The following is a 57,671-nucleotide window of genomic DNA, read 5'->3' on the forward strand; positions in this document are numbered from 1 at the left end:
GCTGGTAAGACTTTTACCGCTGCTACCTTTGTGTATCGACTCCTCAAGCACGCCAATGCCCAGCGCATCCTCTTTGTGGTGGATACCAAAAACCTGGGCGAACAGGCAGAGCAGGAATTTCGCGCCTACCAACCCCAAGACGATAACCGCCAGTTTACGGAGCTTTACAATGTACAGCGGCTCACCTCCAGCTACATCGCGCCGGATAGCCAGGTGTGCATTTCTACCATCCAGCGATTGTACTCCATCCTGAAAGGGGAGGAGCTCGACGATGCCGCTGAGCAAGAAAACCCCAACGAGAGCAGCTGGCTGGAACAGCAAAAGAACAAGAAGGAACCTCTACCCGTAGTGTACAACGAGCGGATACCCATCGAGCAGTTCGATTTTATTGTGATTGATGAGTGCCACCGTTCTATTTACAACCTTTGGCAGCAGGTGCTCGACTATTTTGATGCCTTCCAGGTGGGGCTCACGGCTACGCCGGATGTGCGCACCTTCGGCTACTTCAACGAGAACGTGGTGAGTGAGTATACCTACGAAGAGTCGGTAGCCGACGGGGTAAATGTAGGCTACGAAATTTACCTCATCGAAACAGCCATTTCCCAGGGTGGGGGCGTGATCAAAAAAGGGTGGGATGTAGAGCGCCGCGAAAAACTAAGCCGCCGCAAACGCTGGCAGCAACAGGATGAAGACCTGGAATACAAGCGCCGCGACCTGGACAAAAAGGTGGTCAACCCCAGCCAGATCCGCAATGTCATCAAAGCCTTTCGGCAAGCCCTGGAAAAGGAGATCTTCCCGCAGCGCTTCAATGCCGACGGCTCTTACCAGGTGCCCAAGACGCTGATCTTTGCCAAGACCGACAGCCACGCCGACGACATCATCCGTATTGTGCGCGAAGAGTTTGGCGAGGGCAACGAGTTTTGCAAAAAAGTAACCTACAAGATCGACGAAGACCCGAAATCCCTGCTGGCCCGCTTCCGCAACGACTACTACCCCCGTATTGCCGTGACGGTAGACATGATCGCCACCGGCACCGATGTGAAACCCCTGGAGGTGCTGCTTTTTATGCGCGACGTAAAAAGCAGCAACTACTTCACCCAAATGATGGGGCGGGGCACGCGTACCATCAACCAGGACAGCCTGCGCCAGGTGTCGAGCGGTGCCCAGGCCAAAACCCATTTCATTATCGTGGATGCGGTGGGCGTCACCAAATCGAAAAAGACCAATACCCGCCCGCTGGAACGCAAGCGCGGGATACCGCTCAAAGACCTGCTCGGTGCGGTAAGTATGGGGGTGGCCGAAGAAGACCTCTTCCTCTCACTGGCCAGCCGCCTCACTCGCTTGGACAAGCAACTGACGGATAAGGAAAAAGCAGGCCTACGCGAGCTGACGGGTGGCAAAGACCTGCCCCAGCTCACCCGCGAGCTGCTGCACGCCTACGACCCCGACGTACTGGAACAGGCCACCGACCAACGCCGCCGTGAAGACCCCAGCAGTCCCGCGCCGGAGGTGGTAAGTGAACAAATACAGCAAGAACTGACCCGCAGTGCCGCCGCCAACTTTACCGGCGAAGTCAATGCATACCTGGAGCAGGTACGCAAAGTACACGAGCAAATCATCGACACCCATAACCTGGATGCCGTAACCAAAAGCGAGTGGGACAAAACCAGTGCCGACAAAGCCCACCAAACGGTGGAGGATTTTGCCACTTATATAGCGGCTCACAAAGACGAGATCACCGCCCTGCGCCTCTTTTACGGCCAACCCTACCAGCGGAGGGAACTGACCTTCCGTATGGTGAGCGAGCTGCTGGAACGCATCCAGCAAGACAAACCCGCACTGGCCCCCCACGCCGTGTGGGACGCTTACGCCCAGGTAGATAGCATTCAGGCCCAGCGCCCCAAGCAGGAGTTGGTAGCTTTGGTATCTTTGGTGCGCCGCGTGTGTGGCATCGACGAGCAACTGACGCCCTACCCGCAGGTGGTAGACCGCCGCTTTCAGGAGTGGGCCTTTGGCAAGCAGGCCGGTCCGCTGAAGTTTACGGAAGACCAAATGCAGTGGCTGCGCATGCTCAAAGACCACATTGCCGGTAGCTTCCACCTGGAGCTGGACGATCTGGACTATACGCCCTTCGACGCCGTAGGTGGACGTGGGCGCATGTACCAATTGTTTGGTGGGGAAATGGACACGATTATTGGGGAATTGAATGAGGCCTTGGTGGCTTAATTTTTAAAGTTATTGGTGTTTCTTAGTAAAACAGGTTTTAAAACGATGATGATAAAGGAAAGTAGAAACAATTTAGATATAGCTAGTTGGGTTGAAGTTGAAATTATTGACTTGTTGACTACTTTGCCAAACGGCAAAAAAATCAACCAAGGCTGGAGCCCACAGTGTAAATCGCATGCATCTCCTTCGGAAGATATATGGGGGGTATTAAAAACCACCGCTATTCAGGCAAATGAATTTCGACCATTTGAAAACAAAGAATTACCATTAGACAAGGCTATACGGGATCACCTAGAAGTGGTAACAGGAGATATACTTTTGACTTGTGCAGGCCCTCGAAACAGATGTGGTATTGCATGTCGAGTGAGACAAACAAGGAAACGCTTATTGCTCTCGGGTAAAATGTACAGGTTTCAGCCTGATATACGGCTCGTTATCGGCGAATATTTGGTTCAATATTTACAAAGTGCTAATGCGGAGAGCCAGATAGACAGGATGAAAACGGGAGGTAGTGAAAGTGGATTGAATTTAACCCAATCAAGATTCAAAAAACTTAAAATCCCCCTCCCGCCCCTCCCCGAACAAGGCGCCATCGTCACCAAGCTGGAAGCCTTGTTCCATGAGTTGGAGGAAGGGATAGCGAGCCTGCAACGCGCGCAAGACCAACTAAAAATCTACCGCCAGGCCGTCCTGAAAAAAGCCTTCGAGGGCGAGCTGACGCGGGCCTGGCGCGAGCAGCAAACCGACCTGCCTACCGCCGAAGAACTGCTGGCCCAAATCCAGGCCGAGCGCGAGCGGTATTACCAGGAGCAACTGGTGGAGTGGGAGGAAGCTGTGCGGGTTTGGGAAGCTGAGGAGAAGGTGGGGAAGAAGCCTAAGAAGCCAAGGAAGTTAAAGCATGATATTATTTTGACTTCACAAGAATCTGAAAGGCTCCCGAATATCCCTAACCTTTGGAAATGGTGTCGAATGGGATCAGTTGCTAATAGAATCCAAATTGGCCCATTTGGGAGCCAATTGCATAGACACGATTATGTAGAAAAAGGGGTTCCTGTTATTAATCCAAAGCACATTAAAGATCAAAGTATCAAACCTGCAATCTTTATAGATGAAGAAAAAGCGAGCAGCTTGCCTCAATATGCATTAAAGTCAAATGATATAATATTAGGCAGACGTGGAGAAATGGGGCGTTCTGCCTTTATTTCGGAATATCAGAATGGTTGGATGTGTGGGACGGGAAGTTTATTTATTCGACTTAGCTCTATTTTTGAAGCAAAGTTATATAGCCTTGTATTGTCGGAAAGAAGAGTTGTATCATATTTAGAGGATAAAGGAAGCGGAACTACAATGACCAATCTAAATTCTGAAATTCTCAATAATCTCCCAATTCAAATTATTTCCCTCCCCGAACAACACCAAATCGTCCAGGAGATCGAATCCCGCCTGTCCGTCTGCGACCAGGTAGAAAAAGACATCGTCGCGAACTTAAAGCGGGCGGAGCGGCTGCGGCAGAGCATCCTGCAAAAAGCCTTTGCGGGCGAGCTGCTCACGGAGGCCGAGCTGGCGGCTTGTCGGGCGGAGCCGGATTGGGAGCCTGCGGCGGTGTTATTGGAAAGGATAAAGAAGCATAAAACCCAGAAATAGTGAACACGGAAATCAGAAAACTACTAATTGATCGCGCTCACGCTAGAAGTCGAGGACCTATTTCTTATGGAGATGTGGCTAGAGCATTGGGTATCACTACCGCTACAGAAGCCGATCGTTCAATACTTAGTCGAGTACTAGGGGAGATTGCTGAATTTGAGCATCAGCAGGATCGACCATTGCTGAGTGCAATAGTAACGTACAGTATAGGTAGTAAGGAAGGGGCTAGCAAATCAGAAACGGAAGATAATACACACGGTCCCGGCCTTTATAACATAGCAGCTGAATTGGGATTTGGAAGTAAGAGGCAATTACAACAAGATTTCTTTGGCATCACGGAAATGAATCGTTGCTTCGACTTTTGGCAAAACGAAGAGAATTACCGCAATTACCGCGTTGTCCGCACTCCAGGCATGCCTTTTTTCACTAAGGAAGAAATAGCTGGTTTTTCAGCTATTGTAGATCAGCCTTACGAAACTGAGAATCCAGCACATCAGGATGTAAGACAGACAGTCATTGATCCGCTTTGGGATAAAACCATTCACTGGGCAAATAGCTTGGTAGAACAGTTCCCTGACTTTAAACAAAAATCAAAGCGCAGTTGGACAGAGCTTCGGCGTTCTGGTCAGATATTTAAGCATTATACCTGGGCCAGAATTTTTCACCAAAGACACGATGGGCGTAAAATTTACTTTACCGTAGGAGTAGATGGCAACACCCAGGAGCTTGTATACAAACTGGATTACCAAGTAATTGGAAGAAGCAGCAATCTGGATGAGCAACAAAGGCAATTGATCCAAAGCGAACGCCCCATTGCTGCTAGATGGGTGGGGATTCACCAAGATCAACTCCTCAGTTATGATTGGGATAAACTGATTGCCGAAAGCTCTGATTTTATTCGAAAATATTTGGAGGATTACGAAAGGTTGTACCGTCTGATAGAGAATTCCGAAAACTTGACGGGAGAACTATCGGACAAAAATCAATTGATCCCAACCGATCCTCCAGAAGGTTGGGGAGAGGAACCAACGTACGAACCGGATTTTAAACCTACTTCTACCGATTACGAAGAGAAAGCTCGCGAACAAAAGCTACTCGGAGACCAAGGAGAAGAACTAGTTATTAGTTTCGAGAAAAAAAGGCTGCGCCATCTAGGCTGTGAAGAATTAGCTGAACAGGTTACTAAGGCAGCGGATGGGGAAGGTTTTGATATTCGCAGTTTTGATAAAAATGGCGATCCTGTATTCATAGAAATCAAGACTACCCGACAGGGTATTGATACACCGTTCTACCTGAGTCGAAATGAGTTGGCATTTGCAGAGAAAAACGCTTCAAATTACTGTATCTATCGACTTTATAATTACGATTCTACACTGAATACGGCTCGTTACTATAAGCTTCAAAATGTTGTCGAATCGGTCATTTTGCAACCTACTGAATATCTAGTGTTTCCCAAAAGAGATCTTCTCGACAAAGATTAAAGATGTTTGCCAAGATAAGATCTAGGCGCGGTACAGAGCGGAACCGGATTGGGAGCCTGTAGCGGTGTTGTTGGAGCGGATTCGAAAAATAAAATCATGATGAAGGGACCTGTACATAGAGAATATCTTCTTACTAGAAGATTTACAAAAAACAGTGAAGATTACAAAGATGCTAATCGAAGAATTACCTTCTCTTTAGTCCTGCAAGGGAAGAAAGCAATTCCACCTTCAGGACCAGAGAAAGTGGTCTACGTTGTAAGAAAGAAGGATGAGTTTTTATACATCGGGGAAACTGAAAAAAATATCACTGATCGCTTTGAATCATCATTTACCAATTACCGTAAATATTATCACGCACTTAGTGAAAGTAAAGACGGAGAAAAGGTTAAAAAGAGAGGAAATGGCGGATACAAATGGATAAAATGGTTGGTACCGGATAAACCTCCTAGTTTGCGCGTAGATACTTTTAGTTTCGATTCCACTACCGATAGAGAAATCATTCAGGCTATCGAAGCAGAAATAGTATTTATGGTCAGGATGCACCACAAAAAATGGCCTATTGGACAGCACGAGATTCACTTTTTTGAAGAAAATAGAGAGTTCGCCCTGGGGATATGTAAAGAACATATCTTTCCTGTTTTGAATCTTCCAATAGACGATTTGGGCAGATAAGGCTAAGTTTGATTTTGAAAAACGAATAAAATCTTTAGATACTCCATGAGCAACTCCTCCAACCTCATCTCCAAAGTCTGGAACTTCGCCAATGTCCTGCGTGACGACGGTGTCAGCTACGGCGACTACCTGGAACAGATCACTTTTCTGCTTTTTCTGAAAATGGCGGATGAGCTTTCTAAGCCGCCTTACAACAAGCATATCCACTTTCCGCGCTTGCGCGATCTGGAAGGCAACGAAATCCCGGATGCCGATCTCTGCAACTGGGAAAACCTGAGCAGTAAGTCTGGCGCAGAGCTGGAGGCCTATTACGGGCAGCTCTTGCGTAGCCTGGCGCAGGAACCCGGCATCCTGGGGCAAATCTTCGTGAAGAGCCAGAATAAAATACAGGACCCTTCCAAGCTGCTGAAGGTGATCAGAATGATCGATCAGGAGGATTGGAACCTGATCGGAGCTGATGTCAAGGGCGACATCTACGAAGGCCTGTTGGAGAAAAACGCCGAAGATACCAAGAGTGGTGCTGGGCAATACTTTACACCACGAGCGCTCATTCGGGCGATGGTGGCCTGCGTAGAACCTGCGCCACTCAAGACGATCATGGACCCGAGCTGTGGTACGGGCGGCTTCTTCCTGGCGGCGTACGACTACATTGTAGCGGAGCACCAACTCAACCGCGAGGAGAAGACTTTCCTGAAGAACGGCACCTTTTACGGCAACGAGATTGTAGCGGGTACCCGTCGCTTGTGTCTGATGAATATGTTTCTGCACAACATCGGAGAGATCGACGGGGAAACCTTTATTTCACCAACCGATGCCCTCATCACCACCCCCAGCGAACGCTACGACTACGTGCTGGCCAATCCGCCCTTCGGTAAAAAGAGCAGCATCACGATTACCAATGAGGAAGGCGAACAAGAAAAACAGGACCTCAACTACAGCCGTCAAGATTTTTGGGCGACGACCTCCAATAAGCAACTCAACTTCCTGCAACACATTCGCTCTTTACTCAAGATCAATGGCGAAGCCGCCGTGGTACTACCCGACAACATCCTCTTTGAAGGTGGCGCGGGAGAGATCGTCCGCAAGCAACTGCTACTGACCACCGACCTGCATACCATCTTGCGCTTGCCTACGGGTATCTTCTACGCCCACGGCGTAAAGGCCAATGTCCTCTTTTTCGACAACAAGCCCGCTGCCAAAGACCCCTGGACCAAGGAGGTGTGGATCTACGATTACCGCACCAACATCCACCACACCCTCAAAAAGAAGCCCCTCCGCTACGAAGACCTGAAAGACTTCATCGAGTGCTACCGTCCCAGCAACCGCCACCAGCGCACCGAAACCTGGAGCGAAGCAACACCCGACGGTCGCTGGCGTAAATTCGGCTACGACGAGATCGTCGCCCGCGACAAAACCAACCTCGACATCTTCTGGCTCAAAGACGACTCCCTCACCGACCTCGATAACCTCCCCGATCCCGACGAGCTGGCCGAAGAGATTATTGAGAATATGGAAGCGGGGTTGGCTAGTTTTCGGGAGATTGCTGGGATAGTGGGGGAGGGGTGATAATTAGTGAAGCTTATTTTTTGATAGGAAGAATTGAATTTCAAATAGCAGCGGTATGAAGTACGCTCCTGAATTTGAAGAATTGGTAGCCGCTTGTTGTGCTACGAATAGTTACATAGGCATTGGCAACCCCAATGCGAAAATCCTCTTCGTTGGCAAAGAAGCGGCTATTGACCACAAAGAGGTAGAGAAAACTGGATATGTTTCCAATGCGGAAGAGTGGCAGGAAATAATAAAGGGAACGCGCGATAATCATCTTAAGATTGATGAAATTCCGAAAAGCGATTATTTACGTAAAGCAGGAATAACGTGGCGTAAATACCAACTACTGCACGATGCCATATTTCAAGAAGATCCGCATCGGAACGGCGAAGGTCTGACCATTGATTTTATGCGGCATATTTTTACGACCGAAATGAATGATGCCCCTCACAAAACTACCCATGAAGCGCAGAAGAAGGAAGACTTTCAGGCTAATCTAAAAGCGCGTAGAGAAAGCTTCTTTTCTCAGCAATTTATCCAGAATTTTCCGGTAGTCGTATTAGCCTGCTCCAACTACATTAAGAACCATGGCGAGCATCGAGAGATCAACGATACGTTTGGGGTTACATTTACAGAACAAAGAGATATACCGGGCACCAATCAACGATTTTGGATACACCATAGTAGTGATCCTAAACGCCCCAAGTTGGTCATTCATTGTCGCCAATTAAGTGGAGCAGTTCACAACGATTTTCTGCAAGAAATGGGTAGCGTGATTAGAGATTATTTGCGGGAGGAACGGTTGTTTTGATAGGTGAATCTCTCTTGACTTGACTGTTGAAGCTCGGCGGAAGCGAGCCCGTAATGTATCAACGTAATTTTCCTAGTTGAATAAAAAGCTTAACTTTCGGTAACAAAGGGTTTGTCCGTAGCTTGTAATCCTAAATCCTTTTATAAGATGAGATTTATATTAATAATTCTATTATTCTCTTTGTGTCTGAAATCAGGACTTTTCGGGCAAAATATTGACAGTTTACGTTTAGTGGCTGTAGATGAAACAAAACCTGATAGCACGCGCTTAAAAGCTTACAATGAAGTTTCCGTTTTGTTACGAAACCAAGATTTTGACCAATCGCTTCAAGCTGCACAAAGTGGACTAGATCTTGCGCTTCAGTTAGGGAATTCACAATGGATAGGCGTCTCCTATAGTAATATTGGAGGAGCTTATTTTGCGAGCAATCGCTTTCCTGAGGCAGAAGCAGCTTTCCTGAAAGCGCAGGAAGTATTTGAAGCCACAGGAGATATGGAGGGGTTGAGTGACTGTTTTGGTAACCTCGGGACTTTATATAATTCTACAAAAGATATTGAAAGCGCCATTTTTTACCTAAAAAAATCTAACAAGCTACGTGACTCCTTAAACCTGGATCAAAAGTTAGCGGTAGGTCTTAATAACCTTGCGAATTCCTATGCTAATGCGGGCAGTTTTGAAGAAAGCTATAGAACGCACCAGGCTGCTATTCGCCTTCGTATCAAATTAGAAGATGAAAAAGGTCTGGCTCAGTCTTATTCAAATTTGATTAGTTTCTTTGGGCAGCAAGGGAAATTAGACTCAGCACTTCACTATGCACGTCAGACTATTCCACTTTACGAATCTTTCGCAAATATTAACGGGCTAGCAATTATTCATTTTAATTGTGGGCACATATATTCAATGCGTGGAGAATTTAAAGAAGCTTACGATAACTATGCCAAAGCCAGAGATTATTTTGAACAATCAGGAAACACGGGTGCACAGTTAAAAGCAGAGATGAGCATTGGGCAGGTCCTTTATAATTTGGGAGAATACGATGATGCTATAGAAAGGATTGAAACAACTATTAATTCTTTAGAGGCTTCTAATGATATTCCCGCTTTAGCTACTGCTTATACTAATCTTGCAAATGTTCTTTATGATAAATATCTCTTTAATGGAGAAGAGCATTTAATTCTTGATTCGGTACTCCTCTTACATGAGCAGTCGCTTGAGTTTAATCGCACCCTGAAAAGCCAGACTGGTATCGCTCAGAGCTTAGTGAATATTGGAACTGTACTTTGGAAACAAGAAAAATACCCTTCTGCTATCGAACACTTGGAAGAAGGAATTAAGCTATACCAGCAATTAGGTGCTGAGCGGAATGCACATAGTGCAATGATCTCGCTAGGTAAGTGTTACATGAAGCTCGGACAACCTAAGAAGGCGCTCCCTCACTTTGAGTCCGCTAAAGCAATTCTGGAGGAAAATAACATGTTTAAAAATGATGTTTATGCTGATCTGGCAAATGCCTATGCGGGGGTCGGTAATTATGAGCAAGCCTACAGACACATGGTACTGGATGAAGAAATCCGAGACTCGGTATATATCCAGGAAAAGATGGCCGCTATTACCGAAACAGAAGCGAAGTATCAGACAGAGAAGCAAAAGAGTGAGAACCAACTTTTGAAGAAAGAGGGTGAACTTCAGGATGCCGTTATTCAAAGACAGCGAACTACATTATGGGGAGGTTTGGCCTTGTTGATATTTGGTGCCGGACTTTTGTGGCTTATTTACAAAAGGGGAGAAGAGCGGCGTAAAACAAACCTGGTGCTGAGTAGACAAAAAGCAGAAATAGAGACTCTTCATAGAGAACTTTCCCATCGTGTAAAGAACAATCTGGCTTTTATTGCGGCTTTAATGCGGATGCAGAGCAGGCGATTGGATAGTGATGAAGCGAGACAAGCGATCAAAGAAGGAGAGACTCGTCTGGAGGTTATGTCGCTATTGCATCGTAAGCTAGAAGGCTTGCAGCAAAGGCCGTTTTTAGACTTGGGTAATTATCTCCAAGAACTATGTGCTAACCTTCAGGCAACTTTTCCCAGCTCCAGCGGATTACCCAAATTAGACCTAAAAATGGAGTTCTTAGAATTGCCAGGTGAAGTCGTGATGAGGATTGGGTTGATTATTAATGAGCTACTAACGAACTCCTACAAATATGCTTTTGAGCAGCAACCCACCCCTGTTATCTCTATAGGTTTGGAGAAAATTAGCGAAGATCGTTTCCGACTGAGCTATGAAGATAACGGATCTGGGATACCATCAACTTTTGAGGTCGCAACGGCGGATTCTTTAGGGTTGAAGCTGATCAATACTTTGACAAAACAATTAAATGGAGAATTAACACAAGAGAATAGTGGTGGTGCAAGATTTGTTTTCTCTTTCCCAAAAGAGTTAGTAGTTGGCTAATTATGAATAGACTCAAAATATTAATTGTTGAAGATGACTTAGTGTTAGCGGAACAGCTGAGGGAAGAATTGGCGAATTTAGGGTATGTTATTACGGACGTAGTAAGTAATAGTGATGATGCCCAACGTGCATTTAAACGCCAACTGCCGGATTTGTTGCTGTGCGATATTGGACTGGATAACAGTAAGTTAGACGGAATAGGTTTAGTCGATAGATTAAATAAAATTGTGCGGATTCCTGTTGTTTTTCTTACAGCTTTTGGAGATGAAGCCACTACAGAACGAGCAAAGTCGTTAAAGCCGGCCTATTATCTAATCAAACCTCACAATCCTGTTCAGTTACAAATTGCCATTGATTTTGCACTAGATAACTACACTAGAAATGAGATGGCAGACCCCCATCATTCACTGAGTTTTCAACAACCTCCACCTTGCTTATTGTATTCCGCCGACGATTTCTTTTTTGTAAAGGATGGCTATACTTACGTTCGTATTAATGTTGCGGATATTGTGTACGTTGAGGCATTGGGCAGTACCGTCCGGATAGTAACAGATAACAATAGTCTTGTTTTTTCTACAAACCTGAGTAGCTTCATCCGGCAAGTTACTCATCAGAGCTTATTACGAATACATCGCTCCTACCTGGTGAATAGCCATAAGATTATCTCATTTGAACGTGGTCGAACCTTTTTGGCCAAGAAAGATGAAAAAGTAGAGATACCCGTTGGACAAACTTATCGGGAGGACTTGCAACAGCGATTCCCGCGATTATTGGCAGATTGAGTAAAGTGTTAGTTCGTAAAGAAAAAGGGCCAGTTCGTAAAGACCATAATAGTATAGTAGGAGTAGTCACCTAATTTGGAAGCCTAATTAAAATAGGCAACCATGCACCTTTCTACTCCTATTCAACGTGTTTCCTTTTTCACTATATTACTATTCCTTTTAGTGGTAGTGAAAGTAGTTCCGTTGTCAGCGGGACAATATTCCAATCCTCTACCTACGTGCGAGCGCATTATCGACCAGCTTATCGATCTGAATAAGTACTGGGATGGTAAAGTTATCGTGAATCCTATTCTACTGGAACGCAAGTGCTTTGAAAATCATACGGATCTCATTCAATTGCACCTACAGCTAGTTGAAGAGGAACTGAGGTGCACTCCACCAGATGGATTATCCGTTGCTCAGCAAAAAAAGCGCGAAGATGCTTTAGGGATACTACGTGACTACTGGGAAGTAAAGCGCTTTCCTGTTAATAATCACCATCCAGGTAGGGTTGTACCTTATTTTATTGATGATTTTGGTACTGCTTGTGCGGTTGGCCACCTTGTTCGTGAAACTGGCTTTGAGGCATTTGCCGAGCGTGTGCAAAAGGAAAACAACTACGCCTATATAGAGGATATGAACTATCCCGAGTTGGGCGATTGGGCTACCCAGTTTGGATTTTCGGAGATGGAATTGTGGTGGATACAGCCGGGTTATGGGTGTTGGGCAAATCGCTCTGATATTTTTGTAACAAATACAAATAGCACGGGTATCGGATCATTAGCTTGGGCGATTAATGAGGCCAATAGTGACCTGGATCCCAATACTATTCGTTTTAATTTGAGTCCTGGCTCCGTCATTTATCCTACTGGCCAATTATGGCTTGATGGGACCTGTGACGCGATCGATGGAAGCCTGGCTGTCGGTGAACAGGTTATTATAGACGGGAGTAATTATGTTGGTACGAGCTGGGGTATAGTTGTCAATGGAGATGAGTGTGATGTAACCAATCTTATAATTAGAGGATACACTTATACGGCGTTAGGTGTTTGGGGGACCTCAGGTGTATCACTACAGAATAATACCCTATATGGTAATCAAACAGGCATTGAGTTGGCTAATGGTGCGGAGGGAACGTCTATTTTGTTCAATACGATTGGCTTAGACGAAAATGGTAATAATAACCAGCCTTTAGCCACGGAGCAATACGGTATTTGGGTGAATGATGCTAATAATATAACCATCAATAATAATGTCATTGCCGGGTTTAACGAATTAGATGAGACCGGAATCCTTCTCGATAGCGATAGCCCAGGTACTAACTTCAATATTTGTTGCAATAAAATTGGTACAGACGCCAGTGCTACCCAGATATTGTCCAATCATTATGGGCTTTGGATTGGAGCGGTTAAGTCGCAGATAACTGTTTTTAACAACGTTTTTGGCGCTAACGATGACTCTGGAGTAGTTGTCGAAGGTGCTAATGATGTAACTATTTACGATAACTACTTCGGTCTTAATGAACAAGGCCAACTGCTCATGCCCAGCGACACTACTTGTATTTGGTTAGGAGGTAATGCTAGTGATATTGATATATATGGCAATGTGATGCGTGGTGACCAGGCCCCCGCCTGGAGTATTCAGGTATTCGAGGCTTCTGATGTTCGAATTGGAAACGATACGGAAGAAGGAGAGAACCATTTTGTCAATTGCCGAGTAGGAGTAGGCGTCAATAATGCAGCAGATATTAGGTACTTACGCAATAGCATGAGTTGTGTGGAATTTCCAATCTATTTTGTAGGAGCTCCACTGACGTCTGCTCCTCTGATTACTGCTGCTTCCACAACTTTAGTAAGTGGCCAAGCCTCTCCAGGAGCCAAGGTCGATGTGTATAGCTTCGATCCAGAAATATGTACAAACGCTAGCTGTGAAGGGAACGTCTACCTGGGAACAGCGACCGCCTCGGCTAGTGGAAATTGGGACGTAAATGTAAGTGCACCCGCTAATTTTAGTGTCACGGCGGTCGCAACGAGCAATAATAGTTCTAGTGGGTTTTCTAATTGTCTTGCTATTCAGAATGTAAATTGTACTAGTCCAGGCAACGGACAGGTATTACTTGCAGGGCATTCTTATTTTCATATTGAGTGGGATCATGAATTAATAGACGACTGCGCTAATGGTTACCAGAAGCGATGGCGTCCGGTAGGAGAAAGCTGGACGACCATACTTGATACAGGCTCCTTTCCTGGTACAGACATCGGAGGTAATTGCGGTTGCCCCATCATACTAGTTGTTCCACCACCATATCCTGGCCTTTTCCTCAATCAGCTTCCGCCTTGCACCACTTATGAGGTGCAAATACGGTGGGTTAATTATGATGGGAACAATATAACAGAAACAGGTGATTGGAGCCCAGTAACAGCAATAAGTACAGGTAGTTGTACTGACGCTTACTTTAATACCACTTGTTACGCTGTTCCTGATCGTGCCCCTTGCGCGCAAATTGAAGCATTTTTATTTAATGGTGAATTCTTTGCCGGGGGAGAGGATAGTGGTGAATGTGGAGGTGCTATTGGTGACTTTGGGTATGACTACTATAGTGATGTGACCCTCGATGTACCGTCCGGGCAAGTTCATGGCCTGACTTACTACGTAACGAATACGAGCCAGTATAATGAATCTCAGGTAACTACAGATTTTAGAGTTAAGGGTTGGATCGATTATAACAATGATGGCGATTATGAGGACCCAACTGAGTTAGTGTTTAATGATGTTCACACAAGTGTTTTGGATGTTTCACAAGCGTTTACTTCCAATTTGGTTATTCCTACAGCTACTGAAAATTACAACTCACGCTTACGGATAGTTTTCGTTGAGTCGAATTCTATGGAGCCACTCGAAGACCCAGGGCCTTGTGATAATTATAGTGCTGGGCATACTAGAGAGTATAATGTTAGTATTTCTGCCGAACAACAGCCAACGGCTTGTGGTGAATTTAATAACATTGCATGCTCAGATTGGTTAAATGAAATCATTGTTGACCTTGAAGCAAATCGTTGTTCCGATTTCATGTGTACTGTTGTTGGAGGAGTTGCTGCTTTTTCTTCCGTCAAAGTTTACGAAACGGAGACAGGAGATAACGTTATTGAGGTGTATTGGCAGGAGTGCTTAGCGGCAGAGCGTAGTTTATATAGTTGCGAAGGGTTACTACTCGCTTCTTGTACTGGACTTGGGTGTGAAATCACATCGCTTGGAAATCTTACTTTTCAAAATGATATTTGGAGTTGCTCTATTGCTCTTCCTGATTGTGACAATACGATTATTCTTTGCGGCCTCACCCCGGAAGAGATACTCTGTTTACCTTGGGTACAAGAGAGAGCAGAGGAAGGGGCTGAAATTGATGAAATTGGTGTGGGTACCTATAATGGAGAGCCTGTTATTCTTGTTGGACACAGCTATTGTCCTTCTGGTGTAATGTGTGTTATTCCTGGGGTCGTTGATGTTTATTCCTGTGAAGGTCTGGAACTCGCCACCTACGATACAACAATAAGCTCTTCTGATCCAGATAACCTCTTCCTAGTTTCAGCGATGATTTACCAACGAGGTGATGAATTACCAGACTGTTGGAATGTGGGTAGTAACTGCTTCCAAATCTCTGCCTCCATCATTCAACCCAGCTGTCCGGGCTTAAATGATGGTGTAATTACAACTTCAATATTTGGTGGTACGCCGCCATATACTTACCAGTGGAACACTGGATCCGATAGCCCTAACTTAAGTGGCCTGACACCGGGAGAATACACCCTTACAGTTACAGATGCATCAGGATGTGCCAACTCTACATTGGTAGGTATCTCTCAAAATGAAGGGGATGCAGTAGCACTGCCTGATGGTTCTGGCCAATCCTATGAAAGTACGATCTCTTTTTCGCAGTTTCCTGCGGGGGCTACAATTCAGGATGTCTCGGATATTGTGTTTGTGGATCTGAATATGGAACACTCCTACGCGGGTGATTTAGACATCGAATTAATTTGTCCTGATGGTACCTCTATTTACTTATTAGACTATCCCTCTAGCTTAGGAACAACGAATTTTGGAGAACCATATGCATCTGCTCCAGTAGATGGTGATTCCGATGATCTGACTCCAGGAATTCCCTACACCTATACTTTCGTCAGTAATGCAGCGGCAGGAACGATACCTCAGTTTGATAGTAACGCACCTAGCTATACGTACACGACTGTTCCTAGCGAACAGACAGGTTTAACTTATACCTATACAGACTCTTACATTCCAGCAGGGGAATATGAACCTGTAGAAAGTTTCACCAATTTACTAGGCTGCCCACTGAATGGTGATTGGACACTGCGGGTAACGGATAACCTTGGTTTGGATAACGGTTGGCTTTTTGGATGGAGTATTGGTTTTGCAAATGGCCCACAGACTGAAACTATTACCCTGGAGGATCAAGTTTGCGATAATGGTACTTACCTGCTAACAGCATCCTCCTACAGTATTGAACCAGGAGAGACGATAACCCTTAATTATACCGCCAATCCACTAGGCGGAAACAACTTGCTAAGTTTCGGTGACGGGCAGTCCATATCGTTGGCTAATACTACTGGCTCGGTCGAAGTTACCTATGATGAGCCCGGTGTCTATCGGCCGTCCCTTCGTATTGATGATCAAACCGTAGTTCGCATTTCCATCCAGGTTCGTTCTTGCGGCTGGTTTGGCTGCGTGAGGGCAAACAACAGTTACAGAGAGAGTAATGAAGAAATTTGCCAGTTAGTTACGGGGGATGGAAAGATGTATTTGCCACCAGCCCTTTCGGATCAGTCTTATTATTGGACCAGCTATGAAAATATTCGTGACTTTCCGGTTAGTGGGGATGCCGCTATTCTGGAAGCTAGGGTGAAAGTACCCGCAAGTGAAGGAGGTCTCTCTTGTTATGATCCTCAAATTGTTATTTACGGTACCGATGGTGTTGCTATAGCTCGGTGGATGCAACCTAACTGCTCCTATTATTCTGGTATTGGTGCGGGAAGCACCTATCTGGCGGGAAGCACGACGAACTTAAACGCCCTTACGGCTGATTTTAACGATTGGCGTATCCTCAAAATCGAAGTAGAAAATCAGGTGATCAAAGCCTTTATTGATGATGAACTGCGTTACACCTTAGCTTATGACGGAACAGTAGGAGATGTGATAGGTCTGCGGTTTTACGCAAAGGGTTCTGGTTCAATAGATTGGATGAGGCTTTACCACGCTAATGGTACACTTGTCTACGAGGAAGAATTTTCTGACTGCAACCTTAATAACGATGAAGGCTGTCTTGTTAATCAAGAACTAACCTTCATTGCCAATCCAACGGTTGGACAAGGAGGTAGTACCGTTCAAGTACCAATCACCGTTAGAGGTTTCGAGAATGCAGCTGGCTTCAGTCATACGTTGAATTTGGAAAGTAACGTAGGAACCATTACAGGGATAACCCCTGCTGCTATCAGTCCTATCTCTAACCCGATAGATGGTCAGACGACTATTATAGCTTGGGATGATCCCACAGGGCAAGGTCTAACACTCTCTGATGATGAAATACTGTTCTATTTGAATGTTTCTTTAAATACAGCGATGGGGTTATGTGGAGAACTGAGTTTTACCAATTCTCCACTGCCAATTAGCGCTTTTGTTTGGCAGAGTTCGAATGCGATTGAAGTCACCGTTATCACGGAAAATGCCCCCGTTTGTACCATGATTGATGGAGGGGAAACCTGTGACGACCCAATACCCATTACTTGTGGACAAACCCTCGCCGCTAATAGCGAATTTGGTGGGGATGTGGAAGAAGTTTACAGTTGCCTGGATAACCTATTGAACGGCAAAGAAATCTATTTCCAATTTGAGAATACGCAAGCCCAAGATGTGATTTTTACACTTAGTGGATTAACAAGTGATTTAGAGCTTTTATTACTAGATGCGACCTGCGACCCAATGGCTTGTTTGCGGAGTAGCGACCGCACTGGGCCTGTGGACGAGGTCATATATTGGGAAAACATGCCTGTTGGTACTTACTATTTAGTAGTTGAAGGTTATTTGGAAGCCACGAGTAGTTTTCTTCTATCTGCCGAGTGCGGCGATATTCCCGGTGGTACGCTTAGCTGTCAAGATGAAGTACTTCTCTGTGATGCCATTACCAGTGGTAATAATGAAAATGGGAGTAACAATGTTTTACAGTACAATTGTGGTCAAAATGATGCCTATGTTTCAGGGCCAGAGTACGTGTACCTCATCGAAAACCAAACCACCGACTCGCTGATTTATGTAGTGACGCTCCAAGATCACACGGCTGACCTGGACTTGTTTGTTCTGACGGGCTGTAATCGAAACGATTGTTTTATCGCTAGTACCAACTCTGGGACCGAGGAAGAAAGCTTCATCTTAAGAGTAAACCCACAAGATTCATATAGGGTAGTCATTGATGGTTATAATGGTGCTGTTAGTGCTTATAATCTTGTGGTAGATTGTTTTCCGGTCAATGAATTTGTCGACCTCAATTGTGACAGTTCTCAGCCAATAACATGCGGGGAAGTGATTAATGGGAATAACGTCAATGGCAATTATACCGGCTCTAGTTATTGTAATGGGAACTACACGAATGGACCGGAAGATATTTACCTATTTAGTAACCCTTATCCTCAGGATGTTACTATTCTACTGTCAGGGCTCAGCCAAAACCTTGATGTTTATCTGTTAGATACCTGCTCTGTAATAAACAGTTGTGTGGGAATTGGCGATAAGTCCGGAATATCTGATGAGGGCATTATTATTCCCAATCTGCCCGCTGGTGACTACTACATTGTTGTTGATGGTTTTGACAACGGTATTAGTGATTATCAACTAGAGTTGCAGTGTGTGCCAAGAGAAGTAGAAAAAAGTGGCCGGATTACTAAGGTTAACGGAGGTGCTGTTCAGGATGTGTTAGTACTGTGTAACGACGATATGCAAACCTTCTCGGATGCGGTAGGAGACTATGAATTCCCGCCTGTTCTAGTTGGTCAGGATTATATTATCGAGCCACATAAGGATGTCAACTACCGCAATGGTGTTGGTTTAATTGATATCATAAGGATTAGAGCTCACATTCTGGGAACTACAGCACTCCCTTCCAATTATCATCTAATTGCGGCCGATGTAAGTAATGATGCTCAAATTGATGTATTGGATATTTCCCGCTTGTACCAACTATATCTCTTTATGATTGATGATTGGCCGGATGTTGAGTCTTGGCGTTTTGTCCCTCAGGAATTTGAGTTTGATCCTATTCCTGCTACTCAGGATGTACCAAACTTCTTAGAGTCGATAGCGTTGCCAGGATTGGCTGCTCCCGCTATTGAGCAAGACTTTTATGCTGTGAAAATGGGGGATGTAACTGACGATGCAGCAGGGGATCAAATAGCATCACCTCCATCAAGCTTCAATCGAAACTATGCTGTGGAACTGCGTTACCTATTTAATCCATCAGCGTCCTTGAGTGAGGTGTTAATTCCTGTCTATTCAACAGATCCACTTACTATCATCAAAGGATTACAACTGGAACTAGAAGCTGGCAGTGGTTTAGAAATTCTAGGAATAGAAGGTGGAAAACTACCTGGAACTATTCATCAGAATTCGATTAGTAGTGATAAAGTATTAATTGCCTGGGATCATCCTCAGTCAGAAGGCAGCTCGATGTTTTCAAGTGCTGAAGAACCGTTGTTTTATATTCGAATGGGTAAGGAGGAGAATAATTTATGGCCAGATGAGGTGTTGAATCTCACTGAGATTAGAATGCCTGCCGCCGTAATAGATTTTGATTTTGAATACCGATCTGTTCAATTAGTTCCTGCTACGCTTACTACAAGCGACGAGCTTTATCCTGGGACTAGTTCATTGGTCTTAAAAGCCCGCCCAAATCCATTTGGTGATCAGGTAACAATAGACTTTCGTTTGCCATCAACATCAGCCGTTTCTCTATTGCTACTAGATGTCAGTGGTCAAGAGATTTACCGTCAGACACTAGATGGGAAAGCTGGTTGGGATCAGGTTTCGTTTGATCGTTCCTTATTCCCAAGCAGTGGCGTTTACTTTTTGAAAGTTTGTACAAATGATGCTGTGCAGGTACTTCCACTCGTATGTCAATAGTATAGGCGGGGTACTTTTTAATAATGATAAAATAACAATGCAAAATTCACTATCAACTATACTCTTGCTAGGCTTTTTGTTTGGGCTTTCATTAAATGCTCAAACGGTTCGTATTAGTGTAGGTGTTCAGTATGTGCCTGCGGAGCAGAGTACTCTGGTTCCTATTGTTGCAGAAGAGTTTGTGGACGTAGATGCTTTCCAGTTTAGTTTAGCGTGGGATCCAGACTATATGTCTTTCGAGCAGATAGAATCATTGGGCTTGCCTCTACTGACATCAGCGAACTTTGGTACAAGTTTTACTGATGAAGGATTATTGACCATTTTGTGGACAGGAAATCTAATCAATGGGGAAACCTTAATGCCTGGAGATACGCTTTTTGGTATCCGTTTTCTCACAAGTGAAGATTGTATGCGCTCTTCTGAATTTGGATTTCCAGAGACACCGGTAGCTCCGCGATTTCTTCGTTTTGAAGATTTTGACCCTATTGAATTGAACTACGAGTTTGAAGAGAAGATGCTGATGAATTACTGTCCATTAGTACTAGATTCGATGGAGATCGTAGATAATGAGTGCTTAGGAGATAGCATTGGAATGGCCACCCCTATTGTTACAGGGGGAGTTGTGCCCTATACCTACCTGTGGAGTAATGGTGATACATCAAGTGTACTTACTGGTGTTACAGCAGGGGTGTATAATCTGACCATTACCGATGCCATCAACAACAGCCTATTGGTTGAATCTGTCAATATTGGAGATGGTGCTATGCTCCTGCTAGAATTGGGTGCAGACACTACTCTGTGCGGAGAAGATCAGTTTTTTGTTCAAGGTGAAGCCCAGGGGCTTACAAGCATAGCATGGTACTGGAACGGCAATTTTTGGGCAGAAACCAGTAATCCTGAATTGCAAGTGTCGGAATCGGGGCTTTTCTCTGCATTAGGAATGAATGATTTTGGCTGTGAAGTAGCGGATACGATTCAAATTTTATTTTCTGAGCTTCCAGAAGCTACTATTCTCACATCTGATACTACGGTGTGTTATTCAGATACAATAATGTTAGCAGCAGAAACAGTAGCAGGTGCGGAGTATACCTGGGAGTCGAGTAGCGGTAACTTATCCAATCCCAATGATCTTATACCACTGGTCTATCCCGCGGATAGTGTTGAACTCTTTACGTTTGTCACCTCGAATAACTGTGGTGCAGATACTGCAACTATTAGGATCACTAGGCAATATTCAGATGTTTCTGCTGGGCGTGATACATGCATAGCTGCTGGCAAGAGGATAATGTTAAATGCTACCGGAGGAGTCTCTTACCAATGGATGACTACCGAATATGAGCTTTCTGATTATTCGATCCCTAATCCTTTTACATCACCTGCAGACAGTACCTGGTATATAGTTCAAATCACGGATTCTTTGAGTTGTCATTACCTAGATAGTGTATATGTAGCTGTTATTGAAGACCCTTTGCGCTTTATTCCAATTATTAATATTCTTACTCCTAATAAGGATGGTCATAATGATCTTTTAGTCTTTCCTGGTTTAGAAAAATACGAAGGGAGTCGACTCCAAGTCTTTAATCGATGGGGTGGAATTGTTTTTGAAAGTACTGATTATCAGAATGACTGGGATGGTACCAAGAATGGAGAATTACTACCAGCAGGTATATACTTTTATCACTTGCAAGTTGAAAAACAAGAGCGGAGACAGACGCTAACAATAATAACTCCTTAATTATGCGACTACTTCTTATCCCCTTATTCCTGTTTTTTGTTTCTAGCCATATTTATGGTCAGCAGCAACCTTTTAGATCTCTATTTGATGCCACAGGCTTTTTACATAATCCTGCAATGACAGCTCCTGGTAAATACTTAGAGTGGGGTGCGATCCATCAGCAACAATGGCTTGGTTTTGAAGATGCGCCTAGAACGTCACAGGCCTATCTTCAGGTACCTTTTTCTGGTAATTCAATGAGTGTAGGAGCAGCAGTTTCTTTAGATGAAGTAGGGCCTTTACAAACTTCAGAAGTGAATCTTTCTTACAGTTATCACCTGAATTTAGATGGCCAACAACAATTCTCATTGGGTGTAGCAGGAAGATTTTTCCAACAGCGTTTTAATAGTACCGATTTTACAGGAAGTAGCCCTGTTGATCCGGTCTATAGTCTAGATTTTACACCTACCATTGCTTATGATTTTGGATTTGGAATATTCTATACCACAGATAAGCGCATGTTTGGTTACTATAAAAGTGCATTCTTTTCTGGCTTATCAATTAACTCACTATTGCCTAAGTCATCTAGTAATGATCTTATTTTAAAACCAGCGCTACACGCCACAGCTTTGGCTGGGTACCGTTTTTCTTATGATAGCGGTTTTCTCGAACCGTCCATCTGGGTACAGTATGCTCAGTTGGGAATAATACACGCAAGTGCAAATTTAGTCTACGAAGCAGAGGAACGGTATTGGGTCGGCACCTCTTTGGAATCGGATATGACTGCTACATTTCAATCCGGATTCTATTTAACAGATGGTCTTTTTCGAGAGGGCTTTCTACGAATAGGTGTTCAGGGGAATTTTAATTTTGGTCAACTGAGTACTCTCAAAGGCTGGGGGCTTGAGTTTTTACTGGGGTATCGGTTTTATAGAGACTAATACCTGATGAGAATATACATAACTTGAAATATAGCACTGTTCCATATCTTATCCCTTTCCGGTAGACATTGTGATTCTTTTTTGCACCAAACCTTGCACCCCTACTTTTTAATTCCTGATCATTGCCCTGACAGACAGCGATTTGTGTACACCTCCTCCTTTTCCCGTCCGGACCGCCAACAATTAAGCCTCGAAGCATTTGCTTCGGGGCTTTTGTGTTTTAGGATGTTCTGCTTAATCCACTAGCTATTGTAGTATCCTTCCAACGAGGATTTGTTGGTCGTTGAGTTTCTCTTTCCATGAAATTTTGCCGTTATTCTGAAAAATTCAGACCTTTAAACAAAGTCATCAATAGCAGAACACTTGAAACGAGGAGGACAATGGGTGTTGATTATCCTATGCATTAACTTGCCTTTGGTGGCGATGGGGCAGCTTGTTTTCTCCGTCAACGATGCCGTCTATTTTGATACGCTCGATCAATGGGTTGATGCGGTGGACTATGTTGCTTTTGAAAAAGATTTGCCGGAAAATTGGTCCGTCGAAGATGTTCTCCAAGTCGAGGAGGGTTGGCAGCCATTGACGGAGGGTGACGCTCCCGTTTGGCAACGTAATTGTTGGTTGAGGCTGGTTTTGAAAAATGATCGCCCAGCAGCATCAGCACTTGCGCTTTTGCTACATGCCGACGAAATATCTGCCTGGTTCGCTTGGCCTGATAGCCTTTCGGAGGTTCGCTTGGGCGGTAATCTTCGGCAGCGTTCCGCTTGGGATAGCAGGCAGCATTCACCGATCTATTCTTCACCGCATACCCTGCAATTTGAATTGCCAGCATCTTCTGAGGTGACCGTCTATCTAAAACTAGGAGCAACAGATCAGCACTTTAAACTACAGCCGAAACTAGCTAGCCTTTCCTATTTTCAAAGCCTATCCACGCATTTCTTTAGTCGGAATATTGCGGTCCAATCTTTTTTTCACGGGGTGCTTTGGGTGATGTTGCTTTTTCATCTGTTGTTTTTTGTGATGAACAGAGATCGCGCCTATTTATTCTTTGCCGCTTACATCCTCACGCTGTCCATTTCGCTGTTTTACACCTTTGGTACCCACTTTTATACCGTCTTCGCAGAATACCCTCGGCTTGGTAGGGTAGCCTTATTATTGAGCACTTTTGGTTACAGCTATTACTATCCACGTTTCTTAGTTGAATTTTTACATAAAGGCGAATGGCGAACCGACATTAAGTATTTACTGAATCTCTTTGCCAAGCTGGTTTTAATTGCAGGAGTGCTGGCGACGGCATTGCTCTTTCTGCCTGTCACGATCTTCAAATTGACCTACGGTTATTGGATGCTATTCCCATTTTCGGTCATCGGGTTGTCGAGCCTTACGTATATCAGTGTGCTTTATTGGTCTTCCGGCAATAGAATGGCAAAGTATATCGCTGCCAATAATATGTTCATGATCTTCGGCCTGATCGTTAGTACGGTGACTTACTTCATGAGTACGGGCAACTGGATTGCTATGCCCATCAGTAGGGGCACGGCTATTCTTGTATTGGAAGGGCTCATTGTCCTACAGTTATTGAGTTTTTCTTTGAGTTTGAGCTATCGGGGACTGGAAATTGAAAGGGAGCGTACTCGTCTACAAGAACTGGATCAACTCAAGTCCCGCTTTTTTGCAAATATCTCCCACGAATTTCGTACGCCCCTTACCTTGATCCTGGGCCCACTTGAGCAATTGCTGGCCACTACTAATCAGCCCAGGGAGCGGCAACAATTGAGAACCGCATCGACCTACGCACAACGGCTATTGGGCATGGTGAATCAAATCCTTGATTTAGGCCAGTTGGAGGCGGGGAAATTAGAGATTAATCCCACGGTCTTCGACGTTGTGCAACTGACAAAAGCTATCTACTTTTCGTTCCAGTCGATTGCCGAACAGCAGGACATTCAACTAGAATTTGAAAGTGTAAAGGAATCCAGGATGGTTTACCTCGATAAAGGTAAACTGGAACAAGTCTTGATCAACCTCGTCGACAATGCTATCAAATACAACCGTCCGGGAGGGCAGGTGACGCTACAACTTCAATTCCCGAACAAAAATCAGCTCACCATCCAGGTGAGAGATACAGGCATTGGTATCCCCACAGCAAGCTTGCCGTATATTTTCCAATTTTACTACCAGAGCCACTCCAGTGGACATACCCGCCAACAATTAAGTTCGGGGCTAGGACTGACCCTGACCAAAGAACTCGTCGAGCTGCAAAACGGGCAGATTGAAGTAGAGAGCTACGAAGGGGTAGGCACCACGTTTACGATACAACTGCCGCTCCCTACAATCACGCTCCAAGAGTTGCCGCAGCAAACGAGTAAGTCTGTACTTTTTCCACAAACGATCAACTGGGAAACCATCCCGGCGGACACCAACAAGAACGACTCGAAGACAAGTATTTTGCTGGTTGAAGACCATCAGGATTTGCAAGGATACATTCGATCTTGCTTAGCGCCGACCTATCATTTGTGGTTGGCAGAAGATGGTGAACAGGGCCTGGCTATCGCCCGAAAACAAGTGCCCGACCTCATCATCACCGATGTGATGATGCCCAAAATGGACGGATTCGCCCTCACGCAGGCCTTAAAGCAGGATCAAATCACCAGTCATATTCCTGTGATTATCCTGACGGGTAAATCCTCCAAAGCTAGCTTGATGGAAGGGTTGGAAACGCAAGTCGACGAATACCTCACCAAGCCCTTCGACCCGGAAGAACTTCGTTTGCGGATTCGCAACCTCCTCGAAAATCGGAAGCAATGGATCGCCCGTTTTCAGCAGAATACGCACTCCGATAGGGTAGCGCCTTCGCTGCCTTCCATGGAAACAGTGTTTTTGCAAAAAGTAGAAGAACTGGTACTTGCCAATCTAGGTAACGAAGATTATGGTGTAGCCCAACTCGGCCGCGACCTCCGGCTGGATCGCACCCAATTGTTTCGAAAACTTAAAGCGCTTACCGGACAAAATCCCAGTCATTTTATTCGCATCATTCGTTTGCAGGAAGCTTACCAGTTGCTGAAAGACCGAACGGCCACTGTAGCAGAGATTTCTTTTCAGGTAGGGTTTAGTAATCCGTCCTATTTTAGTCGCAGTTTTAAAGCTCATTTTAATAAAACTCCGGGTGAAGTCATGGGTGCAAGTGATTGATTTATAATTGGTTTCAACATAAGTGCACTTTTCTGCAACATAAGTTCAGTTGAAAATTCTGCTTAGTACACAACTTTGGAGCATCATTTTAGAATGGTGTAAACGATCATTGTTTACACCGCCAAAAGACCTGATGTATGAATCAATCAAATGCTTTAAAGTACTTTTTTACGCTATTAATAACCACTGCCATAGTTGTTGGGTGTAACAAAATGGAGGAAGAGCCAATACCGAATCCGGACAGCTCTTTTCAAGCAGTATTGAATGCTGCCGGAGAAATGGCAGACCCTACGGTGAGTAGCGAATCTGAAATCCTGAGCCAGGAAGAGGTACTTGTCGGTAATACTCAATTTACCTGTACAACCAAAAAATTAGAGATATCCGCAGCTGGTGGTGGAGACAGTGGTTTTCCTCTTTTTTCTCCTAATGCCGGCGTGATCTATCCGGGGGCCATGTTGCAGGGTAATTCCCTCCAGAATGGCAATCCTGATTTGATCGCTTTAGAGCGGGGGAGCGGAACCATCTCTACCGATGTCTACGATGGAAATATCCAGTCTTCCTTTGAGGTAGAGACCATAGCGAAGGGAAGTGTGACGAATGCGATCAACAACATCATCGCGGGCAGCACTGGTATCGTGCCTGCTAATTTTAATGTCAAAGTCAGGAACATTCAAAGCCGTGAACAATTTGCGCTGGAATTGGGGGTAGATGTCAATTCTACTTTTGTGGAGCTGGAATCAAACCTCAGCTATAGCTCCGATGTCAGCAAAAGCACTTTTATGGTCAATCTGACGCAGAGTTTCTATACGATGAGTTATGACATTCCTGTTTCCAGAGAAAACCTCTTTGCTCCTGGTGTCACGCCGGAAGACCTGCGAGAATACGTGTATGAAGGTAATCCGGCTACTTATATTTCTGATGTAACCTATGGCCGGGTTTTCTATATGTTGATTGAATCTACTTCTGCCCAGCACGAATTGGAAGCTGCCGTCAATAGTACGTTTAACGGATTAACCACCAAGGTACAGGCTGATATCGAGGTCGACTATTTCAGCTCGCTGGAGAATGTCACCTACAGCGTTTTTGCCTACGGCGGAGAAGCTTCTGGCACCCTTCAGGCCGTTGGTGTTTCCAACATGGAAGACCTGGTAGACATCCTGGCTGAAACTGCTCAGATAGGTTCGGGAAAACCGCTTTCTTATGTCGTGAGGAGTGTCGCGAATAACCAAATTGTAGCCACCCAGCTCAGCACTGAATACGAGGTCGAGAATTGCCAAATTACCGGTGTCGTAGGTACTCTCCCCATGCTAGAGCATTGGACAGGGAATGTACTTTCGGCCTTGGGACCCGTGGGTGCTGCCTACACCCAATCGCTCAATTCCGATAAGTTTATACTGATCAACCAGGCTGGCGACCAGTACATGCGTAGTACCGGCGGCACCTTGAGCGGCCCCCACCCAATCAGCAGTTTACTGGGCGAAGAACTACCTTTCGCTGGCATTGGAGCAGCTTGCATGGATTACAAAACCCATAATCCAGATCGCCTATTGGCTTTTGATCTTTCAGGCATCAATTTTGCGGTTTTCGACAATGGCACCTGGGGGCCCGTCAACAGCATTGTCAGTTTTGCTGGCGGAATGCACCCCTTTAATCTAACGGGGGTTGGTGCCATGGCTCATGCTCCTTATGTACTTGGTGTTGGACCTAATGCACCGGGAGGCGACAATGCCTACCACTTTAATGCAGTAGGCGATAAATATGCGCATTGGTATAGCTACCGAAACAGTAGTGGTATTGGGAATATCCCACAACTCTACGAGCACTTTACCGGCGTTCGCGACTTGTACGAATGGGGAATCGATTATAGTGTTACCAATAAGATACCGGATGTAGGCGCAGCGATTGGCTTCCAGCAAGGAGATGATCACTTCACGATTCTTTTCAATAAAGCGGGTACCAAATACGTGGTCTACGGTAATGTGAATGGTGATAACCCTAATGAAGTAGTTGGGCCTTTTGATTTGTAAAAATCAGTTAAAGCACTTGTTTTTGGGCCATGCCGGCAGTGGTGTTACTATGCTAACGCCACTGCGGACAGCCTTCGGCCTTGTTCCGGTGGAAGATCGGAATCCCGGCACCGCGCTCCCGGCTATGCCTTTCGCACTGATACCTCGATCTGGAGGGCACCTACTTCACCTCCATCTTATTCAGCCCCGTCCATCCTTCGGGCACGCCATTGGCCAAATACTGGCGGCATTCTTTCAAAAATAATTGAGCGGTGAGATCTTCGGGATTTACCCTGATGACCTCCACGAGGATTTGATACGCCTGCTGGAAGTCCTGATCGAAAAAGTGGTGGAGTGCTTCATTGAAACTACTCAGTGTTTTGATTTTTAATTCCAGCATCTGGGGAGTATCTCCGTCAAAACATTCATAGACACCTACTGGGCGTTTCTTTCCCTTCAGTTGTACCTTTCCCAGGAACCGGAAATTGAAATCCTCCTTCGAGCCAATACCCGCTAAATTATCCTCGCTAAAAAGGATATTGGTGGCGTAATGCTTGTTGAGGCTTTCCATGCGTGCCGCGGTATTGACGGTATCCGAGATGGTAGCGGCATCCATCCGCTTATCGTCTCCGATGATGCCCATGACCAACTTTCCGGTGTGGAGGCCAATGCCGGAGGAGATGGGCCGCCGCTGCCGTGCTAGTCGCTCTTTATTATAGCGTTGTAGCGTTTGTTGGTATTCAATGGCTGCTTGCAAGGCGTCCCGTGGGCTTTGTTTGAAGATGGCCATGATGGCATCTCCCAGGTATTGGTTGATAAAACCATTATTTTGGTCAATAACAGGCCCCATCCGGCTATTGAAAGCCTTGACAAATTTAAAATTTTCTTCCGGCGTCATGTTTTCCGAAAGGGAGGTATAGTCCCGGATATCACCAAAGAAAACGGTGACCTCCCGCTCGACCAGATCGCCTAGACGTACTTGTGTGATATTTTCTTTACCCAAAGTCTGCAAAAAGGCATTGGGTACAAAACGGCTGCTGGCCTGATTGAGGGTATGCAGGTTGAGCAGATTTTTTATACGTGCGAGGAATTCCTGTCTGGAGAAGGGTTTGGCGAGGTAATCGTTGGCACCTGTATTTAAGCCCTCTACCAGGTCTTTGACTAGATTTTTGGCGGTGACCATGATGATGGGTAATTCGGAAGGGAGGTGTTTTTTTCGAATCTGCTCACACACCTCATAGCCCGACATCTTCGGCATCATAACATCCAGAATCACCAGGTCGAAGCGAGTCGCACTTTCAATCGCTCTAAGCGCATCGGCTCCATTCAGGGCTGTTGTAATCTGGTAATAGCTGGAGTCCAGGTGGTTGTTGAATACGTGCTGATTGAGCGGTTCATCATCTACGATCAGGATATTGATCTTTTGTCCTGCCGCTGAGGGGGCAGCTACTTTGGTGGGTGCTGGCTCGCTTTCGCCAAGGAGGGGTAATAATTCATTAGTACCTGGCTCGTCTTTTAGAGTTGGCAAAATCGGGGTTTTATCGGTTTTAGGTAAACTAAAATAAAAGGTTGTCCCTTCTCCCAGTTTTGATTCTAACCCTATTTTACCTTTGTGGAGATCGACTAGATGTTTAGTGATGGATAAGCCCAGGCCGGTGCCCGCAAATTCCCGTACGGTGGAGCCGTCTTCTTGCTGGAAGGCCTCAAAAATAGTTTCGTGTTTTTCGGAAGCAATACCAATACCTGTATCCGTGACAGATATGTTGATTACCTCTCCCACATCTTGGGCGGAAACGGTGATGTTGCCCTCGTTGGTGAATTTGATAGCATTACCGATCAGGTTGTGCAGGATTTGTTGCAAGCGGTCCTCGTCGGCCAGTACAGAGGGGAGGTCGGCAGGGATGTTATTGATCAGGCTCAGTTTTTTGCCCCTGGCAACGGGCTGATTGATACGTAGCACCATCTCCGTGAGAGAACGAATATCCAAAGGCTTTAGAAATAACTGCAATTCAGCATTCCGTAACCTGGAAAAATCCATAATGTCATTCACCAGCTTGTGGAGTCGTTTTCCGGCGGATATCAGCATGGCCAAGTTGTCTTTCATGACCTCGGGGCTTACCTCCTTTCTTTTTTCCTGGAGCCATTCGGCAATGCCGATAATTCCGTTCAAGGGAGTCCGTAGTTCGTGAGAGGTATTGGCGAGGAACTGATCTTTTAAACGGTCAATTTCCTCCAGTCGGGCTACGCGTTGTCGCTCCATTTCGGCCAAATTTTGCTGTCGTTTGAAGCGATACCGCTGCCAGCCAGCCAGAATTAAGAACAAAAGGACACCCATCATAGCAAAGGCGAGGTTGCGTATGTTTCGTTCTTTTTGCAGGAGGAGGGCGGTTTCTACGGCCTCCTTTTCCAGTTGGAGCGATTCTTTTTCCAACTCAGCCCTTTCCTGGCCCACCCGAGCTAACTCGGCCTCTTTGCGGAGTTTGTCCTCGATGGTAAGGGCCAATGCATCCACCACCGCTTCTTTCTCCGCAGTGATTTGTAGCCTTTCCTGTTCCGATAGGTTCAGTTCATCATCTTTAACCTCTATCACTTTTTCGAGCTCGGCCAGTTGGTCGGAAGTCTGGCGTAAATCTACTCTCGTTTTAATCTGCTTATGCATGGCCTCGACCTGGGCCAGCTTCCTAGAGCGGTTGGTGAGTTGATAAATGGTCTTGAGTACCTCCAGCCCAGCTAATGCCGCCGGATAATCGTTTGCAGAGCGGGCTGCTTGCAGGCCAGTATTGACAATGCGGATGGCTTTGTTGTAGTTTTTGGCGTCTCTTTCAAATATTCCCAAGTGAACAGCACTGGTACTGATCCCCTTGAAATAGGCAAGTTCTTGGCTCAGGGAATAGGCATCTTCGGCGTAAGTTTTGGCCTGTGCAGGCTGCTCAAACTTTAACTGTCTCGTTAAAGTGTTAAGGATATCCACTCGTTCTCTTCCCTGGGAGGAGTTTAATTGCTGTTGCAATGCAGCAACATCCATACTCTGACTGTAGAGACTAGAAGGTGAAGCAAGAAAAAATAAAGAAAAAATAATACCGGATAACCTAATCATGCGGATGCTAATTGTATGTCTACATTTACGTAAATGATTTCGAAATGTTCAAAACAAACCAGCAAGCTTTACACCCTTACACCAGCTCATTACTTCCGCGTTCTGATTTCCGATCTCCGATCTGAACCTCATTACCCATATACCGAAAAGCCAGCATCGTCAGATCATCGTGTGTAGGAGCGCCATTGACGAAATTGGCTACCTCTGTTTCTAAATCGCGCACCAGAGATTGCATGGTGGGATTCTTTAAGCTATTTAAAGATGCTTGGATGCGCTCGTTTTCGAAAGCCGTGTGGTTGCGATCATAGGCTTCCGGTAATCCGTCGGTGTAGAGAAAAAAGGTATCGCCGGGTGCTATTTGCAGGGTGGCTACTTCGAATTGGGCCTCCTCTACGACGCCGACAATTGGTCCGTTGGGTACTTCTAAGGGTTGGAATGAGCTACCTCCCAAGGCTGAGAACGGTGGATGATGTCCACCGTTGACATACTGTAATTGTCCCGTCTTGAGGTCGAGAATACCGGCCCAAAGGCTGACGAACATCATGTCGTCATTCTTTTTCAGGAGGGTTTTGTTGAGCGCAGGCAGTACTTCTGATAAATCTGAACAATTGCTTACCAAAAAACGAAGTGAGGTGAAAGCACGCATCATGAATAGCGCCGCGGGCATTCCTTTTCCTGTAGCATCTCCGATGGCGAGGTAGATGCGATCTTGGTCTAAGGCCAGCGCATCGTAAAAGTCGCCGCCTACAGCACGGGCTTGCTGCGTGTGGGCGTATACCTCTATTTCGGAGCGTTGAGGAAAGAGACAGGCTCCGTTGGGAACGATATTCGCTTGTATATTTCCGGCAGTTTCGAGGTCTTTTTCCAACTGCTGGTACTTCAGTTGCTCCTCGATTTTTTTGATTAATGCCTGATTGTTTCGGTGCAGGCGTTGTGCCATTATTCCCATCAGGTTCTTCACGCCTTGTCGGCTTATGGCCAAATGGGTCCAGAAAACGTCTTCAGAAATGACCAATACCTGGCTGTCGAGATGGCAAACTGCTGTGGCCGAGGTGGGGCGTTCTTCTACCAGAGACATTTCCCCGAGGCACTGGCCGGGCTTAATAGGGATAGCTACCTGGGTATTTGCTTTTTGTATGATCACCTTGAGTTCTCCGTCGAGCACCAAGAAAAGGGAGTGATTGGTGGTGCCGGAATGGATAAGGGTTTCACCAGCGCGCAATTGCCTAATCTTACTCTGGTTAATCACCAAGTTTATTACCTCCTGCGGGAAACCGCGGAAGAGCTCATGTTGGACAACCAGTTTTGCTATTGTAGAAGAAGGAACCATATAGCTGTAAAAATAACCTATTTTTTGGCTTTACTGTATTTACAATTGCTTAATAGCGTGATTCCAGCTTTCTCCGTTCAGGCCGTAATAACCTTCTAAATATCACTTTGGGGCTTTTTTGCCAAGTTTCTTAATGCCGGATATAGCTTTCCTTTTTTACCTTAGCCGTGCAAATGCCACCTTTCAATACATACCCATCCTTTGACCAGGAACAATTTGAGCTATTGTTTCGGTCACATTTTAATTACTTGTGTAATTATGCTTTGCAGTACGTGGAGGGAATGGATACCGCGCAGGAAATTTGTCAGAAGGTCTTTATCAGCCTTTGGGAAAATCGGGCGAATATTGACCCTCAGCAATCCGTAAAATCTTATCTCTTTACGGCGGTCAGGAATCGCTGTCTCAACTATATCAGGGATAATAAGAAATACCGCAGTCAAATCCTGGACCTTGATTGCGGAGATTTTGACCTGGTCGGGGAAGAAGATCATTTTGCAGAAAAAGAATTGCAAGAACGCATAGAGGAAGCCCTGAGTGAACTCCCCCCAAAGTGCCGTCAGGTATTTGAGATGAGTCGCTTTCAGGCGATGAAGTATCGGGAAATAGCCGAAGAACTGGCGGTTTCTCAAAAAACAGTAGAGGCCCACATGAGCAAAGCCATGAAACATCTGCGAGAACGTTTGCAGGATTATTTCCTCTTATTTTTAATATTAATAGAAAATCTGAAATAAATTCAACCCGCAGCTAAGGGTATTCGTGCCCTCAGGTGTATTTAAATTGACATGGAACAAAAAGACCAGCACGATTACTATTCCAATCTCATCTCCCGGTATTTGAGCGGAAACACTGATGCTGCCGAGCAAAAGGAACTCGAGCAGTGGGTGCTGGCCGATCCTGCCAACAAAAAGCAGTTCATTGCCTTTAAGAAAGCCTGGATGCTGAGTGGGATGCAGGAGCCGCAGGATACGCAGGTGGAAGCCATCTGGCAACGTACTTCGGAGGAACTCTTTCCTACAGCAAAAGTACGAAAACTACCCGCCCACCGAAGTAGTAACCGTTGGCTGAAAATAGCGGCAACAGTGGTCGTACTCATCGTAAGTGCTGCACTGGTCTATCGTCATTTTCAAACCCCGCAACCGTTTTTTGCAGCAACAACAACCGTCACGATGCCCTACGATCTGTCGGATGGCAGTCGTGTCACTTTGAATAAATCATCTTCAATCCGTTTTTTACCAAAAAATGAAAACGGAGAACGGGAGGTTCAGCTGACGGGGGATGCTTTCTTTGATGTTGCCAGAGACGAAACGGCTCCTTTTGTGATCGAAACCCAAAACGTAGAAATTGAGGTTTTAGGCACCTCTTTTTATGTGGATAGTCGGGTAAATCAATCAGCAATACAAGTCATTGTGCAGTCGGGGAGCGTCGCTGTTCGGTCAGGAGGTCAGGAAGTGATCCTCAATAAAGATGAGCAGGCCGTTTTTCAGAAGGATGAAAACCAGCTGCTTAAACAAATCAATCAGGACGAAAATTACCTGGCCTTGAAATCTGGCGAATTGGTATTTAAAGACACGCCATTAGAAACGGCTGTTTTTGCGCTAAGCAGGCAATTTAATACCAATATTAAGATTGCAGACGAAGCGCTGAGGGCTTGTTCGATAACATCAACCTTCAAAAACAAGTCTTTGGCAGCAGTACTAACGATCCTGGAGTCGTCTTTTGGCATACAATCCGTGCAGCAGGGCGATGAGGTTGTTTTGACGGGAAGCTGTAGTCGGGATTAATGGGGATACTTGAATGTATGGAGTTCTGAATTCTGGCGTTCGTTTTCACGCTTGGTGGGTGGTGTTCTTCCGATAAGATCGGAATCACGGTGGTGGTGCTTTGGAGCGGTGGGAGGCGACTTCGTCGGCCTGAGCTGGGTAAAACCAGTAGGGCGCGCGTCCATTTAACTGTGTTTAACTAAAGTCGTCGAAATGTCTACTTTACCAGTTAATAAAAAACCTCTGCGTCTCCGCGTCTCTGCGCGATACGAACTATTTTGAGCACTCTCCAGTATTAGAAATCAAAAGACCAAAACACTATTAACCTTTATCCCTAGGCTTATGCGAAGCACCCTTTTTATCATTGTTTTACTGGTGGTAAATTCGCCCCTTTTTAGTCAAGGGTCGGCTAATTTCTCTGTCATTACCATTCGCGAGAATGCGATCAAAGTAGGTGACCTCTTAGCGGAAATCACTCGCCAATCTGGTGCCGACTTTACCTATAATTCATTGGTAGTAGATAGCGACAGCGTCCTCTCCTTTAAGGTAAAAAAAGCTACGCTGGAAGAAACCTTGGACTTGCTGAGTGAAAAAATCCATGTAGTCTACACGATAGTAGAAGGGCAAATTATTCTGAACTTCGAGAAAAAGGTCGAACCACCAAAGTATTTTACCTTGAGTGGGTTTCTCGCTGATCAGTCATCTGGAGAAAACTTGATCAGTGCGACGGTATCCGTCAACGGGACGGGGCGTGGTGTTTTTACCAATGAATTTGGCTATTACGCCCTCACGCTCGAAGAAGGGGAGTACACGATCAAGAGTTCCTACCTCGGCTACCAGGATACCCAAACCAAGGTCACGCTGGATCAAAATCTCAAAAAGAACCTGTTGTTACCACCTGCGGCAATCGGCTTGCCCGCAGTTATCGTTCACCCTCCGCTAGAGGATATCCAAAACAAGAAACAGCTGGGCAGGCTATCTCTCCGCTCTGAGGAGTTAAACAACCTGCCAGAGTTTGCTGGTGAGTCGGGCTTGGTCAAAGGGCTGCAAACGTTGCCGGGGATCAAAATGCACAGTGATGGGTCTTCCTTCTTCTATACCAGAGGTGGTGAACGCGATCAAAATCTGGTTATTATTGATGATGCGCCCATCTTCAACCCATCTCACATGCTGGGTTTCTATTCGCTGGTTATCCCGGATTTTACGAAAGATATCCAGGTCTACAAAAGTGATGTGCCCGCTTCGATGGGGGATCGTCTATCAGCTATCGTCAGTATCCGTACCAAAGACGGAAACTTGAAAAAAGGGGGATTCAGTGGAGCTCTAAATTCTTTTGTCAACCGCCTGTCTTTAGAAGCGCCGCTGGTGAAGGAACGGAGTTCGATTTTTTTATCCCTTCGCCGTTCAAACTATGAATGGCTTTATAAAAATAATGCCGAAAATATTGATCTGTATTTTCAGGATTTTCAATTCAAATGGAACTACAAGGTCAACCAAAATAACCGCTTGTTTTTTACGCTTATCCAGAGTGGCGACGTTTTCGAAAACAGAGCAGGCCCAGTGTCTGGGGTGCGTTGGGGTAATTTGGCGAGCACCTTCCGTTGGAATCATATCTTTAGTTCCCGCTTATTTGCCAACACGACTTTCTACACAGGGAATTATGCGTACAAACTTCAGATTCCTCCCAATTACTGGCAATCACAGCTCAGTATGTTCAGTTTCAAAACAGACTTTACTTACTATAGCAACACTAATAGCATCGCTAATTTCGGTTTGGAAATGCAGGCTTATTTTAATAATCCTGGCAGTATAAGTTTTGATCCTACAGTAGACCTCCTACCTGAAATTACGAACAACTATTCCCGAAAAACAGCTTTCTACTACCAGGCGAGCCACCGCTTGACTGATAGGTTGAAACTCAACACGGGAGCCCGCGTGACGATATGGAGCAACCTTGGCCCTAAAACCTACTTTGGTTTTGATGAAAACTACAATGTAAACGACACCATCAATGTAACAGCAGGTATTTACAATTCTTTTGTCAATGCAGATCCCCGTCTGAGCTTGCAGTACAGCCTCGACAGTACTTCACAATTAAAGTTAAGTTTTGGTACTTACCACCAGTATTTGCAACTGATTTCCAATACCATTTCTCCGTTCACTGCCTTTGAGGTATGGTTGCCAGCTAGCCCCAATATTGAGCCTCAGTTTGCCTCCCAGTGGGCAATCAATTATCTTAAATATTTCCCAATAGCCAACATGGAAATCAGCGCAGCGGCTTACTACAAGAAATTCAGAAACCAGATTGATTACGAACCATACTCCACGCCTTATCTCAATCCCTTATTAGAGGGAGAGTTGCGTTTTGGTACTGCGCAGTCCTACGGTCTGGAGCTTTTGGTGAAACGAGATTTTGGCCGCCTCAATGGCTGGATCAGCTATACCTATTCCAGGGTGTTCCGCGAAACAGAAGGCATCAACGATGGATTAACCTACCGGGCTTTTCAGGATCGCCCCCACGATTTTTCCCTTGTTTTGAATTACCAACTCAAGAAGCGAATACTTTTTACAGCCAATTGGATATCTCAGAGTGGTTCCACGTTTACTTCCCCAACCGGCTTTTATACCTTTCATGAGCAAAAGGTACCGATCTACGGAGAACGCAACAATGATCGTTTGCCGACCTATCACCGTTTAGATGTCTCTTGGCAATTTACGCTGAATCGGAAACCCGACAATAAATACCAGCACAGCTTGGTCTTTTCAATCTATAATGCCCTGGCACACAAAAATGTCTTTGCCGTGAAGTTCAACAAACTCTTGCAAGACGGTTACGGGCCGAAGATAGGAGCGAATGTGCTGTCTGATCAGCAGCTTAGCCCTAGTCAGATAGATTTGGTGCGTTTCTTTCCATCACTCACCTACAAATTCAAATTATAGCTTATGGGCTTTTTAAAGAAATATGGGGTAAGCTTATTTTGCTTCCTCGTGCTATTAGGGTCTTGCGAAAAATCCAGGGATTGGGAATTGAGCACGCTGGCGGAACCCAGGCTAGTCGTTGATGCTATATTGACCAATGAGGATACTATTCAGGAAATCCGCTTGTCCCAAAGTTATACAGAACTCAACGGCGTACCGTCTCCTGTGGAGAATGCTATCGTATCCGTTGAAGCCAACGGCGTGGTTTATCCTTTTGCTACAGATCTACTCACACCAGGGTTGTATCGTAGCCAGGTTTCTTTTGCTGTTGTTGATCATCTGGTTTATAATCTAAGGGTCAATTGGGAAGGTACCTCGTATGAGGCTAGCAGCGAATTGGCCAGTGTTACGCCGATCCCACCGATTGCCTTTTTGCCTTTTCAAGGTACGGATAGCCTTCGGCTCGCAGATTTTATTCCTCCCTACACAGTTGGTCAGCAGTCGATGTATGAAATAACGCTGGATTGGACACACCTTAGCCCTGTTGAGCCTAATCAGGCCAAGTTGTTTTTCTACACCTTTAGTGAGGTACATGTCAGTCAATTCGTTTTACCCTCACGGGAAGTGATTGGTTTTCCCAAAGGCAGTAAGGTGAGTGTTCTTAAATATGGTTTGAACGATGAGTTTGCGGTTTATTTACGCGGCCGGGCGATTGAAACCGACTGGAACAGTAGCTTTTTTTACAGCACTTCGGAAAATCCACCAACAAACATCAGCAATGGTGGTCTGGGTTTTTTTAGTACCTGTTCGGTTTTAAGGCAGACGGTTATTGCAGAGTAATTTTTGAAGCTGTCTAAAGTTTTTTTCAAAAAAAGCAATTTCCGACTAAGGGTAAAATAATTGGCCAGGGTATTAAGGGTGTAAGACGCAAATAAAACGTCAAAACCTTAAATACCAATTATGAAAAATTTAATGCTGTTTTTTGCCCTGGCTACGGTTTTAGTTTTTACACAATCTTGTGAAAAAGAACCACAGGAGGAAGAAATCCAAAACCTGGTCGCACCCGAACTTCCGCCAGCAGACATGTTTACGATGCCTATCTCTGAGGTCAGAGAAACGGATACCGATACGACGAACCAAACGGGTGGGGTGACCTACTGGAACTGGGCTCACGCTGCCCTCAGTTTGGTGGGGTGGAACACCGTTGTTTATCTTAATATGGTCGTGCCAACCACGGCATTTGCCCACGCGTTTAACGCAGAAGCTACCTATATCGGTAACTTGACTTTCCAGTGGGTCTACCAGTATCATGCCCCTCAAAATTTAGGCGGGCACTTCTACGACGTCTCCCTTACCGGGCAATACATCAACAATACCCAAGAAGTAGCGTGGACCATGACGGTATCCCAGGTAGGTGGCTTTTCCGATTTTGTCTGGTACACCGGTGTAACGGCCTCAGGCAATACCGAAGGTTCATTTATTCTTAACAGAAACCCGGCCAATCCGGAGCCTTACCTGCGTATGGATTATCAGGACGGTTTGTTGCCCGAAGACGGCACACTCCGTTTTACGAACGTTATCCCTACCGACCCAGCTAATGGTCAGTACCTGGAATATCGCGTGGATAATGCTGCTGAATTCAATCGTGCCTTTGATGTGCAGGGGCCTCCCAATAATTTTTTGGAAATCAGATGGAGTGAGCCTGCTGGCAATGGTCAGGTTAGGCATCCCCAACGTTTCAATGACAATGAATGGCACTGCTGGGATACCAGCCAGCGTGATGTTGATTGTGAATAGTATCCTTGTTTCCCCCTTTTTACCAGATGATTCCTTTAAATAGGAAGAGAGGGTGCCGTCTTCCGTGAGGGGGGTGGCCCTTTTCTTTTGTTGTAAGATGTAGCACTGCAAACTTAATATCTTCTCTTCTTGTTCTCATCAAAAACAACAATCAACATGAAATACCTGACCTTCGACAACGAAGACGAAATGCCCATCCTGGGGCTTGGCACCTGGAAATCGACACCCAATGAAGTATATATTGCTGTAAAAGAAGCCATCCGGATCGGGTATCGCCATATCGATTGTGCTGCTGTTTACGGCAATGAAGAAGGGGTAGGCAAAGCCATTGAGGAGGCGATAGACGAAGGCATTGTTTCCCGTCAAGAATTATGGATTACCTCCAAACTCTGGAACAATGCCCACGGAGAGGAAAACGTACTCCCTGCACTGAAAAAGACCCTCTCTGACCTGGGGCTAGATTATCTGGATTTATACCTGATCCATTGGCCTGTTGCCAACCAAACAGATAAGCCTGGAGCCCGTGTTGCTGCAGATTTTCGTACACTGGAAGAGGTGCCACTGACTAACACCTGGAAGGGTATGGAACAAGCCAAAGAACAGGGCCTGGCCCGCCACATTGGCGTCAGTAACTTCAATGCCAAGCAGCTGACCGAATTGATCGAAGGAGGCACTGTCGTTCCCGAAATGAACCAGATAGAGCTGCACCCTTACCTGCAACAACCCAATTTGGTAGCGTTTTGCAAAAGCAAGGGCATCCATCTCACGGCTTACTCGCCGCTAGGGTCATCTGACCGGCCAGCGGGTATGAAAGCGGAGGATGAACCCATTTTGTTGGAGGATGCCGAGATCATTGCAATGGCGGAGAAGAAAAAGGCGAGCCCAGCTCAAATACTAATAAGCTGGTCGATCCATCGCGGTATTTCGGTTATTCCGAAATCTGTGAATCCAAAACGATTGAAGGAAAACCTCGCCGCTGCTGACCTCCTGTTAACCACCGACGAGATGACTCAAATTGAAGCGATCAACCGTGATCGTCGTTATGTCGATGGGAAATTTTGGGAAGTAGAAGGCGGCCCTTATACCGCTGCTGAACTTTGGGGGGAGTAGTAGAAGCATGCGTGACGATTCTATCGCCACTTTTGGTAGAGAGTAGAGAGATATTGATTACTTTGTCTCTCTACCCTCTACTTAAGGGACACGCAGTGGCCCGTATCTCTTTAGCGTGTATTAATCTACCACCACAAAGCAACGAGGCTGCATTTGCTTGCCTTCAATCTGTACGTGGGCGATATACAAGCCGGCAGGGTAGTGGCCTACCTGGAATTCGATGGTCCCTTCTATACGGTCGATTTTACGCTCTGCCATGAGCTGGCCTGTCTTGGACAAGATACTGATGGTGGCAGCGTTGCCGAGGTTTCCTTCCATGTCGAGGCGGAGCAGTTCGGCGGTAGGGTTGGGGTAGATTGCAAAGCAATCAGGATCAATAGGCGCTACTTCAGGAGCCTCCTCGACCAAGATTTCTTTTACAGCTTCGTCGTCGGTAAGCGGAGAAATGGTAAAATCAAGTTCTGATTTAGGGGCAATTTCGCCAGTGAGGTAGATGAATCTTTGGGGAGGATCGGTATTGGAAGTAATTGTGACCCTTTGGTTGCGTTTGCCGCTTTTGGCTTTAGAGTTAAACTCTACAGTAATTGAGGCAGTTTCGCCTGGAGCAAGTGGCTCGCGGGGCCATTGGGGTACGGTACAACCACAACTTCCTTTAACATCGGTTAGAATCAGGGGCTCGTTTCCTGCATTGGTAAACGTGAAAACGTGCGTAACTACGGTACCTTCTTCAATCGTCCCAAAATCAAAAGTAGTTTCAGTAAAGCTGATTTCGGTGGTAGGCCCAACAGGAGGAGCGATTACTTCTTCGACAGGTACAGGAGAAATACCTTCAGTTGGTCTGTCTTGCGCCTGAAGGCCAAAAGAGAGGCAGCAAAAGAGAAGCGCAACGACGAGAGCCGGAATAGAAAAATTAGTTTTCATTATAATAGGATTTGGTTAATTAAATTTAGATGCAATGTGGAAAGCTTTAGTTGTAACGATTTAAACATTGGTTATTGTTCCCAAGCAGTTGTTAATAACTTTGGCCCGGAAAGGGTAATCATTAGTTAAGAGAATAATTGCTGCGTAAAGCTGAAACCGGTGGGGCGGAAGAGGAAGGTCAGTTTTTTTCAATCAACCATCAACAAACAACAAACAACCATCAAACCAGTAACCCACAGCACTTCCTGGCGTATTCGATGCTAAGTAGAGCGCAGCGGACAGTTTAGCCACCATTTTTCCCTATTTTTGCGGCGATTTTAATTTCCGGTATTCCTTTTCAGGAAATACCCTAAATCCATTCTAAAGAAATGAAATTTAATACCCTTCTTTTAGTTTGCCTAATGGTAGGCATGTTTGGTTCGGCTCAGGCCCAAGAGCTTAAATTTGCTGAAATGGACAAGAGTCCTATGGATGCAGCGCATTACCCTCGCAGAGCGGCGTTCCAGAATTACCTCGGTGAGGATGATGCAGATCGTACGCAGTTGGTTAAAGTATTGTACTGCCGCCCTGCTAAGAAAGATCGCGCCATCTTTGGTGGCCTTGTTCCTTACGGCCAGGATTGGCGCTTGGGGGCTAATGAAGCTACTGAGGTAACGTTCTTCCGGCCTGTAATGATTGGCAACACCACGGTGCCTGCTGGTAATTACACCATGTTTGCACAGGTTTACGCTGATCAGTGGATCATCAAGATTTCTACCGAGCGCTTTATCGGCGGAACGGCAAACCGTGATTTGAGCCAAGATATCGCATCCGTTGTTGTACCCACAACTACCGTATCTGAGGTAAGAGAAAGCTTTACAATTGGCTTCCAGAAGGTTGATGATGAGAATGCGAACATGGTTTTTGAATGGGATCAAACCCGCGCTTCATTGCCGATCAATTTCAACCCTCCAAGCTTGGCGGGTGATGATGCTAGCCCAATGGATTTGGTACAGTACCCCAACATGTCGCGCCTACGTAACTACGTAGAAGAAGCTGAACTTGAGGCCAACGAGCCACAAGTACGGGTGGTATACAGCCGTCCGCAAATGAAAGGCCGTACGATTTTCGGTGATCTGCTGAAATTCGGTGAAGTATGGCGTGTAGGTGCAAACGAAACGACGCTGATTACCTTCTTTTACGATGTGACCATCGCTGGTACCGAAGTTAAAGCAGGTACTTACGGCTTGTTTGCAACCGTGAATAAAGACAACTGGGAGTTTATCATTCATAAGAATGTACAATCTTGGGGCAATGCTAACCACAACGACGAAGACAATGTCCTGAAAGTAGTGGCCAAGACCGAGAAAACACCTAGCACACTCGAAGCACTTTCTATGACTTTCGTAGAAAAGGGTGACAACCAAATCGACCTGGTTGTAGGTTGGGAAAATACCATGGCGCGTTTGCCGATTACGGTGAATAAGTAAACGCTACTTCATTTGCGCGGAAAGGCGCAAGCAATACAGCGGGGCTAGGAATCAGAAATTCCTAGCCCCGCTTATTTATAGGATAATGCAATGAGGTCTTAGGCTTACCGCCGAAACACAATATCTCCCCAGCCAGATACAATGCGAGACTCTCGGCATAGACCATTCGCGTAAGTCATGTAGCTTTCTTTGCCATCAGGAAGGGTAATTTTGTACTTGCTGTTTCCCAGCGAAACTAAAGAGATATTTACCCCCCAGCGTTCTGAAAATACTTCATTCAATTGAGTAGGTTCTGCAAAATAGGAGGCCGTAAGGGTCTGGTTGATATTTTTGATTAAAACGTGCTCCGTACGATCATCGAAATAGGTAGAGAAAGTACTTCCTTTTACTTGGCCGTAGCTGTACTCTTTGGTTTTGTGGTTGCGCTGATACTTAAAGCTTGTTTTGGTCAGTTGCCCGTCTACATAATGGGCCGAGTAGCTAAGGTCAAGGTCCATAGAAAGGATATAGGTGACTGTAATATCTGTGACCGAGGTGTAAACAACGCCACTGGCCGTCTCGGTGCGCGTGACGGTCATGGTGCCGATATGGTCATCACCCAAGTAAGCGTTGAAAACCAATTCTTGTGCAGAAAGCGAACTCATCAGCAAAACAGGAAGGGAGAGCAGAAATATTTTTTTGAAAGCCATAAGGGGGAGCGTACTGGTTAATAACTAAAGATAAAACCTTAAAAGGATAGGTGATGGTATTTGAGCCTGAAATCTTATATTAAGAGGGAATTGGGTCCTTTTTTGGGGCCATGCCGGTAGTAGCGTTGCTGTGCAACCGCCACTACGGCACCGGGTCATACGTTCTTACCTTCGGTACCACTGCTACCCCTTGTCCTGCTCTCCCGATGGATCGGGATGCGCCGAGCTTCAGGCGCCGCCTTACGCGCATCAGGACTAGTGGAGATGCCACCAATTCAGAGTGTTGAATAAATAGTGGATCAGGAAAACCAATGGTCAGGAACTTTTTGTGCGTAGCACTTGTATTTAGGGGTGTTCGTATAAATACATACACGCATTCATGCGAATTTACAAACCTAAACACGCGCTTAAATAATTCGATAAAAGAATGATTAATAATAATTTACATCTCAGCAGTTACAACTGGTTGCATTCGCAAGAAGCAAGGGTCGTGATGTAAGTACTGATAGTCATATCTTTCTACTAAAGCTCCTTGCAATACACTGTTGCAAGGAGCTTTAGTAGTTTAAACAATACAGCTTATTTGCCTATCTACGCCAAATGGAAGAGCGTGCTGATTTAGGATCAGTAGGATCGGGGTTCGAGTCCCTGGATAGGTACTTCATACGGGTGTAGGCTAACTGGAAACGCCATTAGGCTTAAACTCTAATGTTTGTGGGTTCGAGTCCCACTGCCCGTACAAAATTAGGAAGTAGCGTGAGGGGGCACTTTGTGACGACTCCCCTTACTTTATTACCAAGCGTGAAGGGGATATTGGTTAGCCCCGCCTGATTGTGACTCAGGTATTAGTAATAATTTGCGGGTTCGATTCCCGTCGCGCTGATTTACGTTCGCCCATGGGCGTGGTAAGCAGTCTCCAAAACTGTGATTTGTAGGTTCGAATCCTGCCGAACGTGCTAGTGTCTAAGGGAGCATGTTGTGTTAATATCTCCCGTTTATAGTAAGTAATATAAGCTTGGCTGCTTATGCCAGACTGCTAATCTGTGCGCTCCTGTGGGAGTGAGGTTCGATGCCTCTGCTTACTGCTTTTTTGACAGGCTTTAGACTTGTCTAAATTAGATAGCCGAAGAGAGGAATCTTGTCCCGAAGCCCCCTGTATCCTCTAGAGGATACCAACTATTTTTCCTTAATTTAGCTGCTCATCAATTTGGAGCCTTATGTCGACCCGTACCCACCACCGTGCTTGTAATCTTTGTGAAGCAATTTGCGGGTTGGTCATTGAGGTAGAAAATGATAAAGTTATCTCTATCCGAGGAGATAAAGACGACCCCCTGAGCCGAGGGCATATTTGCCCTAAAGCGGTGGCTTTACAAGATCTTTATGAAGACCCTGATCGTCTCAAAAAACCGGTACGCCGCACCGATGATGGCTGGGAAGAGATCAGTTGGGAAGAGGCGTACACAGCAGTTGTAACAGGGTTGCAAAAAGTAGAAAAAGACTACGGCCGCTCGGCCATCGGTATCTATTTGGGTAACCCTAATATTCATAATTACGGTTCGGCGCTCTATTTGCCAGATTTTATCCGTAGTATCAAAACACCCAATACTTTTTCTGCAACTTCTGCCGACCAGCTGCCGCATCACTTGGTTGCATACTGGATGTTTGGGCATTACTTTTTTCTGCCGGTAGCCGATGTAGATCGTACCAGTTTTATGCTGATCCTTGGTGCCAATCCGTTGGTTTCTAATGGCAGTTTGATGACCGCTCCGGGCTTTGGCAAGAAAATGCGGGCTATTCAGGAGCGGGGGAAGGTCATTGTGATTGATCCTCGCTATAGCGAAACGGCTACCAAAGCGGATGAGCATCACTTCATTCGCCCCGGTACCGATGCATTGTTGTTATTGGCGATGGTGCAGACTTTATTCGCCAAGGAGTGGGTGACATTAGGGCATTTGGAGGCGCATTCGAAAAACCTGGCAGAGCTAGCAGCGGCGGTGAAAAAGTTTACGCCCACAGCAGTGGAGGAGCTGACGGGAATTTCAGCCGAAAATATTGAGCGAATCACTGGGGAGTTTGTGCAGGCAGAAAGTGCCGTGTGTTATGGCCGGATGGGCGTCTCTACCCAGGAATTCGGTGCGCTGTGTATTTGGTTGGTCAACCTGTTGAATCTCCTTACGGGGAATTTTGACAAAGCAGGTGGCGCCATGTTTACCAGCCCGGCGATGGATACGGTACTGCCCAACCGTAAAGGAAATATCGATCGCTGGCGGAGTCGGGTGAGTGGCTACCCCGAACGTTTTGGCGAGCTGCCCGTGGCCGCCATGATCGAAGAGATGACCACGCCGGGCGCGGGGCAAATCAAAGCCTTCGTCACTTCCGCTGGTAACCCGGTTTTATCAACCCCGAATGGGCAAAGCCTGGACAAAGCGCTGGCTGCTTTGGACTTTATGGTATCCGTTGATATTTACATCAATGAAACCACAAAGCACGCGAATATTATCTTACCGCCTACAAGCGGGCTAGAAACGTCAAACTACGATGTTTCTTTCCAAACCCTGGCGGTACGCAATACGGCTAAGTTTTCAGAAGCCTGCTTTGAAAAAACACCAGAGCAACGCCACGACTACGAAATTTTTCAGGAATTGGCCCGTCGACTACGTCACGGCGATTATCAACCCCTGGCGGAGAAGCCAGAGCAGATGGTAGATTTTGCCCTCCAGACGGGGGCTTACGGGAAAACGGGCTTGTCCTTGCAACAGTTGAAAGACCAACCTAGTGGGGTAGATTTGGGCCCACTACAACCAGTGCTGCCAGAAAGACTTTTCACGGAGGATCAAAAGATTGACCTTGCCCCCAAGGCCTTGTTGGAAGATTTGGAACGTATTGCCAAAAAGCTAGCTACAAGTACTTCCGTAAACGATAAATTTCCACTACTCTTGATAGGTCGCCGCCAATTGCGTAGCAATAATTCCTGGATGCACAACAGTGAGCGCCTGGTCAAAGGAGGAGAACGGTGCACCCTGTTGATTCATCCAGAAGATGCCGGGAAATATGGTATCAAAGAGGGCCAGTTGGTTATGGTGAAATCAATGGCCGGAGCCATCGATATTAAAGCGGAAATAAAAAAGGAAATGATGCCCGGCGTAGTAAGCATCCCACACGGTTGGGGGCACGCCCGCTCAGGTGTGAAAATGAAAGTGGCACAAGCTCATCCCGGCGTGAGTATCAACGACCTAACCCTACCGGGGTTTGTGGACGAGCTGAGTGGTAATGCTGCCTTTAGTGGTGTGCCCGTAAGTGTTCAAAAAGGATAGTATGTTTTTATCAGGTCAACTATTTCAGTCAGCTTCCTGTTATGAATTTATTATCTTATATTTACAAGTATGGCAGTTGAAGCAAATATTCTGAATAGTGAAGAGGCGGAAAAATTAGAGCGAATAGCTTTTATCCTTAAAGTTGTGGCACATCCACTGCGCTTGGGTATTGTACATATCCTTGAGCAGTATCCCGAGCTTTCTGTTTCGGATATCTGTAAAATGCTGAGTAGCGAACAGTCGTTGACCTCCCATCATTTACAAAATATGAAGCTCAAAGGGATTCTCTCTTCCCGTCGTGATGGCCGTAGTATTTTGTATTCCCTCAAAGAGCGCGATGTTTCCCTCATTATTGAATGCCTGGAGAACTGTCAGTGTAATATGTAGGGATCGAATTGCCCTTTCACCAATTCCAATTATCAATACCTTAGTCTTAGCAAGAGCTATCTAATTCAAACCTCGCTGTAACCTATGAAGCTGCGTATTTTGGACAATTCTCTGCGCCTCCGCTTATCCCAAGCAGAAGTAGCGCAATTGGCCGCATCACAAGAGGTACTTGCTGCCATTCATTTTCCTACAAGCAATGCCTTACATTATCGTATAGTTCCTTCTGATGATGCAAAAGAAGTAATGCTTCGTTATGATCAGGACGGGATTACGGTGACGATTCCTGCCACACAGTTAGCAACTTGGGCCAATAGTGATGTTGTCGGTATTTCAGCTACCAATAATTTGCAAAATGAGGATACTGTCCGCATTCTAATCGAGAAAGATTTTCAGTGTCTGACTACTCGCACTCACGAAGATGAGTCTGGGCTTTTCCCTCATCCCAAAGATGGAGAAGTAGCTTGTTAATAAAAGACATGTTATATGCCATTGACTAGATGCATCGATCAGTCCCATAATACCTTGGTCGAATTCTATGAAAAGCTACTAGAAAATGAAAGTTCAACCCTTTCAAGCAGAGCAAAAGATATGCTAGGCTTGATTGTTGAACTGGACATCTTATTCAAAAATATAGCTGTTTATGCCTTTACTTCTCACGCAAACTTGCAAATTGTTTCAGGGAGTTATACGCATGATCAAGTAGGAGTATCTGTCTCGGCTTATGGATATCAAGTAGGGTACGTCATAAGGTATGTTATGCCACAAGAAGATAATCCTCCGTGGGAGGATGCCATGATAGTAGGAGAGGCAAAAAGTTTGAAGCTGGCCGTAGAGATGATCGTTATTGCTATGCTTCGATCGAGTCTTTGGAAAGGAAATGAGAAAGCTGAAAAATTCCTCCTGTCACATATCAAAGAGCAATAGCATAGATCAGAACACTAAATGCTGGCTTCTAAAAGTTAACCTCTGTCAAGGCCATAAACTTTAATTCTTATTAAGTTTACTAATATTTAACCCCTGCCGAGGTCTGCTGAAATACTTTAGTTTGGATATTTGATAACCATAAAAGAAACGCTGTAGACTCTGGCCGCGCTACGCGAGGCACACAATTTTGAACACACTCCAATAATCAGCGAGCTCAATTTCAACTACTGATTTTTCACTTCAGTCACTAATTTCTGCAATGAGTCTTTGGCATCGCCAAAAAGCATTTTCGTTTTTTCGTGGAAGAAAAGTGGATTTTGAATGCCTGCATAGCCTGGGCGCATACTCCGTTTGAGTACAATGACCTGCTTGGCGTTCCAAACTTGTAGGACGGGCATACCGTAAATAGAACTTCCTGGATCGTCTTCGGCAGAGGGGTTGACTACGTCGTTGGCACCAACGATGATGACGACGTCGGTATCTTTAAATTCGGCGTTGGCTTCGTCCAGGTCTAACAGTTTATTGTAGGGGATATCTACTTCTGCCAAGAGTACGTTCATGTGTCCTGGCATCCGGCCTGCTACCGGGTGAATGGCGTACTTTACTTCTACCTGGTTGGCTTCCAATAATTCATCAAGCTCTTTACAGGCTTTCTGGGCTTGAGCTACCGCCAAACCGTAACCAGGAACAACCATTACTTTTTGTGAGTAGTACATATGTATGGCCAAGTCAGAAAGTGCCACTTCTATCACACTTTGATCGCCACTAGTGGTTTTGCTGGCTCCTCCGCTGGCACTAAAACCGCCGATGAGGACATTAAATAAGGAGCGATTCATGGCATTACACATCAATACCGTAAGGATGGTACCGGATGCGCCTACCAGGATACCGCCCACCAGCATGATCTGATTTCCATAAATGAGCCCAGCAGCAGCAGCAGAAAGTCCGGTAAAGGAATTAAGTAAAGAGATCACCACGGGCATATCTGCTCCACCGATAGGGGCCACAAAAGATAAGCCATAAATGAGTGTCAATACTGTAAAAAGGACAAGTACCCCGGTGGTCAGTTGCGTAGGAAATAGGCAGAGGTAGGCCATGAATGCGACCAGCCCCAGCAAAAAGATGCCGTTGATGAGACTGTGACGGGGCAAGGTGATTGTTTCATCCCACACTTTGCCATCTAGTTTGAGGTAAGCCAATATACTACCGGTAAAAGCCACTCCGCCAATAAATAAGGTGAGTAACAGGATGAGTATCTCGTTAGTGGACACACTTTGCGCTCCGCCTACGATTCTGTACAATTCCAGGCCGCCAAGTACTACCGCACTTGCACCACCAAGGCCATTAAAAATAGAAACCAACTGCGGCATGGCGGTCATCTCCACTTTTGTAGCTGCGCGCCAACCAATGAGGGCACCGATGAGCATGGCTCCGAGTATCCAAATGAGGGTGCCATTGCCACCAGGGGTAAGTAGGGTTGCAACGATGGCAATGCCCATTCCAATGGCGGCGAGGCGGTTGCCTCTTTTTGCTGTATCAGGTGAACTGAGACGGCGCAGCCCCAGCACAAAAGCCAGCGCGCCTAGCAAGTAAGCTAAATTGATAACTGCTCCTAACATGGGTCTAGCTTTTCTTTTTCTTAAACATATCCAACATCCGATCCGTAACGGCGAAACCTCCCACTACGTTGATCATTCCCAGTACGATGGCTATGGAGCCACCCGCCAGTAGCAGCCAGTCGTCTGCTGCAGCTTGCTTTACCAGTAGAATACCCCCGATAATGACCACCCCACTGATCGCATTCGCACCCGACATCAGTGGGGTATGCAAGACGGTAGGCACTTTGGCAATGATCTCAAAGCCCAAAATAATGGTAAACAAAAGGAGATAGAGCATCAGTAAATGCTCATTGAAAAAGGCAATAAGCTGATCCATAAAGGGAAGATTTAGTATTCGTCGTTACTTAGATTATGGTATCTTTTTTTCGTAGAGCTACTTAGTAATAAGTGTGCTGCTGACGATTTCGTTATTTTCATCAATGAACAATTCGCCCTCTTTTATCAATAGTTCCAAGAGGTTGAAAAGGTTATTACTGAAGAGTTCACTGGCATTTTGAGGCATTTCTTTGGCCAAGTCTGAGTGACCTAAAATGGTAACACCTTCGTGAACGATGGTCTTTTCGTCCTGGGTAAGTGCGCAATTGCCGCCGGTAGAGGCTGCCAAGTCAATAATGACCGATCCCGGCCGCATCTGACCCACCGTTTCCGCTTCTACAAGTACGGGGGCTTTTCGCCCTCGAATCTGAGCCGTGGTAATGACTACATCTGCTTGGCGAGCGTGCTCCTGAATAAGTGCTGCTTGTTTTTTCTTAAACTCTTCGGTTTGTTCTACCGCGTAGCCACCCGCGTCAGCATCATCTTGTGCTCCGGCTACTTCGACAAAACGTGCTCCAAGGCTTTGAACTTCTTCTTTTGCTGCTGCCCGAACATCAAAAGCTTCAACAATAGCGCCAAGCCGTTTGGCGGTAGCAATGGCTTGCAAGCCGGCTACACCAGCACCAATGATTAATACTTTAGCGGGCTTGATACTTCCCGCAGCAGTAATCATCATTGGAAAGAAACGAGGCAGAAGTTGGGCTGCCGCCAGTACCGCCTGGTAGCCAGCAATAGAAGCCATTGAGGACAGTACATCCATCCTTTGAGCCAGGGTACTCCGTGGGATCATATCGAGGCTGAACGCCTGCAATTTATGCGCTTGCAAAAAGCTGACGACCTCTTTATCAAAGTAGGGACGAAATTGACTGACGAGAATTTTTCCGGCAGGGAAGCCAGCTAAACGTTCCCGTACAGGAGGGTAAATACTGAGTAGAATATCTGCCTTAGCGATTACTTCCGCTTCCGCTATACAGGTAGCTCCTGCTTGTTGATACATTTCATCTGAGAAGCCTGCATTTTGCCCAGCAGCGTTTTCTGTCAGGACTTTGGCGCCTAGTCCAACCAGTTTTTCTACGTTTTTGGGAACCAGTGCTACGCGCTTGTCATTGTGCTCCGCCAGGATGCCAAATGTTACACTCATCGGTTGCAGTTTTGTAATTTACTAATGCATAATACGAAAAATGGTAGATACTTCCCATTTTAGAAGCACCTACCATTTGTATCATTTTACGAAAGCAAAATTATCAAGGATGGGAATCAAGGGTTAAAATTCCCGACCGCGTAGCATTCCGTGCCAATATATTTTGGGCAAGGCGTAGGCTTTAAGCGCATACATACTGTAGCGTTCTTCCGCCTGGTTGAAGGGGAAGCTTTCCATCGGCTCTTTATTATAGTCGAACTCCGCCAGTATGAGGCTGCCATAGCCGGTCACTAGTGGGCAGGAGGTGTAGCCATTATAAGATTCAGGTAGCTCACTACCAGCTAAGTAGGCCATCACGTTGGCAGTAGTTGTAGGAGCTTGCTTTCTGATCGCTGCGCCTGTTTTAGAGGTTGGCAGGTTGCTACAATCTCCTAAGGAGAAGACATTAGGGTAGCGTACATGTTGAGTGGTATGCATGTCTACTTCTACCCAGCCGGTATCTGCTGCCAAAGGGCTGTTTTTGATGAAATCCGGGGCACTCATCGGAGGTGTCACGTGGATCATGTCGTAAGCTTCTTCCGTTTCCTCGCCGGTTTCTAAGTGACGAAATATCGCCTTCTTTTCCTCAACTTTTAAAGCTACTAAGTCGGTATTCCATACTCGGTCAATACCATAGCGATCGGCTACTTTTGTGAGAGAATCAGCGTATTTTTTTACTGCAAAAATACCAGGGCCACCCTTGATGAATTTTTTCTTAACCTGGTTACCAAGGCCATTGCGGCGCCAGTGGTCAGATGCCAGGTAGGTTATTTTAATCGGGGCACCGCCACATTTAATGGGCGTAGAGGGGTGGGTGAAAAGGGCAGTCCCTTTCTTGAGTGCGCGGATATTTTCCCAGGTGCTTTCGACGGTGTCGTAGGAGTAATTACTACATACGCCTGTTCCTGGCTTACCGATACTTTCCTTCAAGCCTTTTATAGCACCCCAATTGATTTGAATACCAGAAGTAACCACCAATACATCGTAGGTGTGGGTAGCTCCGCTGGCCAGGGTGAGGCTATTGTTGTCGGGGTCAAAAGTAGCAACGGCATCTTTGATCCATTCTGCTCCTGGCGGGATGTAGTCGGCTTCTTTCCGTTCGGAAACTTCTTTAGGGAAAACACCAGCCCCTACCAGGGTCCAGATGGGTTGGTAGTAATGTTTTTCACTGGGGTCAATGATAGTGACTCCGGGAGGGTTAGACTGGTTGCGGAGCATAGCTCCAACGGTAATTCCTGCGGAACCTCCGCCAACGATGAGTACTTCGTGATGTGCCATTATATGTTAATTGTTATAGTTGTTTACCTAAATGTTTTAAGAAATTGAGGGAGAAGCCTAGTGCTTTCTGCCGGTCTGGATCGCGCAGCGCTGTGAGCATACCAAACACTCCTACCTTAGTGGGCGGTTCTGCTTGTGTTTCTCGCATGGCACTGCCAAACTGTGCGGCCCATTCTACCATCGTTTCTGGTTCGAGACCGTTTTCCCGGGCTTGTCGCATGCCTTCATCTAGTGTGTCCATGCCTATGGCAATCAGACCCGGTAGCTGGTCAGCGAAAGCTAGCGCGCCACTGAGTTTGTTAACCATCGTTGGCTCGGTGAGCTTTTCAGCCAATTCAAGGGCTACGCCCAGGCGTTGTTCTATGCTCACGCCACGGTTATCTGCCTGTCTGTAGGCTTCATCGGCCATGTCGGCAGTCATTGCTATCAGGCCCGGGAGTTGGTCGGTAATAGTGAGGAGGTTGTTCAGCTTGTCGACCATAGCAGGAGCTGTAAGTTTTTCAGCTATCTCAAGTGCTCCTTTTAAACGCGTTTCTATATTTATTCCGTTTGCATCGGTACGTCGGTAGGCCTCGTCGGCCATGTCAGCGACCATCGCTGCCATACCAGGCCCTTGGTGCATAACCTTTGCCAGGCCGCTAACAGCTTCTTCAACAGTGTCTAGCCGAGCCAATATTTTGTCTAGTGCTAAAAGTGTTTTTTCTTCGGCCAGTCGGGCTTTTACCTGCTGGCCGGCAGGGGTTTCTTCCCAGAGGGCAGGACTTCCATTTTTGCTCATATGTTTTCTTTTCTGGGTTTAAAATGGTCTTTTATTTGGAGTTATATCTATTAATCAATATACAATTATATGAAACTATTTTCATGTTTTAAAATAAATGAGATCTAAATCTTCCTATAAGCAAGTAGAACCAGCAGGCTGATAGATTTTTAAATCTATACAAGCCCGCTGGAAACTTCTACTAATTAGCTGTACTTAGCTCTTTTTTGGCGAGATAAAAATCTACTTTTTCGTAGGACGTATTCGCGATGCGTTCGTCCATTTCTACCAAGGTTTTGGGCGGAGGTACAATCGCTTTATCGCCAGGTTGCCAGTTGACGGGGAGGGCACATTTGTGCTCGTCGGCTGTTTGCAGGGCGATAAGTGCGCGCTGTATTTCTGCCATGTTTCTGCCCACATTTAGTGGATAGTACATGATGAGCCGCATAATTCCCTTGGGGTCGATGATAAATACGGCCCTCACTGCCGCCGTTGAACTTTCTCCAGGGTGTAGCATACCGTAGAGGTTGGCTACCTTCATATCCAGATCGGCGATGATTGGGAACTGCATATACACCTCTGTTTTTTCTCTCACATTATTCACCCAGGCGAGGTGAGAGTGTATACTGTCGATACTGAGGCCAATGAGTTTGGTGTTGCGTTCAGCAAACCATTGCTCTTCAACGGCAAAGGCCGACATCTCTGTTGTACAGACAGGCGTAAAGTCTGCCGGGTGCGAAAAGAGGATGACCCAGCTTCCCTTATTGTATTCTGAAAGCTGAAGTTTTCCAGTGGTAGTGATTGCTGTGAAATCGGGTGCTGGTTCCCCAATCCGAGGCATGCTATTTATGGTTTGTTCCATTGTTATTTGGAGTTTGATTTTAACGATGGGACTAAGTTAAGGAGTCCAATATCGGCGTTCAGTAATGTGGGTCACAGTTGCTTTTTTTTATGGGGATTATTTGGAACGTCAACTTATCTTTTTCTAATACTGTTCGATGTTTTAGGCGCTTGATCTTCAAGACAAGCTCTTACTTCCTATAGCAGGGATCAAATTATTTACCGTGCTGGCTAAAATATTATGCTGGGCGTGTCAAAAGAATAGCATGAATACAATTCACTTAGCAAAGGGAGAGGTCGTTCAAAGGAGCGGTGATCTTTATTCCAAGGTTTATGTAGTGAAGAAGGGCTTGCTGCGCAGCTATGCTATTGATGAAAAGGGGAAGGAGCATGTTTTTATGTTTGCCCCTGAAGGATGGATCGTCGCAGACAATCAACCACCATCTGTACCTTGTGATTTGTTTATTGATGCGTTAGAGGACTCCGTTGTAAGCGTATTGACAAAGGAATCGGCCAGAGAAAATGTTGATATAGATGCTATAATTAAGCGTGTCTCCGTTTTGCAAAAACGGATCATTTTGTTGATGAGCGCACCCGCAATTAGGCGTTATGAGGACTTTGAGGCCACTTATCCTGATATTATCCAGCGGGTTCCTCAAAAGATGATAGCTTCTTATCTTGGTATTACTCCCGAGGCTTTGAGTAAAGTGAAAGGAGAGCGAAAGCATGGGAGTAAAAACTCGATTTAATACCATTCGTTGTGCACGTCTATTTGCCTATTTCTTAATCTATATTAATGCAGATTCTTGATTAGAAGGGGATATTTGTCGACTTAAATAATTTGACAAAATCAACCATAATATGTCACGTCTACACAATCCCGCTATTGGGAAGACCCGTAAAATTGCTGGGTATATTTTATCTGTTTTACCTTCCTTATTAATCGCTTTTGCAGGAATTAGCAAACTAGCTGGCCTGGAAGAGATGGTGAAGAATATGGAAAACATTGGTTTGGGTGAACTGACTCAATTTATAGGATTCTTGGAAATAGCTTGTCTTATCCTCTACTGGATTCCCAAAACGAGCAATATTGGCTTCTTTCTATTGTGTTCTTATACAGGGGGGATTATCGTAGCAGAGTTGATAGGCGGAGGTGTTCCTGTTCCTGGAATTGCAGTTGCTACCCTTTTTTATATTGGCACTATGCTTAGAAAACCTGAGTTGTCTGGTTTAGACTTATAAATAAATAATATCGGCTTCTGCCATTCTACTGAGTTTCTACGTTTATTTTAAAAGCGATAAGCTAACAAGGGGGGCTTAGTACCTTTCTCAGCTTGTTTTACGAATATGTATCTTACGATACCAATATAGAAAAGAAAGATGATAGAAGTAGGTATCGACAGTTTTGCTGCCAACCCAGAGCGCGGGAAAATAAGTAAAACCCAAGCTGTAGCTGAGCTTTTGGACCGGATGGAACGTGCAGATCAAGCTGGTTTAGCTGTTTTTGGTATAGGAGAACACCACCGCAAAGACTTTTTAGATGCGGCTCCTACCATGCTTTTAGCCGCTGCTGCAGCAAGGACCAAGCGTATCCGGTTGACGAGTGCGGTAACGGTGCTGAGTGCTGCCGATCCGGTGCGGGTTTTCCAAAATTTTGCCACCTTGGATTTGATTTCCAACGGTAGAGCTGAAATTGTTGCGGGCCGTGGGTCGTTTACCGATGCTTTCCCCTTGTTTGGATTCAAGCTGCAAGACTATGATGCCGTTTTTTCCGAAAAGCTTGAGCTGTTGTTGAAAATCCGTGACCAGGAAGAAGTGACCTGGTCAGGGAGGTTTAGACCGGCGCTGCAGCAACAGCCAATTTACCCCAGGCCCGTTCAGGCTTCTTTCCCGATCTGGTTGGGAGTAGGAGGTACACCAGCATCTTTTGCAAGAGCCGGCACTTTGGGTTTACCCCTGATGGTGGCTGTAATTGGCGGAGAAACGCATCGATTCCGACCCTTGGTAGATTTGTACCGCCAGGCTGGTACCGCAGCTGGCCATGCACCTCAGCAATTAAAAGTAGGCTTACACTCCTTGGGATACGTAGCTACTACCCGTGAGGAAGCAATTGCCGATTACTATCCGGGCTACGCAGAGCTATTCACTAAAATAGGGCAGGAAAGAGGATTTGCACCAGTAACCCGAGCAAGGTTTGATGCCCAAAATGGTCCATCTGGAGCTTTGTGTGTAGGGAGCGCGGAAGAGGTTGCTGAAAAAATACTGCGTCATTCGGAGGCGCTGGGAGGAATCTCTCGCTTTACTTTTCAAATGGATGTGGGCATTCCTCACGAAAAACTGATGAAATCGATTGATCTTATTGGCGAAAAAATAGTACCGCTACTTGCGTAAGCATTAGAGCTGAAATAAGGTGGATCACCTTGTTTTTATACGCTCACTAAGAAAATATCGAGTGATTGATTTAAAAAAAGGGAGTGCCACGTAATCGTAGCACTCCCCATTTTTGGAAAACCTATTTAAATGTCAAATCTACCTTGACACCTATCACTATAACTCAGTCACCTGCTCCACGTACTCGGTACGCTCGAGATCAGTTTCGGTGAGGGCTTTGTAGCCTCCTTTTATATTTACCACCTGATCAAAGCCACGGGCTTTGAGAATAGAAGCGGCAATGACCGAACGATAACCGCCAGCACAGTGGAGATAGTACTTCTTGTTGCGATCCAATAAGTTCATCTTGGTGTTGATAAAATCCAGTGGGAAGTTGATCAATCCCTTGATGTGCTCTGCGTTGAACTCACTGGCCCGGCGTACATCCAGGGCATTTTCAATATTATCAAATTGCTCGGCAAACTCGGTCGCGGTCAATTCTTCAATGGTATCTACTTCTTCGCCAGCTTTCTGCCAAGCGGCAAAGCCTCCTTCTAAAAAGCCAACGGTATTGTCATAACCTACTCTTGACAGGCGGATCACTACTTCTTCTTCCTTGCCTTCGTCAGCAATAAAGAGGATCGGTTTTTTTAGATCGGAAATCAGCGTACCTACCCAAGGAGCAAAGGTATTGTCGAGGCCAAAGTAAATTGAGCCAGGAATGAAGCCTGCGGCAAACGCATCAGGTTCGCGGGTATCGATGACCAAGGCTTCTTCTTCGGCCCAAGCTGCTTTGAACGCGCGGACACTAAGTGCTTGCACACCCCGTTCGCGGACGGTGTCGATGCTTTCGTAGCCCATTTTGTTCATCACCGCATTTTTAGGGAAATACTGGGGAGGAGCAACTAACCCGGTAAGGACTTCTTTGACAAACTCTTCCTTCGTCATGTCTTCCCGTAGCGCATAGTTGAATTTCTTCTGGTCGCCGAGGTAGCCCCAAGTGTCTTTGCTCATTTTCTTGCCACAAGCCGATCCGGCACCGTGGCCAGGGTAAACAATCACTTCGTCTGCCAGTGGCATGATCTTGGAGCGTAAGCTGTCAAAAAGAAAGCCTGCCAAATCTGCTTCGGTAATCTCACCTTGCTTGATGGCGAGGTCTGGGCGGCCAACATCTCCTAAGAATAAGGTGTCGCCGGTGAAGATGGCGTAGTCTTTACCATTTTCGTCACGTAATAAAAAAGAAGAACTCTCCATGGTATGCCCTGGCGTATGCAATACCTGGATGGTTACATCACCAACTTTTAGAATTTCACCATCGGTAGCAATGTGTGCATCGAAGTTGGGTTGGGCAGTAGGTCCATAAACAATAGTGCCTCCTGTCTTTTTAGCTAAATCAAGGTGGCCCGACACAAAGTCAGCATGGAAGTGAGTTTCCAAAATATACTTGATCTTGGCGCCATCCGCGGCAGCTCGTTGCGTGTAAGGTTCTGTTTCGCGGAGGGGGTCGATGATTACGGCCTCGCCTTTGCTTTCGATATAGTAAGCGGCTTCTGCCAAACATCCGGTATAGATCTGTTCTACTTTCATAGCAATATTGGTTATTTGATTATGCTACAAAATTAGGGTAGAGTTAGGCCTTGACGTTGTGAGCTTTATCACACAGGTTGGTGATGTTTGTCAGTAAAACAAGGTGATAAATGTCAATGCGCCTATTGGTCAAGCCAAGCCTTGAAAGCTTTAACCCTGTCTCGACTAACGATATTCTCCTGTTCTCCGAGGCTAGGGTGAAGATCAATCTTGAGGCGATGGCTGAACCAACTGTGAATTTGACGAATGGCTTGTAAATGGACAATTTGCCCACGATTAATACGAAAGAATTCTTGCGGAGCAAGCTCTCCCTGTAGCCGATCAATGGTTGAATCGATAACAAAACGCTTGCCCTGCTTATCAATGGCAAAGGTGATTCCTTCGTC

38 protein-coding genes, 3 tRNA genes and 1 pseudogene (1 of these 42 cut by a window edge) are annotated in these 57,671 nt (G+C 45.7%); 30 read left to right on the forward strand and 12 right to left on the reverse strand.

Annotated features, from left to right (window positions below):
- The 13 genes and pseudogenes from ACRBG0_RS01455 to ACRBG0_RS01515 form a co-directional block, all read left to right on the forward strand.
- Positions 1 to 2,226, forward strand: a pseudogene (locus tag ACRBG0_RS01455) (type I restriction-modification enzyme R subunit C-terminal domain-containing protein); the annotation flags it as partial.
- Between the two features lie 45 nt (positions 2,227 to 2,271).
- Positions 2,272 to 3,870, forward strand: coding sequence for a restriction endonuclease subunit S (locus ACRBG0_RS01460; protein WP_431485158.1), 1,599 nt, complete (start codon positions 2,272 to 2,274; stop codon positions 3,868 to 3,870).
- Entirely contained in the window at positions 3,870 to 5,351 is a 1,482-nt protein-coding gene (locus tag ACRBG0_RS01465; RefSeq protein WP_431485159.1) for a DUF3883 domain-containing protein, read from the forward strand. The genes ACRBG0_RS01460 and ACRBG0_RS01465 overlap by 1 nt, the downstream gene beginning before the upstream one ends.
- 96 nt (positions 5,352 to 5,447) lie before the next feature.
- The gene (locus tag ACRBG0_RS01470; protein ID WP_431485160.1) at positions 5,448 to 6,023 is read left to right on the forward strand and encodes a hypothetical protein; all 576 of its coding nucleotides are present in this window, start codon (positions 5,448 to 5,450) and stop codon (positions 6,021 to 6,023) included.
- Positions 6,024 to 6,068: 45 nt separating this feature from the next.
- Positions 6,069 to 7,589 carry an N-6 DNA methylase gene (locus tag ACRBG0_RS01475; RefSeq protein ID WP_431485161.1) on the forward strand — a complete coding sequence of 507 codons (1,521 nt, stop codon included), beginning with the start codon at positions 6,069 to 6,071 and terminating at the stop codon, positions 7,587 to 7,589.
- 55 nt (positions 7,590 to 7,644) lie between these two features.
- Positions 7,645 to 8,382: a hypothetical protein gene (locus ACRBG0_RS01480; protein ID WP_431485162.1), complete on the forward strand. Its 738-nt coding sequence runs from the start codon at positions 7,645 to 7,647 to the stop codon at positions 8,380 to 8,382.
- 147 nt (positions 8,383 to 8,529) lie between these two features.
- Positions 8,530 to 10,830 (forward strand): tetratricopeptide repeat protein, encoded by a 2,301-nt coding sequence (locus ACRBG0_RS01485; protein ID WP_431485163.1) that lies wholly within the window; start codon positions 8,530 to 8,532, stop codon positions 10,828 to 10,830.
- A 2-nt stretch (positions 10,831 to 10,832) separates the two neighbouring features.
- On the forward strand, positions 10,833 to 11,612 hold the full coding sequence (locus ACRBG0_RS01490; RefSeq protein ID WP_431485164.1) for a LytR/AlgR family response regulator transcription factor: 780 nt from the start codon (positions 10,833 to 10,835) through the stop codon (positions 11,610 to 11,612).
- Positions 11,613 to 11,714: 102 nt separating this feature from the next.
- Positions 11,715 to 19,772, forward strand: coding sequence for a right-handed parallel beta-helix repeat-containing protein (locus tag ACRBG0_RS01495; RefSeq protein WP_431485165.1), 8,058 nt, complete (start codon positions 11,715 to 11,717; stop codon positions 19,770 to 19,772).
- A 37-nt stretch (positions 19,773 to 19,809) separates the two neighbouring features.
- Positions 19,810 to 21,507: a gliding motility-associated C-terminal domain-containing protein gene (locus ACRBG0_RS01500; RefSeq protein ID WP_431485166.1), complete on the forward strand. Its 1,698-nt coding sequence runs from the start codon at positions 19,810 to 19,812 to the stop codon at positions 21,505 to 21,507.
- Positions 21,508 to 21,509: 2 nt separating this feature from the next.
- On the forward strand, positions 21,510 to 22,427 hold the full coding sequence (locus ACRBG0_RS01505; protein WP_431485167.1) for a PorP/SprF family type IX secretion system membrane protein: 918 nt from the start codon (positions 21,510 to 21,512) through the stop codon (positions 22,425 to 22,427).
- A 363-nt stretch (positions 22,428 to 22,790) separates the two neighbouring features.
- Complete coding sequence (locus ACRBG0_RS01510) at positions 22,791 to 25,616, forward strand: ATP-binding protein (RefSeq protein ID WP_431485168.1); 2,826 nt, start codon at positions 22,791 to 22,793, stop codon at positions 25,614 to 25,616.
- 137 nt (positions 25,617 to 25,753) lie between these two features.
- Positions 25,754 to 27,643: a thiol-activated cytolysin family protein gene (locus ACRBG0_RS01515; RefSeq protein ID WP_431485169.1), complete on the forward strand. Its 1,890-nt coding sequence runs from the start codon at positions 25,754 to 25,756 to the stop codon at positions 27,641 to 27,643.
- Between the two features lie 160 nt (positions 27,644 to 27,803).
- Here ACRBG0_RS01515 and ACRBG0_RS01520 read toward each other — a convergent pair whose 3' ends face one another.
- On the reverse strand, positions 27,804 to 30,719 hold the full coding sequence (locus ACRBG0_RS01520; protein WP_431485170.1) for a response regulator: 2,916 nt from the start codon (positions 30,717 to 30,719) through the stop codon (positions 27,804 to 27,806).
- A gap of 76 nt (positions 30,720 to 30,795) precedes the next feature.
- Entirely contained in the window at positions 30,796 to 32,049 is a 1,254-nt protein-coding gene (locus ACRBG0_RS01525) for a SpoIIE family protein phosphatase (protein WP_431485171.1), read from the reverse strand.
- A 173-nt stretch (positions 32,050 to 32,222) separates the two neighbouring features.
- Here ACRBG0_RS01525 and ACRBG0_RS01530 point away from each other — a divergent pair, with 173 nt between their 5' ends.
- The 6 genes from ACRBG0_RS01530 (at position 32,223) to ACRBG0_RS01555 (ending at position 39,635) form a co-directional block, all read left to right on the forward strand.
- Complete coding sequence (locus ACRBG0_RS01530) at positions 32,223 to 32,780, forward strand: RNA polymerase sigma-70 factor (RefSeq protein WP_431485172.1); 558 nt, start codon at positions 32,223 to 32,225, stop codon at positions 32,778 to 32,780.
- Positions 32,781 to 32,831: 51 nt separating this feature from the next.
- Positions 32,832 to 33,830: a FecR domain-containing protein gene (locus ACRBG0_RS01535; RefSeq protein ID WP_431485173.1), complete on the forward strand. Its 999-nt coding sequence runs from the start codon at positions 32,832 to 32,834 to the stop codon at positions 33,828 to 33,830.
- 321 nt (positions 33,831 to 34,151) lie between these two features.
- Positions 34,152 to 36,749, forward strand: a complete 2,598-nt coding sequence (locus ACRBG0_RS01540; RefSeq protein ID WP_431485174.1) for a TonB-dependent receptor — start codon at positions 34,152 to 34,154, stop codon at positions 36,747 to 36,749.
- A 3-nt stretch (positions 36,750 to 36,752) separates the two neighbouring features.
- Positions 36,753 to 37,568, forward strand: coding sequence for a DUF4249 family protein (locus ACRBG0_RS01545; RefSeq protein ID WP_431485175.1), 816 nt, complete (start codon positions 36,753 to 36,755; stop codon positions 37,566 to 37,568).
- 120 nt (positions 37,569 to 37,688) lie between these two features.
- Positions 37,689 to 38,525 carry a hypothetical protein gene (locus ACRBG0_RS01550; RefSeq protein ID WP_431485176.1) on the forward strand — a complete coding sequence of 279 codons (837 nt, stop codon included), beginning with the start codon at positions 37,689 to 37,691 and terminating at the stop codon, positions 38,523 to 38,525.
- 156 nt (positions 38,526 to 38,681) lie between these two features.
- Positions 38,682 to 39,635, forward strand: a complete 954-nt coding sequence (locus ACRBG0_RS01555; protein WP_431485177.1) for an aldo/keto reductase — start codon at positions 38,682 to 38,684, stop codon at positions 39,633 to 39,635.
- Positions 39,636 to 39,755: 120 nt separating this feature from the next.
- Here ACRBG0_RS01555 and ACRBG0_RS01560 read toward each other — a convergent pair whose 3' ends face one another.
- Positions 39,756 to 40,556: a DUF1573 domain-containing protein gene (locus ACRBG0_RS01560; RefSeq protein ID WP_431485178.1), complete on the reverse strand. Its 801-nt coding sequence runs from the start codon at positions 40,554 to 40,556 to the stop codon at positions 39,756 to 39,758.
- A gap of 368 nt (positions 40,557 to 40,924) precedes the next feature.
- On the opposite strand from ACRBG0_RS01560, the gene ACRBG0_RS01565 reads away from it, so the two are divergent.
- The gene (locus ACRBG0_RS01565) at positions 40,925 to 42,025 is read left to right on the forward strand and encodes a DUF2911 domain-containing protein (protein WP_431485179.1); all 1,101 of its coding nucleotides are present in this window, start codon (positions 40,925 to 40,927) and stop codon (positions 42,023 to 42,025) included.
- A 104-nt stretch (positions 42,026 to 42,129) separates the two neighbouring features.
- On the opposite strand, the gene ACRBG0_RS01570 is transcribed toward ACRBG0_RS01565, so the two are convergent.
- On the reverse strand, positions 42,130 to 42,714 hold the full coding sequence (locus ACRBG0_RS01570; RefSeq protein WP_431485180.1) for a DUF6134 family protein: 585 nt from the start codon (positions 42,712 to 42,714) through the stop codon (positions 42,130 to 42,132).
- A gap of 585 nt (positions 42,715 to 43,299) precedes the next feature.
- Here ACRBG0_RS01570 and ACRBG0_RS01575 point away from each other — a divergent pair.
- The 7 genes from ACRBG0_RS01575 (at position 43,300) to ACRBG0_RS01605 (ending at position 47,339) form a co-directional block, all read left to right on the forward strand.
- Positions 43,300 to 43,373, forward strand: a tRNA-Leu gene (locus ACRBG0_RS01575).
- Positions 43,374 to 43,379: 6 nt separating this feature from the next.
- A tRNA-Leu gene (locus ACRBG0_RS01580) sits at positions 43,380 to 43,453 on the forward strand.
- Positions 43,454 to 43,600: 147 nt separating this feature from the next.
- Positions 43,601 to 43,670, forward strand: a tRNA-OTHER gene (locus tag ACRBG0_RS01585).
- A 261-nt stretch (positions 43,671 to 43,931) separates the two neighbouring features.
- Positions 43,932 to 46,028 (forward strand): molybdopterin oxidoreductase family protein, encoded by a 2,097-nt coding sequence (locus ACRBG0_RS01590; protein ID WP_431485181.1) that lies wholly within the window; start codon positions 43,932 to 43,934, stop codon positions 46,026 to 46,028.
- A gap of 69 nt (positions 46,029 to 46,097) precedes the next feature.
- On the forward strand, positions 46,098 to 46,415 hold the full coding sequence (locus ACRBG0_RS01595) for an ArsR/SmtB family transcription factor (protein ID WP_020536571.1): 318 nt from the start codon (positions 46,098 to 46,100) through the stop codon (positions 46,413 to 46,415).
- A gap of 84 nt (positions 46,416 to 46,499) precedes the next feature.
- Positions 46,500 to 46,883: a DUF7009 family protein gene (locus ACRBG0_RS01600; protein ID WP_431485182.1), complete on the forward strand. Its 384-nt coding sequence runs from the start codon at positions 46,500 to 46,502 to the stop codon at positions 46,881 to 46,883.
- Positions 46,884 to 46,898: 15 nt separating this feature from the next.
- A complete protein-coding gene (locus tag ACRBG0_RS01605) occupies positions 46,899 to 47,339 on the forward strand; it encodes a hypothetical protein (RefSeq protein WP_431485183.1) in 441 nt (146 codons plus the stop codon).
- A 224-nt stretch (positions 47,340 to 47,563) separates the two neighbouring features.
- Here the strand turns inward: ACRBG0_RS01605 and ACRBG0_RS01610 are convergent, their stop codons facing one another.
- From ACRBG0_RS01610 to ACRBG0_RS01635, 6 genes are all read right to left on the reverse strand, one after another.
- On the reverse strand, positions 47,564 to 48,958 hold the full coding sequence (locus ACRBG0_RS01610) for an NAD(P)(+) transhydrogenase (Re/Si-specific) subunit beta (RefSeq protein WP_431485184.1): 1,395 nt from the start codon (positions 48,956 to 48,958) through the stop codon (positions 47,564 to 47,566).
- Between the two features lie 4 nt (positions 48,959 to 48,962).
- Complete coding sequence (locus ACRBG0_RS01615) at positions 48,963 to 49,274, reverse strand: NAD(P) transhydrogenase subunit alpha (RefSeq protein WP_020536567.1); 312 nt, start codon at positions 49,272 to 49,274, stop codon at positions 48,963 to 48,965.
- Between the two features lie 57 nt (positions 49,275 to 49,331).
- Positions 49,332 to 50,414 (reverse strand): Re/Si-specific NAD(P)(+) transhydrogenase subunit alpha, encoded by a 1,083-nt coding sequence (locus ACRBG0_RS01620; RefSeq protein WP_431485185.1) that lies wholly within the window; start codon positions 50,412 to 50,414, stop codon positions 49,332 to 49,334.
- A 123-nt stretch (positions 50,415 to 50,537) separates the two neighbouring features.
- The gene (locus tag ACRBG0_RS01625) at positions 50,538 to 51,731 is read right to left on the reverse strand and encodes an NAD(P)/FAD-dependent oxidoreductase (protein ID WP_431485186.1); all 1,194 of its coding nucleotides are present in this window, start codon (positions 51,729 to 51,731) and stop codon (positions 50,538 to 50,540) included.
- 13 nt (positions 51,732 to 51,744) lie between these two features.
- Positions 51,745 to 52,509: a DUF1641 domain-containing protein gene (locus ACRBG0_RS01630; RefSeq protein ID WP_431485187.1), complete on the reverse strand. Its 765-nt coding sequence runs from the start codon at positions 52,507 to 52,509 to the stop codon at positions 51,745 to 51,747.
- A gap of 181 nt (positions 52,510 to 52,690) precedes the next feature.
- Positions 52,691 to 53,350, reverse strand: coding sequence for a peroxiredoxin (locus ACRBG0_RS01635; RefSeq protein WP_431485188.1), 660 nt, complete (start codon positions 53,348 to 53,350; stop codon positions 52,691 to 52,693).
- 244 nt (positions 53,351 to 53,594) lie between these two features.
- Here ACRBG0_RS01635 and ACRBG0_RS01640 point away from each other — a divergent pair, with 244 nt between their 5' ends.
- The 3 genes from ACRBG0_RS01640 to ACRBG0_RS01650 all read left to right on the forward strand — a co-directional run bounded on the left by ACRBG0_RS01640 (position 53,595) and on the right by ACRBG0_RS01650 (position 55,719).
- Positions 53,595 to 54,077: a Crp/Fnr family transcriptional regulator gene (locus ACRBG0_RS01640; RefSeq protein WP_431485189.1), complete on the forward strand. Its 483-nt coding sequence runs from the start codon at positions 53,595 to 53,597 to the stop codon at positions 54,075 to 54,077.
- A gap of 112 nt (positions 54,078 to 54,189) precedes the next feature.
- A complete protein-coding gene (locus ACRBG0_RS01645) occupies positions 54,190 to 54,570 on the forward strand; it encodes a DoxX family protein (RefSeq protein WP_431485190.1) in 381 nt (126 codons plus the stop codon).
- 141 nt (positions 54,571 to 54,711) lie between these two features.
- Positions 54,712 to 55,719 carry an LLM class flavin-dependent oxidoreductase gene (locus ACRBG0_RS01650; RefSeq protein ID WP_431485252.1) on the forward strand — a complete coding sequence of 336 codons (1,008 nt, stop codon included), beginning with the start codon at positions 54,712 to 54,714 and terminating at the stop codon, positions 55,717 to 55,719.
- Between the two features lie 156 nt (positions 55,720 to 55,875).
- Here ACRBG0_RS01650 and ACRBG0_RS01655 read toward each other — a convergent pair whose 3' ends face one another.
- On the reverse strand, positions 55,876 to 57,285 hold the full coding sequence (locus ACRBG0_RS01655) for an MBL fold metallo-hydrolase (protein WP_431485191.1): 1,410 nt from the start codon (positions 57,283 to 57,285) through the stop codon (positions 55,876 to 55,878).
- 122 nt (positions 57,286 to 57,407) lie between these two features.
- A protein-coding gene (locus tag ACRBG0_RS01660) for a LytR/AlgR family response regulator transcription factor (protein ID WP_431485192.1) crosses the window boundary here: on the reverse strand, positions 57,408 to 57,671 show its final stretch. 495 nt of this gene lie beyond the right edge of the window; 264 of the gene's 759 nt are visible here — the last part of the coding sequence; its start codon lies off the right edge, out of view; it ends in the stop codon at positions 57,408 to 57,410.

Source organism: Lewinella sp., assembly GCF_050633125.1.
Classification (GTDB): domain Bacteria; phylum Bacteroidota; class Bacteroidia; order Chitinophagales; family Saprospiraceae; genus Lewinella.

Bases quoted from the DNA above. Each gene is read 5' to 3' on its own strand.
- ACRBG0_RS01460 (WP_431485158.1), top strand. From the start codon at position 2,272: ATGATGATAAAGGAAAGTAGAAACAATTTAGATATAGCTAGTTGGGTT.
- ACRBG0_RS01470 (WP_431485160.1), top strand. From the start codon at position 5,448: ATGATGAAGGGACCTGTACATAGAGAATATCTTCTTACTAGAAGATTT.
- ACRBG0_RS01475 (WP_431485161.1), top strand. From the start codon at position 6,069: ATGAGCAACTCCTCCAACCTCATCTCCAAAGTCTGGAACTTCGCCAAT.
- ACRBG0_RS01480 (WP_431485162.1), top strand. From the start codon at position 7,645: ATGAAGTACGCTCCTGAATTTGAAGAATTGGTAGCCGCTTGTTGTGCT.
- ACRBG0_RS01485 (WP_431485163.1), top strand. From the start codon at position 8,530: ATGAGATTTATATTAATAATTCTATTATTCTCTTTGTGTCTGAAATCA.
- ACRBG0_RS01490 (WP_431485164.1), top strand. From the start codon at position 10,833: ATGAATAGACTCAAAATATTAATTGTTGAAGATGACTTAGTGTTAGCG.
- ACRBG0_RS01495 (WP_431485165.1), top strand. From the start codon at position 11,715: ATGCACCTTTCTACTCCTATTCAACGTGTTTCCTTTTTCACTATATTA.
- ACRBG0_RS01500 (WP_431485166.1), top strand. From the start codon at position 19,810: ATGCAAAATTCACTATCAACTATACTCTTGCTAGGCTTTTTGTTTGGG.
- ACRBG0_RS01505 (WP_431485167.1), top strand. From the start codon at position 21,510: ATGCGACTACTTCTTATCCCCTTATTCCTGTTTTTTGTTTCTAGCCAT.
- ACRBG0_RS01515 (WP_431485169.1), top strand. From the start codon at position 25,754: ATGAATCAATCAAATGCTTTAAAGTACTTTTTTACGCTATTAATAACC.
- ACRBG0_RS01520 (WP_431485170.1), bottom strand. From the start codon at position 30,719: ATGATTAGGTTATCCGGTATTATTTTTTCTTTATTTTTTCTTGCTTCA.
- ACRBG0_RS01525 (WP_431485171.1), bottom strand. From the start codon at position 32,049: ATGGTTCCTTCTTCTACAATAGCAAAACTGGTTGTCCAACATGAGCTC.
- ACRBG0_RS01530 (WP_431485172.1), top strand. From the start codon at position 32,223: ATGCCACCTTTCAATACATACCCATCCTTTGACCAGGAACAATTTGAG.
- ACRBG0_RS01535 (WP_431485173.1), top strand. From the start codon at position 32,832: ATGGAACAAAAAGACCAGCACGATTACTATTCCAATCTCATCTCCCGG.
- ACRBG0_RS01540 (WP_431485174.1), top strand. From the start codon at position 34,152: ATGCGAAGCACCCTTTTTATCATTGTTTTACTGGTGGTAAATTCGCCC.
- ACRBG0_RS01545 (WP_431485175.1), top strand. From the start codon at position 36,753: ATGGGCTTTTTAAAGAAATATGGGGTAAGCTTATTTTGCTTCCTCGTG.
- ACRBG0_RS01550 (WP_431485176.1), top strand. From the start codon at position 37,689: ATGAAAAATTTAATGCTGTTTTTTGCCCTGGCTACGGTTTTAGTTTTT.
- ACRBG0_RS01555 (WP_431485177.1), top strand. From the start codon at position 38,682: ATGAAATACCTGACCTTCGACAACGAAGACGAAATGCCCATCCTGGGG.
- ACRBG0_RS01560 (WP_431485178.1), bottom strand. From the start codon at position 40,556: ATGAAAACTAATTTTTCTATTCCGGCTCTCGTCGTTGCGCTTCTCTTT.
- ACRBG0_RS01565 (WP_431485179.1), top strand. From the start codon at position 40,925: ATGAAATTTAATACCCTTCTTTTAGTTTGCCTAATGGTAGGCATGTTT.
- ACRBG0_RS01570 (WP_431485180.1), bottom strand. From the start codon at position 42,714: ATGGCTTTCAAAAAAATATTTCTGCTCTCCCTTCCTGTTTTGCTGATG.
- ACRBG0_RS01590 (WP_431485181.1), top strand. From the start codon at position 43,932: ATGTCGACCCGTACCCACCACCGTGCTTGTAATCTTTGTGAAGCAATT.
- ACRBG0_RS01595 (WP_020536571.1), top strand. From the start codon at position 46,098: ATGGCAGTTGAAGCAAATATTCTGAATAGTGAAGAGGCGGAAAAATTA.
- ACRBG0_RS01600 (WP_431485182.1), top strand. From the start codon at position 46,500: ATGAAGCTGCGTATTTTGGACAATTCTCTGCGCCTCCGCTTATCCCAA.
- ACRBG0_RS01605 (WP_431485183.1), top strand. From the start codon at position 46,899: ATGCCATTGACTAGATGCATCGATCAGTCCCATAATACCTTGGTCGAA.
- ACRBG0_RS01610 (WP_431485184.1), bottom strand. From the start codon at position 48,958: ATGTTAGGAGCAGTTATCAATTTAGCTTACTTGCTAGGCGCGCTGGCT.
- ACRBG0_RS01615 (WP_020536567.1), bottom strand. From the start codon at position 49,274: ATGGATCAGCTTATTGCCTTTTTCAATGAGCATTTACTGATGCTCTAT.
- ACRBG0_RS01620 (WP_431485185.1), bottom strand. From the start codon at position 50,414: ATGAGTGTAACATTTGGCATCCTGGCGGAGCACAATGACAAGCGCGTA.
- ACRBG0_RS01625 (WP_431485186.1), bottom strand. From the start codon at position 51,731: ATGGCACATCACGAAGTACTCATCGTTGGCGGAGGTTCCGCAGGAATT.
- ACRBG0_RS01630 (WP_431485187.1), bottom strand. From the start codon at position 52,509: ATGAGCAAAAATGGAAGTCCTGCCCTCTGGGAAGAAACCCCTGCCGGC.
- ACRBG0_RS01635 (WP_431485188.1), bottom strand. From the start codon at position 53,350: ATGGAACAAACCATAAATAGCATGCCTCGGATTGGGGAACCAGCACCC.
- ACRBG0_RS01640 (WP_431485189.1), top strand. From the start codon at position 53,595: ATGAATACAATTCACTTAGCAAAGGGAGAGGTCGTTCAAAGGAGCGGT.
- ACRBG0_RS01645 (WP_431485190.1), top strand. From the start codon at position 54,190: ATGTCACGTCTACACAATCCCGCTATTGGGAAGACCCGTAAAATTGCT.
- ACRBG0_RS01655 (WP_431485191.1), bottom strand. From the start codon at position 57,285: ATGAAAGTAGAACAGATCTATACCGGATGTTTGGCAGAAGCCGCTTAC.